Origin of the sequence: Lampropedia puyangensis, from assembly GCF_004833285.1 — a bacterium.
Classification (GTDB): domain Bacteria; phylum Pseudomonadota; class Gammaproteobacteria; order Burkholderiales; family Burkholderiaceae_C; genus Lampropedia; species Lampropedia puyangensis.
Genome location: NZ_STFG01000002.1, coordinates 115,343 through 173,013, shown reverse-complemented (window position 1 = coordinate 173,013; position 57,671 = coordinate 115,343). Strand labels below are relative to the sequence as shown.

The following is a 57,671-nucleotide window of genomic DNA, read 5'->3' as shown; positions in this document are numbered from 1 at the left end:
TGTGGTAGCTCGAGTCTGCGTTGTTTTTTCTGCCTTTCGCGCAGTTTCCAGCTGTCGAGCGGTATCCAATAACCATTGCACCAATGCATCAGCGCGAATTGGCCGCATCAATACGGCATCGATCTCCGGATTACTCGCCCGACTGAGATACAGGGTGGGGATGCGTGCTACTCCACTCAACTCTTGCTGTACATCGTCATTCCAACTGCTACTATCGGCAATGCACACATCGACAGGACCATCATCGACAACTGACCATTGAGGTGACAACCATTGGCTTGAGAGGCGAAAAATCGTCTTGATGAGAATGACTTCTTCTTGCGGAAGACCGCGCAAACCCAGCGTCAAAGGTGTTGCCATATCGGATCAATGAGAAGATCTGTGGACGTTGTGAGCCCAACATGCAAGCCCTCCCTGATTGGGAGGTAATGAGGGCGCTATTTTGACGGATTTGTATATATTCGTGGGCTGTTCATATAGCCATCCCTTATGCGCTGAAGGTTAAGGCTGGCAAGGCTAAACCCGCGTACTACGCAACTGCTAGACAGGCCCTCAACTCGCCTCAAAGTATGTATCTCGTACTGCCTGCATCGCAGGAACCCCAGTTCGAGTGCAATTGCTTATAAAATGCCGCCTCAATAGCAAGAAAGTAAAGCAAGTGCTTGCCACCCGCTAACAGGTCTTTTTGCTACGCAATGGAAGACATACGCACCCGGTGGTGCGCCCGGGCTTCAAACCCGGTAGGGGGCGTCAGACGCTCCCTGGTAGGTTCGACTCCTGCTGTCCTCCGCCATGTCTGGCGCAATCGCCGCCAAGATCACCAACAACGCCGTTTCATGCCCTATTGATTGCTGCAATCAGTGGCTGATCATCCACGGCCGTTTGCTAGGCGCATACTTGGCACCATCGGCTGTAGTACGTGTGGCTTTTGGCAAGCCTGGCTTGCTGCTGCAACAACTGCAGCCCGCAGGGTGCTTGTAGGCTTGGTAATCTTTGGAGCGAATCGGCTCGTGCCGCGCTTTCTCATTGATCTCATGCGCCTTACGCGTGCTGCCAGCCATTGCAGCTAACCGCGGCGCTGACGCAAAAATGCGCTCGCATGCACCACTGCCGCATTCTGGGCAAACGGCCTGCGTATTGCGCTGCTCAAAAGAGCGCATGGCATCAAAAGTGCCACAGTCATCACACACGTATTCGTAGGTAGGCATAGCAAAAATCCTGCTCGGGTAGAACCCTCTATCACATGACATACCCCAAAGCATCGCATGCATGTATACAAAGCGTTGGGGCATCGACGCGTTATTTCAGATCAGGCGAGATGGGCATATCAATACTGCCATCCAGGTACTTCACCGGACCATTCGGGCTAAGGTTAATGTCAAACTCAAAAATTTGAGTTGGCAACCACAGCGTGGCACACGAGTTTGGAATATCCACCACCCCACTCAAATGCCCCTGCACAGGCGCTGAACCCAAAATTGCATAAGCTTGCGCACCAGAGTAACCAAACTTCTTCAAGTACTCAATCGCGTTCAAGCAAGCATTTTTGTAGGCAATATTGGCATCCAGATAGTGCTGCGTGCCACTCTGGTCCACTGAAATACCTTCAAAAATCAGGTAATCGTTGTAGTTTGGTGTCAAAGGGCTAGGCTTGAACACGGGGTTCTTGATGCCGTATTTCTCTACGCCACCTTTGATCAGCTGTACCTTCATGTGTACCCAGCCCGCTGCCATTTCAATGGCACCACAGAAAGTGATCTCGCCATCGCCTTGTGCAAAGTGCAAGTCCCCTACTGACAAGCCAGCGCCATCCACATACACCGGGAAGTAAATCCGCGAACCACGAGACAAGTCTTTGATGTCGCAATTGCCACCATGCTCACGCGGTGGCACGGTGCGCGCACCTTCGGCCGCAGCTTTGTCACGCGCCTCACCTTGCAGTTTGCCCATGTGCGCCGTGTCTGCTTTAGGAGGATTGGCCAGCGGAGGTACGCGCGTAGGGTTGGTGTCGATCAACGCTTGCTCGCGGCTATTCCATGTATCGAGCAATTCTTTAGAGGGCAGACAACCAATCAAACCGGGGTGAATCTGGCCTGCAAAGCGCACACCAGGAATATGACGGGAGCTGGTGTAAATGCCGTGAAAGTCCCAAATCGCTTTCTGTGCAGAGGGGAACTCATCGGTCAAGAAACCGCCGCCGTTGGTTTTGGAGAAAAAACCGTTAAAACCCCACGGCGCTTCTTCTTTAGCGCCCAAATCAAGCAAATCCACCACCAGTAAATCACCAGGCTCTGCACCTTTGACGCCAACTGGGCCGGAAAGGTAATGCACGATGGAGAGGTCCAAGTCGCGAATATCGTCTGCGCTTTCGTTGTTGCCAATCGCGCCAGCGGTCCAGTCATAGGTCTCGAGAATGAAGTCCTCGCCAGGATTAACCCAACACGCCATAGGAATGTCTGGGTGCCAGCGGTTGTGCACTTGCTCATTGCTGGTGGCGGGCTGATTCAAGTCCACTTTAATGAGGGTTTCGGGCATGGTGTTGCTCCTTGTGTTGCTAAGAAAATGGTGCCAAATGCGCGGCATCAGCGCCTGTATGGGCTCAAGGCCTCACACAGAGAGATAGGACTTGATATGGGCCTGATCGGTATCGGCACGGGCGGTTTCGTGCACAAGCTTGCCGCCCTCAATAACGAACAGACGATCGGCCACATCCATCGCAAACGAAAGCACCTGCTCAGACACGATGATGGTGAGTTTGCGCATTTCGCGGATTTCGTTGAGCGCCTTGGCAATGTCTTTGATGATGGAAGGTTGAATGCCCTCGGTAGGTTCATCAAGCAGCAATACGCGCGGATTGGTCACTAAAGCGCGGGCGATGGCCAGCTGCTGCTGCTGCCCGCCAGAGAGGTTGCCGCCCTTGCGCCGTCGCATGTCAAACAGCACCGGAAAGAGCGCATAAATCTCTTCTGGAATCACTTTATCCTTAGCATTCTCCAACCCCGTTTGGATGTTTTCTTCTACGGTCAAGGTCGGGAAAATCATGCGCCCCTGCGGCACGTAGGCAATGCCTTTGGCCACGCGCTTGAAGCTCTCATCTTTGGAGATGTCTTGCCCTGCCACCATCACCTTGCCGCTTTTCAGAGGCAAAACACCCATCAGACTTTTAAACAGTGTTGTCTTGCCCATGCCGTTGCGGCCCATGATGGCCACGGTCTCATTGGGCATGGCGTCAAACGAGATGCCGTGCAAAGCTTCACTTTGGCCATAGGCCGTGTACACGTCTTGTACTTGGAGGTTGGCTTGCGTCATATTCAATGCCCCAGATAAACGTCGATCACTTGCGGATCGGATTGCACTTTCTCCATCGAGCCCTCAGCCAGAATCTTGCCTTGGTGCATCACCGTGACTTTGTGGGCGATGCGCTTGACGAAATCCATGTCGTGCTCAATCACAATCACTGCGCGGTTTTTGCAGATGCGGTTGAGCAAGTCGGCGGTTTGGTCGCGTTCACTGGCGCTCATACCTGCAATGGGTTCATCAAGCATCAACAACTCTGGGTCTTGCATCAGCAGCATGCCGATCTCCAGCCACTGTTTTTGCCCATGCGAGAGCAAGCCTGCCTCCAGTTGCAGCTTGTCTGCCAAGCCAATGTCTTGGGCCACCTCTTGCACACGCTGGCGCACGTCATCAGTGCACTTGAAGGCCAGCGCGCCCAACACTGAACGCCCTGAGGGGTAAGACACCTCCAGATTCTTGAACACCGAAAGGTTTTCGTAAATCGACGGTGTCTGGAACTTGCGTCCCATCCCCAGGCGAACACGTTGGTACTCAGCAATCTTGGTCACCTCCTGGTTCTTGAATTTGATCGAGCCCCCCGTTGCACGGGTCTTGCCACAAATCAAATCTAGCAGCGTGGTTTTGCCAGCGCCATTAGGGCCAATGACTACACGCAACTCATTCTTATCGATGTATAAAGTCAGGTTGTCGATGGCTTTGAAGCCATCAAAGGACACGGTCAAATCCTCAATCGCCAACGCGAAATCCGTATTGGTCGCACTCATGCTGCGCTCCCTTCTTTGGATTCCAAGGTAGCCTCTCTTGCACCCTTGCGTTTAAAGAGGCGCGGCTTGATGTGCTGCTCCCACACCCCTGCCAATCCCATGGGGAAGGCCATCGTCACACCGATAAAGAGGGCGGCCATCATGAACAGCCATGCATCCGGGAAACTCTCTGAAAACGCGGTCTTGCCTGCATTGATCAGCAAAGTGCCATAGACCGCCCCGACCAAGCTCATGCGCCCACCGACTGCGGCATAAATCACCATCTCAATGGAAGGCACGATGCCCACAAACGACGGCGACATGAAGCCCACTTGCAGCGTGAACATAGCGCCACCAATACCGGAAATACCAGCGGCCAGACAAAACACAAAGACTTGAAATGCCGAGACGTCATAGCCAGAAAAACGCACCCGATCTTCCTTGTCCCGCATAGCCAAAAGCAAAGTGCCCAACTTGCTGGTTTGAACCCAACGGCACAACACAATGGCGCCAATCAGCAACGCACAGCACACAAAGTAGAGGATGTACTTGGCTTCATCGGTACGGATATCCCAGCCCAGCATGGTTTTCAAATCGGTGATGCCATTGACGCCGCCCGTGTAACCTTGCTGACCGATGATGAGCACCGTCAAAATCAAGGCAACAGCCTGCGTGATGATGGCGAAATACACCCCGCTCACACGGCGCTTGAACATCGCAAAACTCACGACCCAGGCCAAAGCCATGGGAATCAGCACCACCGCAATCAAAGCCAGCGGCAGACTTTTGAAAGGCACCCACAACCACGGGAGCTCGGTGATCTGGTTCCAATCCATGAAGTCTGGAATACCTGGGGTTGATTGGATTTTGGTGCTTTCTGGGTCAGAGGCTTCAAGCTTTAAGAACATCGCCATCGCATAGCCACCCAAGCCAAAAAATACGCCTTGGCCCAAGCTCAAAATACCGCCATAACCCCACAGCATCACCAGGCCCACAGCGACAAAGGCGTAACACAGGTATTTGCCAATCAAGTTCAGGCGAAAGATGTCCAGCGTCAGTGGCAAGACCACCACCAAAAAAACCGTCAATACCACCAGGCTCAGCAACTGGTAGCGTTCAATCCATTGTTTGAGTGCGTTCATGTTGGGTAACTCCTTGCAGTCTCTTGGAGGTCGATTAACGACGCACCTTGCTGGCAAACAAACCTTGTGGGCGGATCATCAAAATGACCACGATGAGCGAGAGAGTCAGCACTTTGGCCATGGAGCCGGTCAAGAAAAACTCTGCAATCGACTGTGTCTGTGCAATCCCGAACGCCGAAGCCACCGTACCCAACAAGCTTGCTGCACCACCAAAAGTCACCACCAAGAAGGAGTCCACGATGTACAGCGAACCGGATGTGGGGCCGGTAGAACCAATCGTGGTGAAGGCAGCCCCCGCCACGCCAGCAATTCCGCAGCCAATCGCAAAAGTAAAACGATCGGTCTTTTTGGTGTCGATGCCAATCGCATTGGCCATGACGCGATTACTCACGGTAGCGCGTACCCGCAAGCCCCAACGGCTCTTGTACAACGCCAGCATCACCAAGCATGTGACCAATACGGTTAAGCCCAGCACGAACATGCCATTGATCGGAATATCCAGCCCTTCAGCTGGCGACCAGGAACCCATCAGCCAGTCCGGTAACGTGGGGCTCACTTCCTTGGGGCCGATAAAGGTGCGAAAGCATTGTTGCAAAGCCAGTGAAACACCCCAAGTGGCCAACAAAGTATCCAGCGGGCGTTTGTAGAGATGGCGAATCAAAGCCCATTCAAGCAGCCAGCCAGCCAAAAATGCCACCATAAAGGCCAGCACAATCGCCACAGGAAAATAAGCGCTCATCAAGTTGGGCATGTAGCTCTGGGTGAACACTGAGGCCATGAACACGACGTATGAGCCAATGGTCATAAACTCCCCGTGGGCCATGTTGATCACGCCCATCTGACCAAAAATAATGGCCAGCCCCAACCCCATCAACAGCAGCACCGCAAACAGCGATAAGCCCGCAAACCCCTGCATCAGGGTGATGTTCCAGATATCCGTCCAGGTCATGGCCTGCTCCTTTTCTTGCCCACAGCTCGCTTATGCAGCAACTGCTCGGGCATCAATCGCGTCGTGTTCAAGGGGTTTGAAAATGCCAAAGGCGCAGGCAGCGTTGGGCTGAGCCTGCGCCCTGAATCGCACTGGCTCACCACATCAAAGATGCGATGCACCCGTCTTCAAGCGCATGGCGCCATGTCAACAATTACTGGTAGCCAGCAGGGAATGGATCGGGTTTGATCAGCTCAGGCGACTCAGCCACCACCTTGAAGGACGCATCAGGTTGGCCTTGACCGATGCGGGCCTTGCTCCACAAGTGGTGGTTGGCATCGATCTTGACAAAGCCTTCTGGCGCGGTTGGCAATTCAATGCCAGGCGATGCAGCCACCACCTTGTCCACATCAAAACTGCCTGCCTTCTCCACCGCTGCCTTCCACAGCCATGGGCCCAGATAAGCAGCTTGCGTCACATCACCAATCACGGCATTGGCACCGTATTCGGCTTTGAACGCTTCCACAAACTTCTTGTTGTTGTCGTTCTCCAGTGTTTGGAAGTATTTCATCGACGAATAGAAGCCATTGAAGTTCTCGCCACCCACGCCGGTCATCTCGTCCTCTGTGACCGACAAGGTCAGCAAGAACTGCTTATCGCCGGTAATCCCCGCGGCTTTGAGCTGCTTGTAGAACGCCACGTTCGAGCCCCCCACTACAGCGGCAAAAATGCAATCGGGTTTAGCAATCTTGATTTTGTTGATCAAAGAATTGAAGTTGGTGTGGCCCAATGGGTAGTACTCTTCGCCCTTGACAGAACCGAGTTTGGCAACCGACTCGATGTGCTTGCGCGCAATTTTCATGGAGGTGCGTGGCCAGATGTAGTCAGAGCCGACCAAGAAGAAAGTCTTAGCATTCTTCTCTTTAGCGCCCCAATCCAAACTCCACAAAATCTGCTGCGTCGCTTCCTGGCCGGTGTAAATCACGTTTTTAGATTGCTCCAAACCTTCATAGAAAGTTGGGTAGTACAGCAGGCCGTTTTCTTTTTCAAAGATCGGCAACACCGCTTTGCGCGACGCAGAAGTCCAGCAACCAAACACTGTGGCCACCTTGTCGTTGACCAAAAGCTTGCGGGATTTTTCAGCAAATGTCGGCCAATCCGAAGCACCGTCCTCGCGGATCACCTTGATCTTGCGCCCCAAGATACCGCCCGCTTCGTTGATTTGTTTGATCGCCAGCAACTCGGCCTGAATGGAGCCGGTTTCAGAAATCGCCATGGTACCGGTAGCGGAATGCAAGATCCCCACCGTCACTTCAGTATCCGTTACCGCTAAGCCTGTGGTATTGACGGCTGCTGTGGCAGGCGCCTGAGCGAAGGCGGCTTTACCAAGGCCCATGCCCATCAAAGGCAAAGCAGCTGCACCTTGCAGCAAACGGCGACGGCGCATCGCCAGCAAATCAGAAGGGAGTTTGGGTGTGTTGGACATGCGAAGACTCCATGCAGGGTTAAGGAAAGCGACATTGAGCAATGCCTCAGACGCTGCAACCAAGCTGTGCCATGGGTTGCATCGCCATAGCCGCTATGGTGCGCCGCACCACGCTTAGCGCCAATACGTCAAATGACGTATACCCTGCGCGTATGCACTACGCAGCCCATGGCCTTACCTTGCGCAAGGCCCTACCCAACGCCCACATCTGCCCTCTCAACGCGTAGACCACGCTGGACAGACTTCACGTTCAGCGCTGCGCATGCACACTGCGCAGCAAGCCTACGGCACAGGCCGTTCCTTCCAGAACAGGTACGCCTAGCATGGCCCCCAGCGCTCGCCCCAAACCAGACAGCACCGCCCCTGCCAATACGATACTGGCAGCGCCTTGCTCAAGCAGTGGCTGACACGCGTGGGCCAACAGCTGTAAAAAAGCCTCTGTCTGCACTTGCTCTGCTTGAGCATGCGGTGACAATGCAGGCCAAGGCGCTACAGCCACGCCTTCGAGCCGGTGGCCCAAGCCCAAGCTGGCCACATGGGCTTGGTAGAGCTGCGCCATATCAGCGCCCAAGGTCAATAGACCAAAACGAGGCCCCAACAAACATGCATGCAAACAGGCTGCCTCCGTCATTCCCACAACGGGCAGCGTTGGCCACTGGGCGCGCAAAGAAGCCAGGCCCGCATCCAGCGACATGCCAATGATGACGCCATCGCAATGGTGGGCATGCTGCTGCGCCAGTGCCAGCACCTCATCGGCAGCTTGCAGAACCTGCTCTGGCGTTTGAATCACGACAGGCCCCACTCGGGAGTAATGCGCCTGCAGCACATCCTCAGGCCCCAACATGGCCCGAGCGGGCAATGCTAAAGCCTCAGTCACAGCGGCACTGGAGTTGGGGTTGATCAACACAATGTGCATACAAATTCACTCCAAAGCATCTGAGAAAACCGCTTGCAAATCAACCTCCACAGCATCCTTGTGGAGCACCAAACCAGCCTCAATATGGCGCAAATGCTCCAGCATCAAGGCACAAGCATGCCCCGTGTCTTTGGCTTCAATGGCGGCCACCAGTTGCTCATGTTCATCAGCACGACAAGCCTGCCGCGTGGGCGAGTCATACAGCGCGATGATGAGCACCGTTTGCGCGCACATTTGCCGCAGCGATGCAGCCAGCGCGCTGTTGCCAGCCAAATCTCCCAGCAAGGTATGAAACTCGCCAGACAGTCGCACCACGGCATGCTGGTCCCCGCTGGCACGTGCTGCCATCTCCCGCTTCACATGGGCTTTGAGTTGCGCCAAATGGGTTGGCTGCACATCGCCAATCAACCGCGCCACCAAAGCCGGTTCAATCAAGCGGCGCGCTTCAAACACATCGCGTGCCTGTTGCGGTGTAGGTGAGGCGACAAAAGCGCCGCGCTGCGGAATCAATTCAATGATTTGATCAAACGCCAAGCGCGCCAACGTTTGGCGAATGCGCGCACGGCTTACACCAAAAATTCCGGCCAGCTTGTCTTCCCCCAGCTTGGTACCAGGGGGTAAGCGCCGCTCAAAAATGGCGGCATACATTTTTTCGTAGATTGGATCATGCGCCGCATGGAGATGGGCGTTGTCAGCCGCGCGCATACCCGCAGCCTTAGTGGATGTGTTCATAAGGCCCCAATCATCGTTCAGCGCCAGTCAAAAAGCTGCCCCCAGTTGCGCACCAAGGCCGGGTCAGCGCCAGCGGCACGCAGCATGCCCCAAACCGTCGTACTCACGGTATCCAGTACAGGCACACCGTATTCTTGCTCGAAGCGTTGCGCCAATTGCGCTGCTCGCAAGTTGGTGCAGTACGTCACGATGGCTTGCGGTTTGGCCACCAGCGTTTGCTGCATACGTTGCCATAGCAGCTCTGGCGTGAGCAGTCCAAACGCATGGTTGTCGCTCAACGCCTCATACGTGTGCGCAACCACCTCAACCCCTTGCGCAGCGTAGTTGCCCATGATGCGCTCCTGCACATCCAGCGTGTATGGCGAAACAATCGCCAAGCGCTGCACCTGGCCAATAGCCATCAGTTCATTCAAAGCCAAGATGGCTGTAGTGGCAGCAATCCCGGTGCGCTCAGTGATACGCTGGGCCAGAACAGCATCTTTATCAAACCCCATCCAGCCTGCGGCTGTACCACTCCAGCCAATCACATCCACCTTGGCATCAGCCAGTAAATCAGCGGCAGCCAAAATGTTTGTGTCATCAAACTGGCCCAATGCCTGCTCGCTCAATGCAATTTGCGTCACCTTGAAACGGCTGAAATGGGCAGTGCAACCCGGAACAGCTGCGGCAATGGCACTGGTCAAAGGCTCCAGCGCCGTATTAGAAGAAGGAGTCAAAACCCCCAGTCGAATAGATTTCTGCATGGTTTTGGGGCACAGGCATCAGCACCGCACCAGATTGGCTTTAAAAAACAAATTGTCGACAATAAAAAATCTCAACGTCAACAAACATGCAGCATTTTTAATGCCAATCTTCTCAACCTCCTAAAGAGGCTTACCGAGAAAAATGGATCGTCAAATTTTCATGGCATACAAATTGCATTGAACCGTTTAAAAGTATTCAAACTCATGTAGACAAAGTAAAAAACAACTTGTCTACAGAATATGGGGTTCATTTCTGTATGCCTGCACCGTTTGATTTCGTGGTTCGCAATGCCTTGGCAGTCACGGCAAGCGATCAATTTGAAACCGATATCGCCATCCAGGCCGGCCGCATCGTACAGCTTGGTAAAGACTTGGCTCCCGGATTGCGCGAGATCGACGCAGCACACCGGGTCGTAACGCCAGGCGGCGTAGATGGCCACTGCCACCTCGACGAAATCACCAGCGGCCCCCTACGCATGGCCGACGATTTCGAGTCGGGCACGCGCTCTGCCGTTTGCGGTGGCACCACCACACTGGTGCCCTTTGCGGCACAACAACGTGGGCAGTCGCTGTTGGCTGCAGTAGAAGCTTATCGCGCACGCGCAGCCGGTCGCGCCCATGTCGATTACGCCTTTCACCTCATCATCACAGACCCCACTGCCGCAGTGTTGCAGCAAGAGTTGCCTGCCTTGATCGCACAAGGCTTCACATCATTCAAGGTGTACATGACCTACGATGATTTGAAGCTGCAAGACCGGCAAATTCTGGATGTCCTCGACGTGGCACGCAACCATGGGGCACTGGCCATGGTGCATGCTGAAAATGCCGATTGCATCGCTTGGTTAACGGAGCGCCTGAAAGCTGCAGGCCACACGGCACCTCGCTACCACGCACATGCTCGCCCCATGTTGGTCGAGCGCGAGGCAACACACCGCGCCATTGCTTTGGCTGAGTTGGTCGATGTGCCCATTCTGATCGTGCATGTCTCCGGGCATGAAGCCATGGAACAAATCCAATCTGCCAGAGCCCATGGCTTACAGGTGTTTGCTGAAACCTGCCCGCAATACCTCTTCCTCAGCGCAGAAGATTTGGGCATCGACGACAGCTACCAAGGCGCGCGCTGCGTATGCAGCCCCCCACCGCGTGACAAAAGCAACCAAGCACACATCTGGCGCGGTTTGCAAAACGGTCTCTTCACGGTGTTCTCCTCTGACCATGCACCTTTCCGTTTCGAGGGCGAACAAGGCAAACATCCCCAAGGTCAGGAAGTCTCGTTTGACCATATCCCCAACGGCATCCCCGGTTTGGAGACACGCATGGCCTTGTTGTATTCAGAAGGTGTGCTCGGTGGCCGCATCAGTGCGCAACGCTTTGTTGAACTCACTGCCACCAATCCCGCCAAGGCCTTTGGCCTGCACCCACGCAAAGGCACGATCGCCATTGGCAGCGATGCCGATCTGGTCGTCTGGCAAGAAGGCCCCTACACCATCCACAACCACAAACTGCACCACAACGTGGACTACACCCCCTACGAAGGGCAGCCACTCAAGGCCTGGCCGGGCATCACGATCGCGCGTGGCGAAGTGCTCTGGGATGGGCAATTCCACCCCCACACAGGCCGTGGTCAGTTGATCTCTTGCGGGCCCTCCTCATTGCTTCCAGCATCGGCCATCCGCGTGGCACACATGCGCTGAAGATCGCCCTCATCTTTTATTCCTTTCCCCCTCACTCAGGAGCTTTCCATGTCGCGCCAAATCCGCTTCCCACTTCGCAATCTGATGGCCGCAGCAGGTGCTGTCGCAGCTCTGGCCATGGCCAGCAGCGGCCAGGCACAAACCACCTACAAAGTCATCGGGCAACCAGCCGCCACCGGCATGGTGCAAAAAAACTATGAGCGCCCATTTTTTGAAAACTTCGCAGAACGCACAGGCCTGAACATCAACGCAGACTACAAGCCAGTGGACCAACTTGGCATCAAAGACACCGAGCAATTGCGCGTCATGAAAGCGGGCTTGTTCGACATTGTCTCGCTGCGTGTATCGCAAAACTCCCGCGACGAGCCCACGCTGCTGGGCCTTGATCTGGTTGGTGCTGCGCCTGATTACGCCACAGCCCGGAAAATCTACGACGCGTACCTGCCTGTGGTCGATGAGCGCCTGCAAAAGCAGTTCAACGTCAAGATGTTGGGTGCCTGGCCATTCGGTCCACAAATCCTTTTTTGCAAGAAACCCGTCGCTTCACTGGCTGACCTTAAAGGTCTGAAGGTACGCACGTATGACCAAAACTTGGCGAAATTCATGGAAAGCGTAGGCGCCTCACCTGTGCCTCTGTCATTCACTGAAGTGCACCAAGCGTTGTCTTTGGGCGTGGTGGACTGTGCCATCACTGGCCCCAGTTCAGCCAACAGCTCAGGCTGGCCTGAAGTCACCACGCATCAATACGCACTAGGCGTACAAATGGCCATGAATGGCTACGGCATCAGCCTCAAACGCTGGAAAGAACTCAGCACTGAAGAACAGCAAAAACTCCAGGCCGCATTCACCAAACTCACCGATGACATCTGGAAATATTCCGAAGAACTGACCGCTGATGCCATGGCCTGCAACGCAGGCAAAGACAGCTGCGAATTGGGCAAAAAGTACCACCTCATTGATTCACCCCTGCAAGAAGCCGATCGCGCGGTACTGACAGAAGCCGTCTCCAAAATCTCCGTGCCGACATGGGCTGAGATTTGCGACCGTGCCAATAAAGACTGCTCAGCCAACTGGAAAGCCACCGCAGGCAAAGTTCTCGGTATCGAGTAAGCCCCGCGACTGATAAGGACAGCCCATGAAAGACAAACTGGAAACCATACTGGCCACAATTTTTGGGCTGATCTTCATCGGTCTCTCATTGATCGTGGCGTTCGAGACGGTGATTCGTAAAGTCTTCAACGTCTCAATGCAAGGTGCTGATGAGCTAGGCGGCTATGCACTGGCCATTGGCAGTACCTTGGCCTTTACTGTGGCATTGCTGGGCCGCACGCATGTTCGGGTTGATGTTTTTTTTGCGCGTTTTCCCAAGCGTATGCGCACCACCATCAACTGGCTTTCGGCCGTCATGATGATGGCGTTCGCCTTGCTGATGGCCTTGTTAGGGTGGAACTCGCTGGTCGACTCCTACGAGTACAAAAGCGTATCTCAAACCCCGTGGGCAACCCCACTGGTATGGCCTCAATCCGTATGGGTGTTATGCCTTGCCATTTTTGCCATCGCATGCACGGTCTATGCCGTCATGTCTACCGCGTGGTTGCTACAGCGACGCTGGCAAAAAATAGATGATTTATTAGCCCCTAAATCCACACAAGAAGAAGTCAGCGAAGAACTGGAAGATTTACAAGCGCGCTCTCAAGATGAAGCAGCGCCGACATTAACAGCCGGCAGCAACGAGCGAGGCGCAGCATGACCTTCACCGCATTCATCCTCCTGGGATTTTTCAGCATGTTGGGCATGATCATCATGGGCCTGCCCATTGCCACCTCAATGGCTTTTGTCGGTATTTTGGGCGGACTCGCCGCCTATGGTCTGCCCTTTATCAACTCCATTGCACCGGTTGTCTGGGGCGTACACAATGACAGCCTGCTAACTGCCATTCCGTTGTTCGTGATGATGGGTGAATTGCTGCTGCGCTCTGGCATTGCTGACCGCATGTTCGGCGCCATTGGGGCTTGGCTGGGTCGACTGCCGGGTGGTTTACTGCATGCCAATATTGGCTGCAGCGCGCTTTTTGCTGCGACCTCCGGCTCCTCTGTAGCAACAGCAGCCACAGTAGGCACAGTAGCCCTGCCCTCACTACACCGCCGAGGCTACCGCATGAGCTCGGCATTGGGCTCTATTGCCGCAGGTGGCACTTTGGGCATTCTGATTCCTCCCTCAGTCAACTTGATTGTCTATGGCTCTTTGACCGACACCTCCATTGGTCAGTTGTTTATGGCAGGCCTGATTCCTGGGTTACTGCTGGCGGGTTTCTTCATGCTATGGGTGTTAATCCAAGCATTGGTAGAAGGCAATACCCAGCGCGAGCCCAAAGTTCCTTTGATGGAACGCATCCGTTTGCTCAAAGACTTGATTCCCCCCGGCGTAGTTTTCTTGGTCGTCATGGGTAGCCTGTACAGCGGCTTTGCCACTGCCACTGAATCAGCAGCACTGGGACTGACTTGCGCCTTGTTCTTCTGCTGGCGCTCAGGCAGACTCGACTGGACTTTGCTGCAAAACTGTTTTGTGCAGACTGCCCGCACCAGCGGCATGATTTTGCTGATCATGACAGCGGCCTTCATCCTCAACCTCGCCATTGGCCTTACAGGCGTTGCTGAAGCCATGACAGCATGGGTTACGTCCTTTGGTTTGTCTGCAACAGCGACCTTGCTGATGCTTTTGATGTTCTATTTGATCGTGGGCATGTTCATGGATGTGATGAGCCTGATGGTCGCCACCGTGCCCATCACATTCCCCATCGTCGTCGCATTAGGCGTCGATCCAGTATGGTTTGGCATCTTCATCGTCATCATGTGCGAATTGGGTCTGATCACCCCCCCTGTAGGCATGAACCTGTTTGTCGTGCACGGCATCCGTCCAGACAAAGGCTCGATCCGGGACGCCATCATCGGTGCCGTTCCGTACGTCATCGTTTTGCTGCTGTTTTCCTTGCTGATGATTGCCGTGCCTTCACTGGCCACATGGTTACCCCAGGCGATGCGCTGAACACTCCCACACCACTGTGGCAGCACACTGCCGAACAACTGCGCAACAGGATTACCAATTGGCATCCAGCTCACTGGCGCCTACGGTGCCGACCAGGCGCTGCTGCAGCTAGGCTCAGTCTATGAGCAGAGCAGCAAGCACCATGGACGCCTCTTGCCAATCCCTGCAGCATAGGCCTCGGCAAGGCCTATGCAAGCGCATAAAAATTCGCCTGCAGTCACAGCTGTATATGCACCTCGCCCATTCCCTCAAACTGCACATGCACCGTATCGCCCACCTGCGCATACGGCATGCCATTCCAACTGCCTGTGGTCACCACAGTGCCCGCAGCAACGGTGCCGTAGTGCTGCGTGACATGGCGCAACCATTGCGGCAGCAACCAAGCCGGGTCACCCAGTGGATGGGTTCCCACCACATTGGTCGTCCGCGCACCAATGCGCACGCTGGCCTGCTGCGCAGACCAGTCTCGCGCCTCAAACGCCTGCCATGGCCCCAGCACCAAAGCCCCATGCGACTGCAAATCGGCCAGTTTGAGCAGAAAAGGCGCTTCAGCGGCTTGCTTCCATCGAAAGTCCACCAGCTCCACACTGACAGCCATGGCATCGACCAACGCCAGCGCATGCGAACCATCCAGCTGCAACGCTTGCTCGGGCGTCACATCACGCCCCAAACGCAAAGCGATCTCCGCCTCAATCCCCAGTGCATGGGCAGGCCAATCACCCAATTGCGCAGGGCTGGAAAACACCCCCGCTGGCGGCAGAGGTGCATGGGTGAGTACAGCCTCACGACTGCCGCCCCCAGATTTCCAATAACCAGGCACACCGTCGAACCATTTCATGGCCTGCGCTACTTGCACCTGCACAGCATACGCCTGCGCATGGCTGGTGAGCACACTCTCAAACGGCGCAGCATCAACTTGCTGGCCCGTGTTACGGGCGCGCTGCAACGCCTGTGCCACACCTGTCTGCGCTGCCTCTTGGCTATCCACTGTCTGCGGGTCTGCTGGTTGCATATGCCTGTTTCCCAAAGAAGAAAAAAAGCATTGTGCCGCCAATCGCAAAGCATTTTCCGTTGTACTGACACTGCTGTTTCAGCCCACTTCATCCTTTCACCATGCCGCAATCACACCCATCGCCCTACCACCCACAAGCAAGCCAACTGGCACTGCGCTGGCCGCATGAAGCAGGTTTAGCAATCTCCTTCGTGCTGAATATTGAAGAGGGGGCGCAATTGCGTTACAGCGCAGGCGATGGCATCAATGAAGGCACACACGAAGTTGTCAACACCATTGCAGGAGCGCCCGATTACTGCATGGAAACCCACTTTGAATACGGTGCCCGCGCTGGTTACGAACGCATTGCCAAGCGCTTCATTGAAGCCCAATGCCCATTGACCTTGAACGTCTGCGGCCGCGCCTTGCAGCACACACCATGGGTAGCCCAAGAAGCGCTGGCACACAACTGGGAACTGTGCGGGCACGGTTGGCGCTGGGAGTCTCCTGTGCTGCAAGACCCCAATCAAGAACGCCAGAACATTGAACGCACCATGGCCTGCATTGCAGAGCACTGGGGGCGCCTGCCCAGCGGCTGGCATTGCAAGTCCTCTGCATCAACACACACGCGCAGCATTCTGCAGTCATTGGGCTTTGCATACGACAGCGACTACTACGGCAGCGATATGCCTTGGGTCGTGCAACCAGAAGGACGCGCACCTTATGTGGTTTTACCCTACGGGTTCGACACCAATGACATGCGCTTTTTCAGTCAAGGTGGGTTTGTGCACGCAGAAGACTTTGCGCGCTATACCATCGAAGCCATTGAAGTCTTGCTGCAAGAGGCCCGGCATGCCCCGCGAATGCTCACGATTGGCCTGCACACACGTATTCTGGGGCGCCCTGCCCGCATTCGTGCGCTGGACCAGATCCTTGCGCACATCCGCGCCCGCAGCGCAGACCCAGCGGGCATTTGGTGCGCTACGCGCGAACAGATTGCCGCGCACTGGCTGGCGCAGACCCTGGCCAATCCAGCAAACCTCTGAGAACGTCAGCACGTTCTTCGCTCAGGCTGCGCCATAAGCCACGGCCATGGGCTGCCGCTGCGTTGGAGTACGGTCGCGCAAGCGCAAGGCCCAGCGCTCAATGGTGTAGAACGACAGCATAGCCAAAGCAGCCGAAAGTGGCAGCCCCAACACCAACACCCATTGCCAATCCATATGGGCACGCAAATAGCGCACCACTGGGTAGTGCCACAGGTAAATACCGTAGGACATTTTGCCCAGCCACACCAAGGCAGGCAGGCTCAGCATGTCAAACAGCAAGCCTTTTTGCTTAATGACCGCGATGATGATGACTGCGGCAACCCATTCAGCCACGGTAAAGCCCCATAACAAGGCACCAGCATCACCCCACTGGTAGCCAATGACCACAAAGGGCAACGCAGGCAACAGCCACAGCAGATGCTTCTGGCGGGCATGCAAGGCGTCCATCCATTCAGCACGGTGCACAGCAACGGCGGCTAAGGCACTGCCCATCAACATGCCCGTGGCACGCGTATCGAAGCGGAAAAACACCTCATAAAACTCTTGCCCTTGGCCAACCCAATAGGCACGCCACACGAACATCAATACAGCCAGCAGCAATACAGGGCGCCAGAGATTTTTTCGCGCGGTATGGGCCAGCAGCAGCACCAATAACGGCGGCCACACCAAATAGAAATGCTCCTCCACCGAGAGCGACCACATATGCAGCAAAGTATTGGGGCTGTCAAAAAAAGCAATGCCGTAATCGGCCATGTACAGCGCAGAAACCAGTACATCTTGATTCACATCGTCCAGATCCGGCCACACCAGCGGCGCCACCAACCAATACGCAGCCAAAAACAGCAACAAGGCAGGCGCCAGGCGCAAAAAACGGCGCCGATAGAAGCGCCAGTAATCGAGCCGTCCTGATTCCTGAAACTCTTTGAGCAAGAGCGAGGTGATTAAAAAACCGCTCAAAACGAAGAACAAGTCCACACCAAAAAACGCACCATCAAACATCGGTGCATGGGCGTGAGAGAGGAACACCAAAACAATCGCCATGGCACGTAAACCGTCCAGCGCGGGGTTGTATGTCAGACGCAATTGGGACAAACCGATTTTCTCCAATGGACAACGGCTAAACCATCGCAAGTAGTGAAACACGTAAGCTGCACTGCATGGCACAGTGCCACATGGTTTCGATACGGGTGCCAAACCGCCTTACGAGGCTGCCGCGGGCCCAACATCGTGCGGTAGATCAATTCAACTGCAGCGGCTTGAACGACAAGGCCAAGCCTGTTGGGAATGGAAAGCGGCCAGACCTTGGATGATTGCCATCGCAAAGCCAAGTCTGGCCAATACCCTGTGGGAACCCATACCGTAAAGTGAAGTTCAGCCTAACTTGCGTCGGATTGTGACGAGCTGTCAGCAATCGCGACTCCATCACATCGTGCATCGCCCCCTTGTCATGGAGAAAGCCCCAACCTCTCAAAAAAACTGAAACACAATCACGCACCAAATTGGTGAAATGGCATATTTTTTGCTTTATCCGTTTTGCCATAAAACCAGATGGAAGGAACTGTCTGAACCCCGCATCTCGCATGTGCAGGCCTAGTGACTGGAACATTCCCTCCACCTGCCCTTGTTATTTTTGTTTCGCCTAGCTTCAAGCCACTGCACACACCCAGCCACGTTGCTTTGCCATGACCGCCAGTCCACAAAAAATCCTGCGCATCAGGCGCAACTACAACGCTTGGGTCGGCAATGAAACTTTGGAAGACTATGCGCTGCGCTACACGCCACGGCGATTCAGATCGTGGTCTGAATTCAAGGTAGCCAACACCGCATTCGGCGCTACATCGTTTCTGGCGCTCGAAGCCATTGGCGCTGCCATTGCGCTGAGCTATGGCTTCACCAATGCTGTGGTGGCCATTGCAGTGGTCGCCTTGATTATTTTCCTCACAGGCCTGCCCATTGCTTACTACGCGGCACGCTACAGCTTGGACATGGACCTGCTCACAAGGGGGGCTGGCTTTGGCTATCTCGGCTCCACATTCACCTCCCTGATCTACGCAACATTCACCTTCATTTTCTTTGCACTTGAAGCGGCCATACTGGCTTTGGCGCTACAGCTGTACGTCGATTGGCCACTGCCTGTGCTGTACCTGCTCTCGTCCTTGGTGGTTATTCCGTTAGTGATGCGCGGCATCACCATGATCTCGCACCTCCAACTATGGACCCAGCCGATATGGATGGTGCTGATTGTGCTGCCCTTTCTGGCTATCTATTTCAAGCACCCCACGTTCTACAGTGATTTCACCAGTCTGGTCGGGCGCATCTCTGGCAACAGTGGCTTCGATCCGGTGATGGCTGCTGCTGCCATCACGGTGGCCATTGCCCTGATCATGCAGATTGGCGAACAAGTCGACTATCTGCGTTTCTTGCCAGAAAAGACCACCGCAAACCGTTGGCGCTGGTGGATGGCAGTGCTCATTTCTGGGCCAGGCTGGATCATCCCTGGTGCCATCAAAATGCTGGGGGGTGCCTTTTTGGCTTTTGTTGCCCTCCAATACCAAATCTCCACCGAACAAGCGGTGGAACCTACGCGCATGTACTTGGCCGGATTCAGCTACGTCTTCAGCGATCCGGCTATCGTGGTGGCGGTCACGGTGCTGTTTGTGATCGTCTCGCAGCTCAAAATCAACCTCACCAACGCCTACGCTGGCTCTCTGGCCTGGTCGAATTTTTTTGCGCGCCTCACGCACAGCCACCCTGGTCGCGTCGTGTGGTTGGTCTTCAATGTGCTCATTGCCGTATTGCTGATGGTGCTGGGCGTGTTTGCTGCGCTCGAACACGTGCTGGGTATTTACAGCAATGTGGCCATTGCCTGGATTGGTGCGCTGGTGGCGGATCTGGTCATCAACAAACCCTTGGGCCTAAGCCCCAAAGGCATTGAATTCAAACGGGCGTATTTGTATGACATCAACCCCGTCGGCATTGGTGCTATGGCGGTCGCTGTCACCGCCTCCATGCTGGCTTATGCAGGCGCTCTCGGGCACACCGCGCAAGCTTTCTCGTCGCTGATTGCCTTATTCTCCGCACTGGGCGCAGCCCCTTTGCTGGCATGGTTTACCAAAGGCAAATACTACCTGGCTCGCCAAGAGGCACCGCGCTGGAGCCCAGGGCAAAGCGTTGTGTGCTCCATTTGTGAAAACAGCTTTGAATCAGACGACATGGCCTGGTGCCCTGCTTATGGCGCGCCCATTTGTTCGCTGTGTTGCACACTCGAATCGCGCTGCCATGACCGCTGCAAACAGCAATCCAAAGCCTCAGAGCAGGTGCGCAGCTGGGTACAGCACTGGCTGCCTGCTCGACTGGCTGAACGCTTCAATTTTCGCGTGGCGCATTTCGTCGGTGTCACGCTGTCGCTGGTCGCCTTACTGGCCACCATATTGGGGCTGATCTACGCGCAAGAATCGTTTTCTGCCCAAGCTATGGGTCTGCAGGTCGAAGGTTTAGGCGTCATCTTCCTGAAGATATTTGCCGTACTGTCTGTCGTGGTGGCAGTCGCCGCATGGTGGGTGGTTCTGACCAGTGAGAGCCGGAAAATGGCGCAAGAAGAATCTACCCGCCACAACCACCTGCTGCTACAGGAAATCGATGCACACAGTCGCACCGATGCTGCCTTGCAGGCCGCCAAAGAATCTGCCGATGCCGCCAACCAGGCCAAAACCCGCTATGTAGCGGGCATGACGCACGAACTGCGCACCCCCCTGAACAGCATCTTGGGCTACACCCAGATCTTGCTTCGCAATGAAAGCACGCCACCACGCGATGCCATTCGCACCATCCACCACAGCGGGGAGCACATGCTGGGTTTGATTGATGGACTGCTCGATCTGGCCAAGATTGAGGCTGGCCGCCTGCAGCTTGAACGCCAGCCCTTGCCTTTTGCATCATTCATGGAGGATGTGGTGCGCATGATTGCGCCGCACGCACAGGCCAAGGGCCTGCAGTTTCACTATAGCCATGCTGGTCGACTGGCCCGCTGGGTGAATGCCGATGCCAAGCGATTGCGGCAAATTTTGATCAACCTGCTCTCCAACGCCGTCAAATTCACCGAGCAGGGCCACGTGACATTGCACGTCAACAGCCAACGCGAAGTGCTCCAGTTCGACATCATCGACTCTGGCCCTGGCGTTGCAGCGCAAGACAGACAGCGTATTTTTTTACCGTTCGAGCGTGGCTCGGCCGGGCGGCGCACCAACGTACAAGGCACGGGGCTTGGCTTGACCATTACAGCCTTGCTCACCTCTCTCATGGGCGGTGAGTTGACGCTGGCAGACACCAGCGAACATGGCAGCACATTCCGCCTGCGCCTGTATTTACCCGAAGTGCCTGATCCAGGCTGGAAGGCCGAAGCACCGCAGGCCATCATCGGTTTCACGGGGCCAGCGCGCACGATTGTTTCGGTCGATGACCAGCCATTGCACCGCCAAATGGTGGCGGGCATGCTGCTGCCTTTGGGCTTCTCAGTGCGCGAAGCGGCCTCTGGCACCGAATGTCTGGAGCTGCTGCAAGACATTCGCCCCGATGCCATCTTGATGGATCTGTCCATGGACGACCTCAACGGCTGGGATACCGCCGACGCGATCCGCCAGGCTGGCATGACTGATACCCCTATCATCATCGTCTCGGCCAACCTGTTCGATAACCAAAAAGAGTTGTTGCAAGCCCATCAGTGCCAAGCCTTTGTGGGCAAACCAGTGTTGGAATCCGAATTACTGCAAGCGCTGCAAGACCATCTCCACCTCGAATGGTTGACGCAAGCGCCACCAAGCCCCACCACCAAAGCGCCACCAGCAACACCAACGCAATGGGACCTGACCGAACAAGAGCGCGCAGAGATACTGCAGCTCATTCAAATGGGGCATATCCGCGGCCTGCACCGCGCACTCGACAAATGGCACAAACGCTTAGGCCCCGCCGCCGAACACGAACCGCACGTGCAATGGTTTCGCATGCATCTGGACGCGTTTGATCTGGAATCGCTGAGCAAGGCATTGAACATACCAGCCCTTGACAACGCCCCTGCCGTACTCGAAGCGCAGCGCATGGGCAAAGAACGGGCCACTGATTGAATGAAAACGGCATGAACGACAACGCGAAGACCTCCGCTGCATCCACACCAGCAACACGCGCGCCCACGGTATTGGTGGTGGACGATGACCCCAACAGCCTGCGCATGCTGTGCGATGCACTGGAAGACCAGGGCTATACCGTCTTGATTGCCACCAGCGGTGAAACCGCCCTGCAACGCTTGCAACACGTGATGCCGGATGCCATTTTGCTGGATGGGGTGATGCCCGGTCTCTCAGGATTTGAGACTTGCCAGCGCATCAAAGCAGCCCCCCAACACGCCCACATTCCCGTGCTGTTCATGACAGGGCTGGCAGACACCCCAGACATCGTGCGCGGCTTTGAAAGCGGCGGGGTCGATTACGTAGTCAAGCCCATTCGGATTGAAGAGGTGCTGGCCCGTCTGGCCCGCCACACCCACAACGCCCGCATGGCGCGCATGGCCCGCGAAGCCGTCGATGTCGCTGGCATGGGCGTGCTCATCATGGACCACATGGGTCACATCGTGTGGCAATCACCCACCGCAGCCCTGTGGCTCGAAAGGCTTGCGCGCGCACACGGCTCCAGCCAACGACCACGTATTCCCAGCGATTGGCTAGAGCGCTTGCAAACAGAAGACCGCTTTGAATGCCCTTTGGAGTCGCAACTGCGCTTGCGGGTACGCAACACCGCAGCACCGGGATCGGCCGAAGCCATGCTGATTCTGACTCTGCTCAACAGCGATGCAGGCAGCCCCCTTGTCAACGAAACCAGCAACAGGCTCTCCAATGCAGCACTCACGCCACGAGAAACCGAAGTGCTCTCCTGGGTAGCCAAAGGCAAAACCAACCGCGATATTGCCGACATCCTCGGCCTCAGCCCACGCACCGTGAACAAGCACCTAGAACACGTGTTTGAGAAATTAGGCGTAGAAACCCGCGCTGCTGCCGCCGCACTGGCCAGCCGCGAATTGCCCGACGGATAAACAAGCGACATTGGAAGAGCCTGCGCCCAGTCTGCATGACGATCGGGTTGACAGTCACTTGAGCAGGCTGGCGCAGCTACACGCCTGCGGGAGGCGCAACTTCGTGCCGCTTCATCCTCCGACATCTCGCGATAGGTTTCAATCCACGCGCCTGCGGGAGGCGCGACTTTATTTCGTCGATTTTGCTGATTGCTATATCGGTGTTTCAATCCACGCGCCTGCGGGAGGCGCGACCGGGATATAAACCACCACTCATAGTGCTCTCCTAGTTTCAATCCACGCGCCTGCGGGAGGCGCGACCATAATTCACAATCGGCTGCAGCACCAGGGTCGAGTTTCAATCCACGCGCCTGCGGGAGGCGCGACGCTTGTGTTGCCTGACTGCTTTGGTACATCAGTGAGTTTCAATCCACGCGCCTGCGGGAGGCGCGACAAAATCTTGACCAGATTCCGGCGCATCAATAGCAGTTTCAATCCACGCGCCTGCGGGAGGCGCGACGGCCGCTGAGGATTGCGCGCACCAGCGGTGCTTTGTTTCAATCCACGCGCCTGCGGGAGGCGCGACTTAGGAGTTGTGACACTTCCACCGCGCTCCGCTCGTTTCAATCCACGCGCCTGCGGGAGGCGCGACGCGCTACGAGACGCGCATAGCGCAGATGCAGGCCGTTTCAATCCACGCGCCTGCGGGAGGCGCGACCTTTATCCCTAGTTCTCGCCCCTCCTCTTTTGAGAGTTTCAATCCACGCGCCTGCGGGAGGCGCGACGCTTACCCGGCGCGCGCAGGCGGGCTTCGCGGTTGTTTCAATCCACGCGCCTGCGGGAGGCGCGACGTGTCGCGTCCTCCGCCCTCTTTTTCTGGCCCGAGTTTCAATCCACGCGCCTGCGGGAGGCGCGACTTAAGGCTGCTGGTGTTTCCCGTATTTTTGAAGAGTTTCACTCCACGCGCCTGCGGGAGGCGCGCCGTGTCGCGTCCTCCGCCCTCTTTGTCTGGCCCGAGTTTCAATCCACGCGCCTGCGGGAGGCGCGACACCCGTCCAACAAACAGGCCGCCTTGAGAAATTGTTTCAATCCACGCGCCTGCGGGAGGCGCGACTTAAGGCTGCTGGTGTTTCCCGTATTTTTGAAGAGTTTCAATCCACGCGCCTGCGGGAGGCGCGACGAGATCAACCAACGGTCAATCTCTACCCCTACGCGTTTCAATCCACGCGCCTGCGGGAGGCGCGACCATGACTACTGCAAACGCTGACGTGCAAGACGTGTTTCAATCCACGCGCCTGCGGGAGGCGCGACGAGATCAACCAACGGTCAATCTCTACCCCTACGCGTTTCAATCCACGCGCCTGCGGGAGGCGCGACGGCGCATTTATAACCTGTTGTAGCGCCAAGCACTTTTTTGAACAAAATGCGAACAAGGTATTTTTTAGACTTTTTACCGTACAGGCTCTCGACTCTAGAAGAAAATACTATTTAATATCAATGCATTAGAAAAATGCGAACCACTCTTGGAAGTGCTCAAGCACTTATAGTTCGCAAAATCAGGGGGTAATGTGCGAAATAAAGAGAAAAGCAGCTAAACCAGCAGCCTCATGCACGCCCTGTTTCCCTTACGCTCAGGAAAATAGGCTGTAGCTCTCGTAGGTGCGGCAAGAACGTTTGTGAGACTTCACTACAAAACCGGTTTTATTGGTGACAGCCGCTCAAAAAACCAATGGGCCATTTAAATCTACACTGGGCTTTGCACCAATGTGTTCGACTTTATGTTTCCAGTTCTGCCCCATGTAATAAAAGCGCAAACTGTCGAGGTCAGGGTCAATCAGGCTACATAACTTGTCTTTGAGGGCCACCCATTGTGCAGTGTTGACTTCAATCTCGAACACAGAGTACTGCACGCGCTGGCCATAGTTTTGGCACTCACGGGCGATTCTACGTAAGCGGCGCTGGCCTCCTTCGCTGGTTGTGCTTACGTCGTAGCTAACAAGAATCAACATAATCCGGTCCACTTCCTACAATTGCGGCTTACATCACTTCCAAATAAAAGGTGGATACGCATCCACATCTCCACGCAAATGGCGTGCAAGCAATTGGGCTTGCAAGAATGGGAAAATTCCAATCGGTGCAGCTTCACCAATAAAGCTGTGCTGCAAACTCTCACGCTTGCGCTCTTGCCATGCCACTAATAGCGTCTTACGCGCCTCGTCTTTCAGCAAGACTGCGCCGTTATCCATTACCTGAAAGTCCTTCTCTCCAATTTGTTTGCGGTTGATCAAAGACAGCGCAAGCCGATCGGCCAGCACGGGACGGAATTCCTCCATCACATCCAATGCCAAGCTGGGCCTGCCGGGGCGGTCACGATGCAAGAAACCCACTGCGGGATCCAGTCCAACAGTTTCCAAGGCACTGCGGCAATCATGCGTGAGCAAGGTATATAGCAAAGAAAGCAATGCGTTAACAGCATCACGTGGTGGACGTCGACTGCGGCCATGAAAACGCATGGCCGGCGATGGCACGCGAATAAGGTGATCAAACACACCAAAATACAACTGCGCCGCATCACCTTCTAGGCCACGCAAAGTATCTAGATCATTGCAGTGCTGCGCGTGATCGGTGATACGTCTTAAGCGCAACACTGCATGCTGTAAATCCTGCACATTCGCCTCAGGCATGCTGCTGCTGTGATCGCGCACCGCCCGCGCCAACACCGCGCGTTGGTTGAATATTTTGCCAATCACCATGTGGCGAGCAATCGCCATACCTTGTTCACCATCGCTTTGACGGTATTGCGCGCGGCGCAGCAGCACATTGCCAGAAACCGGCCCTTCAACGCGCGCTAAAAATTTTCCATTGGGCGAGAGGTAGCTGATGGTGATGCCGCGCTCTGCGCAATAGCCCATGAGCGGCGGTGACACCAACACCCGCCCAATGCACACCAAGCCTTGCAGCATGTGCACTGGCACGCGGGCGCGTTGCTCGCCATCGACCTCCATCACCAAGTTTTCACCATCTTTGCGCAGCCAAGCGCCATCGGTGGTGATATAGAGGGTGTTGAGTAAGGGGCGCATCGTTGAGGAATCTTTTGAGCTATTTGACTTGCTGAGCCAACCATTGCGCCGCACTTTGTTTGCGGCCGAGCCAATGCGGCTGGCAATCGTCGATGAGGGAGCAGGCATCGCAGCGCTTGGCGTCGTACTGCGCTGTGGGCGTTTGGCCCGCAGCAATCATGGTGCGTGTGGCGGCAATCGTTTGCAGCGTGAGTGTGCGCAATTCAACATCAAAATCCACGGCCTTGCGCCGGCGTGTTTTGCCATAAAACAGCATGCCTTCGGGCACGTGAGTGGCGAGCATTTCTTCCAAGCACAGAGCTTGGGCGCACAGCTGTACTTCATCGGCGCGGTGTTGCTTGGGGCGGCCGCGTTTGTATTCAACGGGCAGTGGCACCAAGGCAAGGTGGAGCTTAGTATCCGCCTCTGTCGTGAGGGGCGCTGCATCAGCGGCAGATGTGGAAGCAGGTGCAGACGCAGACGGCGCATGAAACTCAACCACATCGGCCACGCCGCTAATTCCCAGCGCATTACTGCGCAGAGGCATGGCGGTGGCTGTGCGCACGCCATGGCGGATTTCTGTACCAGCCTCATCGGCTTTTTGATGCAGCAAGCGGCCTTCGGCAGTGGCAGCGCTTTCCGTCCATACGCGCTCGATGTGGATGAGCGCGCATTGGCGCGGGCAATACAGATAGTGCTGCAGCGCAGAGAGGGCGATGAGGTCTTCGTCTTCCATGGCTGCGGCGCTTTCGTATTACAGCTTTTCTTCGATGGTGACGCCTTCTGGCACGGCACCAATGCTGACGCTGTAGTCGCTAAAGCTGCGGGCCGGTGGGCGGTGTTCGCTCTTGTCGTTGCGCTCGACTTTGACGGAATCAAACAGCACATGGGCGGGGGCATTGCCCATGGCGTTGTCGTGCTTGAAGACGATCAGCTTGCGCGCGGCCATCTCACCGCGTGCGGCGGAGCGGTCATGCTCAAACATATTGATCAGCGCTTGCCACAGCAGCTGCAAGTCGGCCTCACCAAAGCCGGTGCGCTCGGCCAACTTGGCGGAGATAAAGCCGTGTGCGCGGTACAGCCCATAGGGCAGGATGTGCTTGCGGCCCATGGTGCGGTTGTCGCCGCTTTGGGCTTCGGCTTCTTTTTCGGTGGTCACCGCCATGCGGGTGATCGAAATTTCCAGCGGCAGCACCGGCTCAATCGAGCTGGCAAAAGCCAGTTGCACAGGGCCGCGCACTTGGCCGGCGTTCACACCGGTAGACATCACCGCACCAAAGCTGCGTACATCGAAAAAGTTTTTGCACATCCACGCGGTGATCTCGCGGGCTTTGGCTTCGTCCTTTGGCAGTTTTTTGTAGCCGTCTTTCTCGTCTTTCGGAATGTCGAGTGCTTTCCATGCCTTTTCATGCTGGTTGTTGAGGATGGCTTTTTCTTGCATGTAGATGGCAAAGCCTTCGGTGTCCTCTTTATCCAGCGCGACGAAGTTGCGAATTTTTCGCTTGAGGCTGACATCGGTGACCAAGCCATGGCTGGTTTCGGGATCTAAACGGGGGAGATTACCGGCATCTGGGTCGCCATTAGGGTTGCCGTTGGTGACGTCAAACAGATAAACAAATTCGTAGCGGTTGGTGATGACTTGGCTCATTTATTCTTCCCCTTGGGTTTCGGTGGTCTCTAATGCGTTTTCGGCGCTGGCGTCATCGCCGCTGCGCTTGGTGTAGAAGTCTTGCGATTGATGGTAGTAGCCAATCGCAAAGCGGCCTTGATCTTCGATGTTCAGGGTACGCGGGAATTGCTCTGGCAAACCGGCCACGATCTCGCCAATCAACTTTTCAAGGTTGATAGCTTGGCCTTTGCGCTCCTTGCGCAGCTTGGATAAATGGTTTTGCGCATTGCGCACCAACATCGGGAAAATGCTCGCCGGCGTGGCCGATGCAGCGCCGTAATAACGGTCGCGAATCGTGGCATTGACATTGCCACCCAGCGCATTGCGCTGCACCGATTCAAATGTGGCAAACAAACGCCCCAGCAAGTAGCCTTGCTGTTTGGATGTGGAATCAAGACTCACAGAAATCTCCTCTTTCGATGATTGCTTTTGTAAGCGTCGCTGGCGTGTGATCACGCCTTTGCAAATGGCTGCGCGAATGCCAGAGAGGTCGCCATCGGTGCGCATGCGCATGACGGTGTTGACCAATAAGCTCGCTGGGTAAAGTCCACCAGTCAGAACCGCACGCATTAACTCCCCCGCAAGTAGGGGCAGCACGTCGTCGGTTTTGGCTTCAAAGCGGTTGGTTTTTTCGCTCCAGCGCGAGGGTGCCGTGGCCAAGGCCAAGCGCCATACGGCGGGCGCGGCCCTCCACGGAAGTGGCTCAAGGCGCAAATCCGCTTCATGTTGGGCGAGCTTTTGCGTCAGCTGCTGCAATGAGTCGACTAGCCAAAACCGAATCGACAAGCGCGAGGCATTCGGTGCCAAGCCTAGTACGTAAATGCGGGTAGCCGGGTCAAGCTGCAAAGCCAATCGGGCCTCGCTCACGGGGCGGCCTTTTTGCACAATCTCTAATACTTCATTGACTTGTTTGGCTTCTTGCTCGTCCGTTGGTGGAGTAAACAGCGCAGAGAGCAGACTTTCTGCCGCTTGCGCTTGTGCGCCACTGCCCGCCTCCGCCCAAAAAACCACGCTGGTATCGCCAACTTGCAAGCGTTGCAGACTGCCTTGGCGCAGCAAGTGGTTCAGCGCAGTGGTGTAGGCGAATGCAGCTTGTTCGGAGACTGGGGCATTGGCACCTTGCAGTTTGTCAAACGAGCGAAAAGACTCTTGTTGGAATGAGACAATCGAAGCACCTGAACTTTGCGCGCCCCACACGCCCTTAACGACAGGGTGCAAGCGAGCGACTGGCGCCCACTCACCGGAGATTAAGCAAAAACCTTGACTGGCTGCCGCCTCTTCGGTGCTGGCTTTACCTTTGGTTTTTTTCGAGCTCGCTGCGCTTGGTTCGGCTTCCTCTGCCGCAGGGCTCTTTTCTAAAAGCGTTGCACGCAAAGCCCGAGCTGCGGGGCGCTCATGCAGGTAGCGGTTTTCACCTTCGAGCTGAAAGACCACGTTGCTGTCTTTCATTGCCTCAGGAAAGAGTGGTGCTTCGAATTGCGCGGGCTGCCATTGCTCTAAAAAGGCCTTAAGGGCGAGCAAGCCTGCATCTTCCGTTTTTCGCAACAGGCCTAAGTGCAAGTCTCTGAAGGCGGCATGCTCTTGATCGGCCCGCTTGCTGGTGGCGCTAACGCCCAGCACATAGCTGGTTTTATCCCAAAGGAAGTTGGATTTCACTCCTGCTGTGCGCTTCTCGGGTTGCGGCACGGTGAGGACTTGGGGCTGCGGTTTTTTGCCCGAGGTATCCAGCGTGGCGCGCACATCAGTGACTTCACCATTGGCTTTGAGCACAATGCTGTAGCTGATTTTTTCGGGGCTGTAACCATAGGGCGCAAGACCGCTGTCGGGTTGCTCTAGCAGGCGTTGGTAGTACTGGGCGAGGGCTTGCAAGATCATGCTTTGACCTCGCTGCTGTCCCATGCGGGCACGGCCACCAGGCCATCTGCCATCTGCGCTTGGAAAAAGCGCGGCTGCTTGCCTCGGGCAAAATCGATGTCGTGCAACATCCAGCCGAGGTGGCGATTGCGTTCGCCCTCGGTTAACTGGGATGAAGGCTCCTCACTCCCTTCTTCCAGCAGAGCGAAGTGGGCGGGAAACTCCCGCACACCCATGCACGGCGCATGAAAGCACTGGCCTTTGCGCGCGCGGCGGTTGAAGATGTCCAAATGCTTGCCCACGGAATCCTCGGCACCTGCGCGGTCGGTCAGCTCAAAGTGCGCTTCGATAATGTAGGCCACATCGCGCAGTAAGGTGGTGGCGCGCTGCTGGCGGTCTTCATCGACATAAGCCGCAAGTCCAGCGGTGCTGCCCGCTTTGATGGATTTGGTGATGTTGTTGACGGGGATTTTGCTGCCCACCTCATTGCGGCGCAGCGATTCAAACCGAATGGGCTTGAGCACGTGAATGCGGTCTACCTGCCAACGAATGGCGGGCTTCCAGTGGATCGCTTCCAAAATCCCTCGTGCGGCAGACGGCGTGATGACGTCGTAGCTGACACGCTCCCCCTTCATTTCAGGCCGCGTAAAGCAAGCCCTGTCGCCCCAGATGTGCAGGCGAATTCCGTAGCTCATTGCAGTTCACTCCCTATTTACATGAATCTTTCAATAGGCGCCCCAAAGCACATGGCTTTGGGGGCTTTAGGGTTAGAGCCAACTAATGTTAGTTTCAATCCACGCGCCCGCATGGGGCGCGACACTTGCCATCTCACGCGCCCGCATGGGGCGCATCTCCTAGTCAAGGTTGACTAGTATTCAACTCACATTAGCTTGCTCAGTGCCACCGCATTCAAATAGATAAGGCTACTGATCAACAGCAGAACATCGAGATATCGACGTCCTGCCTCCAGTGGCAACTTGACCTTGAGAGACACGTGAACATGCTTCATGGATGTACATCCTCGTTGTTAAGACAAGGCTAGTATAGACTATGCTTCTAACAATATTTCGCTCTATTTAATTCAAAACAAGTAGCTAGCAGCCTCCATGAATGTCGGCTCTTCCCACCAAAGCCCAAACTCTTCACTGTACAGATCAAGGTTGACCAGCTCCATGAATTGCTCACCCCATTTCTCCGGCGCAACAGGTTGAATGGCGCGCGCCTGGCGCAAGGCAGCAAAGGCATTGCGTGGCACTTGCACGGTGTAGGGCTGCAGCGTGCGGGCAATGCCGCCAACTTTATCGGCAAAGTGCAAGCTCTTCAGTGCTTTTTCTGCCTCGTCGTCGCGGCCAATGATGATGGGCAGCTGGCTGCTTTTGATCATCTGGAATTGCTTTTCCACATCCTCAAACGGCAAGTTGTGCAGCTTCGCGTCTTTGAGCTGTTCCAGTATTCGGGCAGTATCCAACTGGTCATCGCCTTTTTGCCAGTACAGCATGTCAAAGTAAGCTTTGATGGCGGCAGGCGAGAGCGGCGCATTGCGATAGTCCTCTTGCCGCAAGATGGAGTTGGCTGTTTTTGCAAATTCGTGCAGCTCCGGCGGTGGTGCCCATTGCGCATTGGTGTTGGCAAAGATCAGCACTTCACTGGCATCCACCGGCCATTCTTTATTGCGGTTGCAGCGGCCTGCTGCTTGGGCGATGGAATCCAAACCAGCCTCTGCGCGCATCACGGTGGGCAATGAAATATCGACGCCAGCTTCAATCAAACTGGTCGACACAATGCGGCAGGGCAATTGGTCTTTGAGCCTTTGGCGTGCCGTGGCCAACACTGCACTGCGGTGCTTGGCGTACATCAGCGTGCTCAGGTGAATGGCGCCGGGCAAATCGGCCATGCTTTGGTAGACCGCGCGCGCATGCAGCCGGTTGTTGACGATGCACAGCACTTGCTCGCGGCAGCGCATGTGCTCTGTCAATGCCTCATCGTCCAGATTGCCAATGTGGCGCACCCGTACACGTTCCAACTGCTGGGCGAGTTTGGCTTCATCTTTCACCAATGGCCGCACGTTTTGCAGACCGCCTTTAAAGTCCGGCGCTTCCAGCGCGGGCTGGGTGGCGGTGCACAGCACGATGGAGTTTTTGTAATTGCGCGCCAGCTCATCCATCGCCGCCATGGCGGGGCGCAGCACATGCAGTGGGATGGTTTGCGCCTCATCAATGACCACCACGCTGCCTGCGATGTTGTGCAGCTTGCGGCATTGCGAGGTGCGCGCGGCAAACAAGCTTTCAAAAAACTGCACTGCGGTGGTAACGATGACGGGCGCATCCCAGTTCTCCATCGCTAGGCGCAGCTTGGTTTGTGCTTGATAGCGTTCGGGGTCGTTTTGATCCAGCTGTGGTGCGGTGAACGCGCTGTGATGCTCCAAGACCGCATCGCTCCAAGGGGCTAAGGCATCTCGAAAGACGCTAGCGTTTTGCTCAACGATGGAGGTGAAGGGAATGACAAAGATCACACGGCGCTGGCCGTGCGCAATAGCGTGATCGAGCGCAAAGGCCAATGAGGCCAAGGTTTTGCCGCCGCCCGTGGGCACAGTCAGTGAGAAAAGCCCAGGCGCTTGGGATGCTTGCGCCCGCGCATAGGCCAAGATCTCGGCGCGCAGTTGATTGACCTCACTGGATGCGCCTTTGGCGTTGGCCGCACTTTTTGCTTTGAATGCCTGCATGTAGGCATCCAAGCTGCTGCGCAATTCCAAAAGCGTTGGCATGGCACGTGCGCGTATTTCGGCGCTTTGTGCATGGACGGGTTCAAACTGGTCGTAATAACGCTCGGTATCCAGATAATCGGCATCGACCAAGGCTGAAAAAATCATGCGCGTGAGAAAAGCGAGGCTAAAGCCCACGTTGCCATTGGCCGGTTTGAGTTGGCCCAATTCAGCAGCCAACGCGGCCATCTCAGGCAATTGAACCTCGTGTTGCCAAGCCTCTTCAAGCTTGGGCAGATGTGGGTCAGCTAAGCGATCTTTCAAACTGCTGCGCTCTCCACTCATGCCGCTGCCATTGGCCAAACCGGCGTGGTGCCCCGCAATAACGTAAGCTAATAAATAGCCGATTTGCGGATATTTCTCCAAGGCGATTTTGGCGCCCCATGTGGAGTGATTGACTTGCAACTTTTCGCCTTCCAGCTTCCTTTGGAAGGGCTCACAGTACTTGCCAAGATCATGTAGTAAACCACACACCTTGCTTAATTCTGAAGCGCCAAAATACGATCCAGATTGACTAGCAAGCACGGCAACCTGCAAAAGGTGAGCGCTTAATTTCTGTGCAGGCGATAGCGCAGGATTTAAAGATGAATGTGCAGAATAGGCATCTCGAATCATCAAACGATTGTTACACAATCATTCAAAAAAATTCAAATTCCTCACCACTCCTAATCCCTAATTGAAATGCATCAGCGCAAACTTACCCGGGCTTAACAAAAACAATTGGTCATTGGTTCTTAGCGCATTTTCCGCCCAAGCAGCACTAAAACCGCAGCACTGAGCAGTGGCAACCAAACCGTAAAGAGCTCGTTTTTCAATACGGCCAAGCCACGGGCAGAGAAAAAGGAGTCAGCCCGTATAGGGGAGATGGCGATGAACTTCCATGGGCTGTTAAACCGCACATCGCTAAGTGGCCAGAGCAAAGGCACGCCGTATCGTCCGGTCGTGCAGGCATCAAGCAGAGGGTGAGAGAAGCAGCACAGGCACATCCATAACCAGGCTTTCCACCACGCAATGCCCCAGCGCTGGGCAAAGCCAATGCCCAACATCCCCACAGCCATGGCAAAACCAAGGGAATGGGTAAAACCACGGTGGTCCCAGATTCCCTCAAAGCGCACGCCGAATTGGCGGGGGATTCCATCGAAATCAGGGAGGATGGACGCCAACATGCCCATCAGCAGCATGGATGCCGGGATCCGCGCACCGACAGCTACTTTGGCGGCGATAGGAACTGCAATGTGCGTGAAGATGGTGGGCACTTCTGGCAGCTCCTGTTCGTTTGCTTTTAGGCGGCTTTTTTCTCGTTGCCTGCGGCTTTTTCCATTTGTGCAACCCAATCGCGTGGTGCCATGGGGAAACCCAAACGCTCACGACTCTCGTAGTAACTCTTGGCCACACTGCGCGCGAGGTTGCGGATACGACCAATGTAGGCGGCACGCTCTGTTACGGAGATGGCGCCACGCGCATCGAGCAGGTTGAAGGTGTGCGCCGCTTTGAGTACTTGCTCGTAAGCTGGCAGGGCCAGTTGTTTTTCCATCAGCAGTTGGGCTTCTTTTTCATAGGCGTTGAATGCTGTGAACAAGAAATCAGCGTCCGAGTATTCGAAGTTGTAGGTGGATTGCTCAACTTCATTTTGGTGGAACACATCGCCGTAGCTGACTTTCGTGCCATCAGGGGCGATTGAGTAGGTCAGATCGTAGACGTTTTCAACCCCTTGCAGGTACATGGCCAGACGTTCTAGCCCATAAGTGATTTCGCCTGTGATGGGGCGACAATCAATTCCGCCCACTTGCTGGAAGTAGGTGAACTGCGTGACTTCCATGCCATTGAGCCAGACTTCCCAACCCAAGCCCCACGCGCCCAGTGTGGGGTTTTCCCAGTCGTCTTCCACAAAGCGGATGTCGTTTTTCTTCAGATCAAAGCCGAGCGCTTGCAAACTGCCCAAATACAAATCCAGGATATTGGCGGGCGCAGGCTTGAGCACGACTTGGTATTGGTAGTAGTGCTGCAGGCGGTTGGGGTTCTCGCCGTAGCGGCCATCTTTGGGGCGACGGCTGGGTTGCACGTATGCAGCTTTCCATGGCTCGGGGCCAATCGCGCGCAAAAATGTGGCGGTGTGACTGGTGCCTGCACCCACTTCCATGTCATACGGTTGCAGCAATGTGCAACCTTGCTGGTCCCAGTAGTTTTGCAAGGTAAGAATGATTTGCTGGAAAGTAAGCATGGCAGTATGAGAGTCAAACGCAACGAGGTGCAACGCCGCCGATAGTGCGGCCATCAATTCAAGGCCAGATCAGGCCAAGTGTCCGATTCTAATTCATGCGCTCTGTCCTCCATGAGCTTGGTTGGATTGATGGCTTGTATCGATCACTCTTGCGCACTCCATCAAAAAACCCATTCTGGGGCCACAAAAACCCAAAAAAGGTACAATTAAACCCATATTGGGAATTTTATTGTGTCACCTTCTTCTCTTCATGCTCAAGCAGCACCCCATTTCACAGGCTTGGCCAATGCCCTCTTCAGCCATACCCAGCAAAGGGTACTGGGGCTTTTCTTTGGTCAGCCACAACGCAGCTTTTATGGCGCAGAAGTCATTGCCATGACAGGCGGCGGCTCAGGCGCCATCCAACGCGAACTGACTCGTTTGAGTGAGGCTGGCTTGCTCACCATCGAGCAACGCGGCCACCAAAAGCATTACCAGGCCAACGCGGCTTCACCCATTTACCAAGAACTGTGCAGCTTGGTGCAAAAAACAATGAGTCTGGCAGACCCATTGCGTATGGCACTGGTCCCTTGGCAAGACCAGTTGCAAGCCGCTTTTGTGTATGGGTCGGTCGCTAAAGGAGAGGACACCGCCAGCAGCGACATCGATTTGATGCTATTGGCTGATGACTTGACTTATGGTGACGTGTTTGAAGCACTGGAGCCTTTGAGTGCACAATGGGGTCGCACGATCAACCCTAGCATTTATACACCCACAGATTGGCGCGACCGCTTGGCACAACACGATGCCTTTGCCAGCAAAGTGTGGGCGCAACCCAAAATATGGGTGCTAGGCGAAAACAGCTTTCAAAGCACACTCTAAAGCTTTCGTCACCCACCATGAATGCAGCCGCACAACAAGCCTTTCAAAACCTCAGTGGCCCAGGCAAACCATTGCGCGCCGAGCCGCCTGACGCAGCAGAATTTACCGGCTTAATCAAATCGGCCATGGCACGCCTGGATGATGCCGACAACCCTCAACTGTCCATCGAGAGTCGTTTTGACTTAGCCTACAACGCCGCACATGCCCTGTGTTTGGCGGCACTGCGCTGGCATGGTTGGCGGTCAGGCAACCGCTACATCGTTTTCCAACTGCTGCCGCACACGTTGGAATTAGGTCCAGCAGTATGGCGCGTACTGGCCAAATGCCACGATATTCGCAACTTAGGCGAGTATGAGGGCCACCTCAATATTGATGAACGTATTACTGCCGATTTGCTGGCAGCAGCCCATGCCGTGGAGAAAAAGGTGCGGGCATTGCCTACGCCGGCCTGAAATGACGCCCAAACGGGCAAACATGGGGGTTGCTGCACCAATCGGCCACCTCTCAGGACAGGCTGGCGATCTCAAGCATGGTGGCTTCGCTGCAGCGCCATCGGTCGCATGCTGGGCAAGATGCGCAGCAACATAGGAACCAGACACACGGTCATCAAGGCCCACAACCACAAAGGCCACAAACCAGCCAACGCAGCCCATTTGGCAAAAGGCGTGATGTGTGCAGGATCCCCCATGTGTCCAATGCCGACTACCTCGCCGGTCAACACTTGCACACTGGCGCGCGGCGCCATCGCCTGCACGTGGCCACGGTAATCAATGATGGCTGTGGCGCCTGTATTGGTGGCACGAATCATGGGGCGATCCAGCTCAAGCGTACGCATGCGGCTGATGTGCAAATGCTGGTCAATGACCTTGCCATCGCCAAACCATCCAATATTGCTGAAGTTGACAAAGACGGTCGGCGCAGTCGCAGGATCTGCAAAACGCTTGGCCAACTCTTCTCCAAACAAATCCTCATAACAAATATTGGGAGCAAAGCGCTCACCCTTCCATTCAAATGAAGGTTGCACCACTGCACCACGGCTAAAGCTATCGAGCGGGATATCCATCATGTCGTTGAACCACTGAAACATGGGCGGTACGAATTCACCAAACGGCACCAAGTGGGATTTGCTGTAAATGTAAGGTTGCCCGCCCGGTTTGATAGCTTCAACCGAATTGGTGTACCCAGCCAGCGGGCTACCCAACGGAATGCCTGTCATCAGGGCTTGGTTACCGTTTCGGTAGGGCTCGGTCACAACAGAAAAATACTCCACAGGCAAATCTTGCTTGAGTACAGGGATAGCAGTTTCAGGTGCGATCACCAAACTCTCGCGGCGTTCGCGAAATTGCTGACCATACCAATCGAGGGAATCCAGCACACCAGTGGCTGGGTCAAATTTCTCGGAAATGGGAATATTGCCCTGCAGCAGCGCCACACTGACTGGCGCATGGTGACGCTGCTTATTACTGCGCTGAAATTGCGCGTATTGCCACACACCACCCAAGTGCACCAGCACCACCAGCGCCAACAACCAACCAGGCGCAGACAGCATACGCGGCGCACTCACTGGCAATCGCGAAACACTGATGAAGCGTCCCAAGATATAGCCCAACACCGTGACCAGCACAAATGCCAGCAACGCAGCACCCAAAGCCGCTACCGCGCCAATGCCATACACCCCAACCCAGCGCGCCAACCATGCCAACGGGCCATCCACATGGGCATACCCAATGGCGCCCCAGGGGAAACCTGTCAGCCACTGGCCGCGCGCCAATTCGGCCAATGTCCAGCATGCAGAAAACAGCAAGGCGCTGCCCATCAGGCCATGCACGCGCATGCGCCAATACAAGGCTGCTGTCAGCGCGTAATACAGCGCCAACGCACCCGCCAATGCCACCACAGCAGCCGCGGCCAGCGCAGCAGGCAAGCCGCCATAAGTGTGCATGGAGGTGTAGAGCCAGCTAAATACCGAGGCCAGCCAACACGTCGCAAACCACCAACCGCGCCAAGCAGCTTGCTTGGCGCTGCGGCTGCCATCCAGAAATAAAAAGAAACCGGCCAGCGCCAATGATTGCGCCCACCAGTGCGCACTACCATCTTGACTGGCCAGCGCCCATGCCTGCAGCATCCCCAGCAGAGGCAAGCACAGCCAAGCGGCTATGCGCTCAAAACGAATCAGACGAAACTCTTTCGCAAGCAAAGACATACAAACCATTCCATCAGGCACTGCGCAGTGCCGCAGTAGACGCGCCAGAAAAATTGCGAATAGCCAAGTGCTCTCAGACTTGGTCCGCAGCCTCGTGCGGCTGCACTCTGAACCACCGTACCGCACCGCCTTTGGCATGCAGCACCTCAAAAGCCAATCCGGCCACTTCCATGATTTCGCCGCGCACGGGCACCCGCCCCAAACGCTGCGTGATCAGGCCTCCAATACTTTCAACACCATCTTCCACATCCGCTGGAGCGAACTGGATTCCAAAGCTTTCCTGCACCTTATCAATGGGCGTATCCCCACGAACGCGCCAGCTTCCATTGGCCAGTTGGTAAATCTCGCCTTCATCCTCAGGCTCGTCGAACTCGTCTTCAATCTCGCCAACGATTTCTTCCAGCACATCTTCGATTGTGATGAGGCCTGATGTACGGCCAAACTCATCCACCAGCACTGCCATGTGGTTGCGGTGCAAACGAAATTCGCGCAGCAAATCATTCAAACGTTTGCTTTCAGGCAACACCAAAGGGGGTCGCAGCAAAGCGCGAATGTTCAAATCGGGCGAGCGCTGTAGTTGCAACAAGTGCTTGGCCAGCAAGATACCAATGATGTTCTCGCGTGAGCCCTCGAACACCGGAAAACGTGAATGTGCATCGCGGATGACCTTTTCCAGCAACACCTCATATGGCGCGTCAATATCGAGCATATCGATGCGGGAGCTGGACACCATCGCATCCGCAGCGGTGAGCTGCTCTAAGCGAATGACACGTTCGAGCATGATGCGCACATCAGGCTTGATGGTGTCCTCCTCTTCTGCCGCAGCAATGATGTCAATCAAGGCTTCTGGCGTTGCAGGTGGTGGATAGAGGAAATCTGTCAGACGTTGACGCAGGCTGCGCTTGTCTTCTTTATCAGAGGGTTTGGGATGGGAGGCGTCAGAGGTCACTTCAAACCGTGGGCCCGCAGGCAATGGTTGGACATGGCTACAGCATAGCCGAAGTCCATGGCAACCAAGCCAGACTTAACCACCGTAGAAACGCTGTGCACACCTAGCTCAGTTCAACGCACTTCTTCCGTATTGGTGCTGGTCTCTGGCGCAGAACTGGTTGTGCCCCACTGCTTTTGCAGACTGCTAAGGAAAGCCTGAAATTGATAGGTCTGCGCTTTCAAACGGTAGTCAAACTCACCAATCTGGTCTTCCCACACTTCACTCAAGCGCGAGTTCAAATTGGCGGGCGGTAGCGTCAGATAAGCCTCTGACTCACAGCCATCACGGTGCACAGTCGCGCCAGCGTTGCGGGCGATTCTGAGCATCGGGACGTTTTCGCTCAATGCATGGATGTACATGGTTTGCACACCTGCATTACGGGCATGCATTACAGCGCGGTCGTACAAACGCGCGCCCAAACGGCGGCCACGGTAGCCACCACAAACAGACACGCCAAACTCCGCCGCGCGCGGTTTGCCTTCGCTTGCTGCATCAAACGCCAAATGGGCTACCGCAATCAGTTCCAACTCACTGTTGTGAATGCCAAAAATTTCATCTCGCTTGAAATCGAGCCCATACACATAGCGTTTGACCTGCTCATCCGAGGCTGGGTAGCCAAAACGCAAATAACGGTCGTGCGCGGGCAAACTCAGCAAATGTTCGAGAATTTGCTCTCGATGCGAAGCCCCCAGTGAACGAATGGGCGTGTAAGGCACCGATTGTGTGCGCTCCAAACGGGCAGGTTCTTCATGCAAAGGCGCCACACCACGAACCTGTGGCTCAGCAACAGTGCTTGCAGCAGAAGGTGGCGTTTTGACATCAAACATAGGAAAAGCAGCGGAAAAATGTGTCGTGACGAAGGCTTTCGGGCCCATCTATAACCATATGCGTAGTGGCCAACGTCAAGAAAGCAAGCGCACCTAGCATGGTGCAGACAATTATAGGGTAAACCCGCAATACACACTGAGGCCGAGTAAGCGATAAGCAGTATCACCACAAGGACATTGGTCGTATCTCAGGTGGTGTTGCTAATCGGCTTCTCTTATGCCTTACTGCCCACACCTTGCAAAAACCTTCATTAACACTGCGTGTTGCCCTAACGAGACTGCTTCTGTCACTGCGCCACACTGCGCAAAGCGCGCCGGTATTGCACGGCTTCTGCCACGTGGGAGGGCGCAATCAACGCCTGCTCAGGGTTCTCGCAATCCAAGTCTGCAATCGTTCGTGCGACCCGTACGATGCGGTGCATCGCCCGTGCAGACCAGCCCATTTTGGTGGCCGCAGTCAGCAACAACTGTTGTGCTTGCGGAGCCAATGGCGCAAACGCATCCAACGCACGCCCTTGCAGCGCATGGTTGCCAAAACCTTGCCTTTGCACCGCCTTTTCACGTGCCAGCTGCACGCGTGACTGGATGGCAGCGGTGGTCTCGCCTTCTTGCGCGGCCATGAGTTCTTGCGGGGGCAATGCTTGCACCTCAATATGGATATCAATGCGGTCCAACAAAGGCCCACTCAAGCGCCCTTGGTAGCGCGCAACCTGATCGGGCGTGCAACGGCAGGCACGCAGCGTTGATCCCCAATAACCGCAGGGGCAAGGGTTCATAGCTCCCAACAACTGAAAACGTGCAGGAAATTGAGCATGTCGCCCTGCTCTGGCAATATGAATGGTGCCCGTCTCCAGGGGTTCACGCAGGGCCTCAAGCGCCATGCGGGGAAACTCCGGCAACTCATCCAAAAAAAGAATGCCTTGATGTGCCAGCGAAATCTCTCCCGGTTTGGGTGGACTGCCGCCACCGACTAATGCCACCGCGCTGGCAGTGTGGTGTGGGCTGCGTACCGGGCGGCAACGCCAATTCTGCCAGTGAAAGTGGCCTCCCAGACTGGCGACAGCGGCACTTTGCAGGGCATCGTTTAACGCCAGCGGCGGCAATAAGCCTGCCATGCGCTGCGCCAGCATGGACTTGCCTGCACCGGGCGGGCCTACCATAAGCAAATGGTGCCCTCCTGCCGCAGCAATCTCCAACGCTCTGCGCGCAGCAGGCTGGCCTTTTACATCAGCCATATCTGGGTATTGCGGTTGTGGCAATGCCGCATGGAGTTGGGCCGAATCTACCCGGCTCAAGCCAGCCTCCATCGTGTCTTCACTGGATTCGACTGGTAGGGCAGCCAAACGAAAATGGTTCACCACGTCAATCAGGTGCTTGGCCTCATACACCACGCAATCAGGCACCAAAGCAGCCTCCTGCGCACTGCCGGGCGGCAAAATCCATTGCTGGGCAATGTCACCAGTGGCGATGGCCTCGCGCATATCTGCATCAGCCCCAGCGGCCATGACCATAGGTAAAGCACCGCGCACAGGCCGTAAAGCACCCGAGAGCGACAACTCCCCAGCAAAAGCATAAGAAGCCAGCGCGCCAAGCTCCAATTGACCACTAGCCGCCAAAATACCCAGTGCAATGGGTAAATCAAACCGGCCTGAATCTTTGGGCAAATCTGCAGGCGCCAGATTCACCGTAATGCGTTTGTTCGTGGGAAAGTCCAGGCCACTGTTGATGATGGCTGAACGCACACGCTCACGGGCCTCACGCACCTCCACATCTGCCAAGCCCACCAGCGTGAAACTGGGCAAGCCATTGGCTAAATGCACCTCCACCGTGACATTTGGGGCACGCAGGCCCAACAAGGCGCGGCTTTGCAAATGTGCCAATCCCATGTGAGCCTCCCTTCTTGCCCATACGAAATGGGCTATTTGCCTTTAGCAATGGTTTATACGCGATGCACAGACCTGAAAGTTGAAGCAAAAGTGAACCATTGCGGCCTAGCGCCAAGGAAAGAAATGGCACTGAACTGCGCATATTTTGGTGCACCAGCTCCCGACCCTTGATTCACACGCACCAAAACGAAACCTCCCAACCCCTTACCCGAGTGCATCGTTCTGCAGATTCCATACCGCTTGCACATGCACCGAGAAAGTTCACTGTCTATTTACACTGCCAAAAAAACGCACATTTTTGGTGCATACGTGTTCCTTATATACGGCGGCAATGCATCCATCCGACATGTGCGTACCTTGGCGAATGTGTAAATCTGCAGCTTCAAAGACGTATCAACTGAAAAGCGTTCTGCCTTGCACAGGAAATAGCTGGCACGGTCTGTGCATTATTCCCTCGCATCCTCGCAAATTCACGTCCGGTTACAGGAAAGAGGTTTGGCATCACCCCCAAACGCAAGGAAAGCGCGAGGCAGCTTCCCAACCATCATTGATCCATCAGACCCTAAGCGCACAACGCGGGGCAACAGGAGTAGCGCTCATGAAAATGGTATCTGCCATCATCAAACCATTCAAGCTCGACGAGGTGCGAGAAGCCCTCTCATCCATCGGTGTGCAAGGCATCACGGTCTCAGAAGTCAAGGGCTTTGGACGCCAAAAAGGCCACACCGAGCTGTACCGCGGCGCCGAATATGTGGTGGACTTTCTGCCCAAAATCAAAATCGAAGTGGCCGTTCCTGATGAAACCGTTGACCAGGTGATTGAAGCCATCGAAAACGCAGCGCGCACCGGAAAAATTGGCGATGGGAAAATTTTTGTCTCGCCATTGGAACATGTCATCCGTATCCGTACCGGCGAAACCGGTGGCGATGCCATCTGATAGCGCTCTTTCATTTCTCTCCCAGAATCCCCTGAAGGAATCTTCCATGAAAAAGAATCTCGCGGCCGCTGTTGGACTCGGCCTGCTGTCCGCCTCTCCCCTAGTCCTTGCGCAAGATGCTGCACCTGCAATCGATACGGGTGACACTGCTTGGATGCTGACTTCCACCGTTTTGGTGATTTTGATGAGCATTCCTGGCTTAGCACTGTTTTACGGTGGTCTGGCACGCTCCAAGAACATGGTTTCAGTCCTGCTGCAAGTGCTCTCCGTGTTCTCATTGATTACCTTCCTGTGGGTCATTTACGGTTTCTCACTGGCCTTTGGCGGTGAAGGGAAGGTTTTTGGCAGTTTTGACTACGTGTTCCTCAAAGGCATCACACCAGATACGATTTCGTCAATGCTGAGCACCATTCCTGAATTTGTGTTCGTCTCGTTCCAAGCTGCTTTTGCTGCCATTACGGTTGCCCTAGTAGTAGGTTCGCTGGCTGAGCGCGTGAAGTTCAGCGCCGTGATGGTCTTCTCGGTGATCTGGTTTACCTTCAGCTACTTGCCTATGGCACACATGGTCTGGGGTGGCGGTTTGCTGGCTGAAGACGGCGCGCTGGACTTCGCTGGCGGCACTGTGATCCACATCAATGCTGGTATCGCTGGTTTGGTTGGTGCTTACGTGCTTGGCAAACGTACTGGTTTTGGCAAAGAAGCGTTCACCCCGCACAACCTGACATTCACGATGATTGGCGCTTGCTTGCTGTGGGTGGGTTGGTTTGGCTTCAACGCTGGCTCTGCAGGTGCAGCCAACGGCATTGCTGGCCTGGCCTTTATCAACACCATCGTGGCAACTTCTGCAGGTGTTCTGGGTTGGTTGGTTGTTGAGTCCCTGATCAAAGGCAAACCTTCATTGCTCGGCGGCGCATCTGGTGCCGTGGCTGGTCTGGTTGGCGTTACTCCTGCAGCTGGTTTTGTGGGCCCAGTGGGCGCCATCATCATCGGTGCGCTCTCCGGTGCAGTATGCGTCTGGGGTGTGAGCGGGCTCAAACGCCTGCTGAATGTGGACGACTCCTTTGACGTCTTCGGTATCCATGGCGTGGCCGGCATCATCGGTGCGGTATTGACTGGTGTGTTCGTATTCCCTTCTCTGGGCGGCGTTGGTGTGGATGATGTGACCATGGCTGGCCAAGTCTGGATCCAAATCAAGAGTGTGTTGGTTACGGTTGTTTTGTCTGGTGTGGTGGCTTTCATCGCCTTCATGGTGGCTAAAGCAACCGTCGGCCTGCGGGTAGCTGTTGATGCTGAACGTGAAGGTCTGGACATTACTTCCCACGGCGAGAAAGCCTACAACCCTTGAGCTTACGTAGCGGTGGCAGTAGCGATACCGCTGCCTACAATCGTGCATTCAACAAACCGCCTTCGGGCGGTTTTGTCGTTACAAGACCTGTGCAGTAAGCGGCCAAGCTGTGTCATAAAGATGTCATGCGCAACGCATATCGTGCGTGATCACTAGGAGTTACCCCATGAACGACCGCCCCACCTTCACCCACCACAAAGACATTCTGCGCAGTATTGAGCGCGACCTGATCGACAGCTATGACGAAGAGTTGGAACAAGAAATCGACGATGATCGGCTCAGTGATGCCAGTCTGTTGAAAACCTTGGGTATTGACGAGAACAGTGTGGATGACGGCGACATGAATCGCCAAACCTACTTCCGTGAGTTACTGCGTTTACAAGGTGAATTAGTCAAACTGCAGGACTGGGTTCAGCACACCAAAGAAAAAGTCGTGGTGATCTTTGAAGGGAGGGATTCCGCCGGCAAAGGTGGTGTCATCAAGCGCATCACGCAGCGTCTTAACCCACGTGTGTGCCGTGTTGCCGCCCTGCCCGCACCGAACGACCGTGAGCGCACGCAGTGGTATTTTCAGCGCTACGTCTCGCACCTGCCTGCAGGCGGTGAAATCGTGTTGTTCGATCGCAGTTGGTACAACCGCGCCGGCGTTGAGCGCGTGATGGGCTTTTGCAATGACGAACAATACGAAGAGTTCTTCCGCTCCGTGCCAGAGTTTGAGCGCATGTTGGTGCGCTCAGGCATTCGTCTGATCAAGTACTGGTTCTCCATCACTGACGAGGAGCAAGAGGCCCGCTTCATGGCGCGCATTCACGACCCACTCAAACAATGGAAACTCAGTCCCATGGATGTGGAATCGCGTCGCCGTTGGGAAGACTACACCAAGGCCAAAGAAGTCATGCTTGAGCGCACCCATATTGCCGAGGCGCCATGGTGGATTGTGCAAGCAGTGGAAAAGAAAAAAGCGCGCCTCAATTGCATCAGCCACTTGCTTGATCAACTGCCTTATGAAGCCATCCCACATCCAGAAGTGGCCTTGCCACCGCGGGTCTACCACCCAGACTATCTGCGCCACCCTGTGCCAGCCAACATGCACGTGCCCGATCGTTATTGAAACGGGAAGCATAAAACGCAGCCCACAGCACAGCACTTATTGCATGGATTGATGGTTGCTGATTAAAAGCGACCATCCAAAAACAATAATGGCTATGTGCAGGCTTCAGGGATCACTCAAAATGTCCTGCACCTTTTGCGTCAGGCGGGAGTCTTCGCAAACGCGCTTCGCGCAAACACCTGAACGCTCCGACCTATCGCCCATAGATTCAGAAGTGCATTTCCACACTCAAGCCCAGCGCCCAAGCGCGCTCGCGGCTGACCAACACCTTGTCTTTCGGCCAGAAATGGCCCAAAGTGACTTTGCCAAATAACCAATCTTTATAGACTGGCTGGCGCCAAGACGTCCTGATGCCATAGTTTGAAATATCCACCTCACCGGTGGTGCCCTGCACCAATGCTTCCACCGATGCCGTGCGAATGCCTGGGAAGTCTTTGATCAAGCCCACACTGCTTTGCCACTCGAAGCCGTCTGTACGACGGGTGATGGTTCCCACGGTACTCCACCGCGCCAGCAATGACGAGGTCAGCGCATGCTCGTAGTCAACCACGGTGGTGGAGCCAAAACTGTCTTTGACCGACCAGAACAAGCTTTCGCGGAAATACACCATATCGCGCGGCGAAAGCTGCCATTGCGTGCGATAACGCGCCTGCACGTAGGGATTCAAACCACCACGAAAACCGACGCGAAAATCCAAATTATCCTGAAAGTCATACCCCAAACCAGCGAAGAAAGACTGATCACCACGGCGGCTTTCACGCAGCAACATTTGCTCGCGGGTAAAGGCCTCTGGCTGATCGCGCACGATCTCATCCTTGTTGTCCTGACCAATGAACGCGTACGCCTTGTCTTTCAAATTGGGCAATCCCACGCGCAAGCGAAAACGCGCATTGACTTTCACGCCTTCGCGCTGATCCCACAACGAGTTCAAGCGCACATAGCCAGAGACTTTGCCCTTGTCATCAAAAGGCTCATCGCCAAACCAGCCATCCACCGTACTGGCCAACCAATACGACGCGCCGTAGGTGTAGTCTCGGGCGGACTCCAGCCATCCGATATCACCCGCTTGCGCGCCTGAGGCTGTACTGGATGCGTCAGGGGTGGCCTTCAAACCCAGCGAAGAAGACTCTGTGCTTGAGGTTTGCGCTTGCGCAGTACACAGGGCCATGGCACAGGTGCCAGCGACCCATGCGCTACGAACAACGCCCCACATCGGAGCAGGCCCATTCGACGTTATTGCTTGTACTCGGTTCGCAGCCATCACATCTCCATTCGTTGTTAAGCTTCAGGCGCAGAACCTTGTTCCTGCGGCACTGCAGCCTCGGTGTTTTCTGATGCTGCAACCATTTGCTGCGCATCTTCCAGTAACCAATCGCGCAACAAGACGGCCACATCGGAGACGCCTTGCTTCTTCAATGCTGAAAACAAATGCACCTGCCCGCCGCCTGCATTCAAGCGCGTGATCTGCAGCGCCTTGGTCTGCTCTGTACGGTTGAGCTTGTCTGCCTTGGTGAGTAAAACCAAAAAGCGCAAACCCGCTTCTACCCGCGGGCGAATCATCTCCAAGAGCGCCTCATCCAACTCTGTCAGGCCCAAACGCGAATCGCACAACAGCACAATCGCGCTCAGGTTGGGGCGACTGAGCAAATAATTTGCCATCACACGCTGCCAGCGCAACTTGTCTTGTTGGGGAACGGCCGCATAGCCATAACCAGGCAAATCTGCCAGTACAGCCTGAGGGGCCTCTTTAGGCCCTAAAGCAAACAAATTGATGTGCTGCGTACGTCCTGGTGTTTTAGAGGCAAACGCCAATTGACGCTGCTGGGTCAGCGTATTGATGCAGGTTGATTTACCGGCATTGGAGCGCCCTACAAAAGCCACTTCAGGCAAGTCGATAGGAGGCACTTGGTTTAATTGGGCCGCCGTGATCATGAAACGGGCGGTGTGCCACCAGCCCAAGGCCTTTTTGGCCTCAAGCGGGTCAGCGTGTAAAGAAGCAGAAGAAACGGTCATGGGCCGCAGTATGCACTGCATTTTGCACGGCTCAAAGCAGATAGCATAACCGCCACAAAATGAAGGCTTAGTGCCTAGGCGCACAATAGACAGCTTTTCAAAAAACACGTATAGCGCACTGCGCAACAGGAGGCATGCGGCATTTCAATGTGCCTAGCCTTACAGCAGATTTTCCCATGGCAGCGGGTTCCATAGACCAACACCACCACTGGCGTGCCCATCTGCGGCGCAGCTATCGGCTGCTGTCCTCCATGCCATTTGCCATCGCCTTGCTATGTGTATTGGCACTGGCGTCGGTCATTGGCACAGTAGTGCCCCAGCATGCTCCTGCAGCGCAATACTTGGCCGATTTTGGTCCGTTATGGGCCAGCATCTTTGCGCTCTTGCAATTGCACGCCATCTACAGCGCATGGTGGTTCATGCTGATTTTGGCTTTCCTCACACTCAGCACCGCACTGTGCGTGCTGCGCAACGCCCCTAAGTTCATTGCAGGCATGCGGCGCTACCAGGAACATATCCGCATCAGCAGCCTGAAGGCCATGCCTTGGCATGTGCACGCACAACACTCGCACCCTGAGCCACCGCAACAACTGGCTACCCAATGGGCACAGCAATTGCAAAACGCAGGTTGGCGGGTACGTCTTCAAGAGCGGCGCAGCAAACATACTGGGACACAGGACGTCTTTACCGGATGGCTAGTAGCAGCCAAACGTGGCACAGGGCATCGCTGGGGCTACATCGCCAGCCATAGCGCCATTGTGCTCATTGGCCTAGGGGGCTTGATCGACAGTGACTTCTGGTTGCGCATGCAAGCGCAGTGGAGCAATATCGCCCCTGCTGCTAGCTTTGAAGCGTTGATGCAGACACCACAAGCCCACCGCCTGAGTGGCAATACCCTGGCCTATCGCGGTAACGTACTCGTGCGCGAAGGCACCCGTGCCAGCGACGCCATCGTTCAAACGGCCAATGGATATTGGCTGCAGCCTTTGCCTTTTGAGATTGAGTTGCGCCAATTCCAACGTGAACAGTACGCCACGGGCGCAGCCAAAATGTTCACCAGTGTTGTGCGCATTCACGACCAAGACCATGCGCAAGCAGACGATGGGCTTATTGCCGTCAATGCGCCCCTGCATACCCATGGCCTCTCGATCTACCAATCCGGGTTTGGCGATAGCGGCTCGCCTGTTCAATTGCAGCCCGTACCATTGATAGCGTCATCGCATAACGCACCTGCAACCAACCCGCAACCGCTTTTGCCAGCGCCACTTCATGCCAAAGTAGGCCAACAGCTCGAAATGCCCTCTCCTGCGGAAGCTCGCCTAGAGATCGTAGGGATTGAAGAAGCTGCAATACAAGATGTACGCCAAGTCGATCTGACGGCAGTAAACAGCGCACGCCCTGCGCTAGGCTCCAGCATGCTCTACCGCATTCGCGATGCCGCAGGGCAAGCCGTTGAATTCCAGAACTACACACACGCCATTACGCTCGACGATGGCGTCCCCGTGTATCTGTTTGGGGCACGCACTGCGGCGCAAGAGGCCATGGTCTTTTGGCGCCTCCCCCAAGATGCTGATGGTGGCCTGCAAGACTTTGTGCGCCTGCTCCATGCCATGCAAAACCCTGCCATGCGCGCAGCCGCAGCTGCCCATTACGCACAAGGCGATTTGCCCCATGCGCCCCTTGCGACACAAACACAACTGGCGCAGTCTAGCCAACAAGTGCTAGATCTCTTTGTCAGCGCATGGCCAACCACACCACAGGTCGCACCTGCGTCCACATCAGCACATGCAGCAACAGGCCTTGAGATCCTGTCGCAATTCATTGAGACCCATGTACCGACTCACGAACAAACCCAAGCAGCCAACATGATGCGCCGCGTGCTCACCAACACCTTGCTGGAGCTGCTGCAGCAAGCGCGCGCGCTTGCACACTTGCCTGCACGTGACCCGCAATCGCCACAGACACAAGCATTCATGCAAGCTGCCGTAGCAAGCCTCAACGACATGGTGCTCTACCCCGCCACTGTGTTCTACACCCTTCGAAACTTCACACCTGTATACACCAGCGTGCTATTGGTCAGCAAAGCACCTGGCCGCTACTTGGTTTACCCAGGTTGTGTGTTGTTGGTGGTGGGTCTATTCATCATGCTGTTTGTGCGTGAACGCCGGTTGTGGGTATGGATTCACGCACTGCCAACGCAAGCGAACATGGATACACACCAAGTCACCATCGCCATGTCGTCCAATCGTCCGCAACGCGAAAACAGCCGAGAATTCACTGCGCTTACCACCTTGCTACTAGGCACGCAGCGCACCTTTGACTCATGACAGCCCCTCCACCACCGCCAACTCCCGCCTTGGCGCAGCGCACATCCACTCATGGCGCACCCAAGCGCACCACCATTTCACGCCTGTGCAATGCGGGCTTTGTACTGCTGACCTGCGCGGCCAGCCTTTGGACATGGTGGCACTACGCTGCGGCACTGGATGCATACGAAACAGCCTTGCTGCTAGGCAGCGCTCTTCTCATCAGTGTGCTGGGCTGCAACTGGCGGCCATTACAGGGCTTTGCCATCAGCACTGCCACGCTGAGCTTGCTGGCCATCACGCTTTACAAAACTCCAAACGGGCCTGACCTGCAACAAGCCCAAAACAGTTGGGCTTTGCAATACGCACTCTCAAGCCAATCTGCCATCTTGTGGATGGGGGTACTGTTCGCGCTTGCCACCACGTTTTATTGGCTGGCACTGTGGCAAACGGCCCAGCGCGCTGAACATTCGCCATTGAGCAGCATCGCGCGTACGCTCACTTGGGCCGCCTGCTGCATGGCCCTCACAGGCAGTCTCGTGCGGTGGTACGAAAGCCATCTTCTGGGGGCCGGCATGGGCCACATCCCCATCAGTAATTTGTACGAAGTGCTCATTCTTTTTTGCTGGATGACCGCCGTGCTCTACCTTTATTACGAAGCTGAATATGCTGGACGCATGCGCCATATGGGGGCACTGGTGCTGCCACTGATTTGTGCCACTGTTGGTTTTTTATTCTGGTATAGCGTCAATTACCAAGCCCATGCCATTGAGCCCTTGGTACCTGCACTACAAAGCTGGTGGATGAAACTGCATGTGCCGGCCAATTTCATTGGTTATGGCGCGTTTGCGCTGGCGGCGATGCTTGCCTTTGCATGGCTCATTCAGCACCATGCACAGCGCAAGCTATCTTGGACACTGGCGACGTTATGGCTGCTGGGCATTGCCTTGTGCGCAACGCCTTTCGCGTTCCAGCACAATGCCACAAACCATATCGCGCTGTACGCAGGGTTACTCGCTGTATGGGTCGCGGTGCTGGTGAGCTTACGTCAACCTCTGGCTCGGCGCTTGCCAGATGCTCCCATCCTTGAAGAACTCATGTACAAAACCATTGCGCTGGGGTTCGCCTTTTTCACCATTGCCACCATACTGGGCGCATTGTGGGCCGCCCAAGCATGGGGAGGCTACTGGAGCTGGGACCCCAAAGAAACTTGGGCGCTGATTGTCTGGCTTAACTACGCAGCATGGTTGCACTTGCGCTTGGTCAAAGGTTTGCACGGCCCTGTGCTGGCTTGGTGGGCACTGGCTGGCCTGGTCATTACCACATTTGCATTCTTAGGCGTCAACCTCTTCTTGGGAGGTCTGCACAGTTACGGGCAACTGTAACGCCCATACGGCGCATACATTTTCACGCCAATTTGACGTATAGCGAAACCCTAATTGTTTAGTCCCGGCATCTTCCAATTGGCCCAAGCCGCCATACAAGCGCTTTGGTTGCACGCCCCCCCTCCATAAACACCCCGTCGATAGCAGCACAGTCGACAGAAGATTCACATCCAAGCTACGATATGCGAGCAAGCAACAGACACTTTTAACGGGCACATGCGACGTGCCCAGCCATTCCCGTATAACACCAAGGAGATCCCTATGAACCAAACCTTCAAAGTGACCGGCATGACCTGTGGCCACTGCGTCAACGCTGTGCAAAGAGCCATTCTGAAAACCGACAACACTGCCAAAATCCAAGTGGATTTGCCTACTGGCTTAGTGAGTGTCGCCAGCAGCTTGCCGCGCTCGACCTTGGTAGCGGTCATTGAAGAAGCCGGCTACAAAGTCACCTCGCCCTAAGACGCCTACCGACTACCTTGATTCGGGTAGTGCGACATCAACTTTCAGTTGCCCAATCTCAGTAAAGAAAAAGGAGTGCGATTGCACTCCTTTTTCTTTACTGGCGTAACCACTTGCATTCAACTGTCGTGTACTCAAGCACATGGCATGCCTCTACACACTGTAGGTTGCCGCAGTTTGATTACGCCCGTCCATTCATGTTCAAGTGATTGAGCAGCCCCTGATGCCTACGTATCAAGGGCTGCAACCAATCAATGGGCCTGACGACGCAAGGTTACAAAACCACCCGCCAGCATTGCCATGAACATCGCCAGCCATGGCAGCAAGCCACCCAATGGCACAGGCGTGCTGTCTGGCGTTCCAGTGGTGGTCACAGTTGATTCCGTTGTGCAAGGCGCTGTAGTGCATTGCTCAGGAGGAACCGTTACGGTCGCCACGTTTTCAACTGGTTCACGCACAGTTGCTGCAATCGTGGCCTCAACCGTATACGTCAACACAGCACCTGGATTAAGGGTAACCGTATCGCTGATATCACCACTGCCACTGGCCGTGCAACTATTGGCAAAGCCTGCATCTACCCCAGGGTTGCTGACCACACAAGTCCAACCGTTAAATGTAACTCCTGCAGGCTGCGCATCTGCCACCGTAGCATTCACAACAGGCCCTTCCGTACTGTTGGTCACCTCAATGGTGTACTGCACAGTTTCTTCTGCAGCTGTGTACACATAGTAGGACTTGTCTACGCTCTTGAGCACAGTCAGCGCGCCAAATGGCTTCGGTGGAATGGTTGAATCATCTTCTACCAAACAGCTGGTTGTGCACTCAGCGCCTGGTGGTGAAGTAACGGCAGCGGTATTGGTCAAACTGCCCACAACATCATCAGCAATGGTGGCCAACACGGTGTACGTCACAACAGCACCTGGCTGCAAGTCCACAGTCGTGTTGATTGCGCCATTTCCGCTGGCCGAACTGCAGGCTGTTGTCACACCAGAGTAGGTTGTGCCAGGCGTGGTCACAACGCATTCCCAAGAATCAATCGTGACCCCTGTTGGTGGCGTATCGACTACGTTAAAGCCTGTGCCGCCATGTGGCCCTGTATTGCCAACCACAATGCTGTACTGCACTGCTGTTGTCAAATAAGGTTGGTAGCTGGCAATATTGGCCTCTTTACGCACGGTTGGCTGCACTTCTCGTGGTTCATTGGTCACCGTGCTGGTATTCTCAACCGAGCAATCAGATACACAAGTCACTTCAGGTGGAAGCGTTGGCGGTGTGCTCACCGTCACACTGTTGATCGCTTCATCCACCACTGATGCACCAATTGTCGCTTGGATGGTATAGGTAATCTCTGCTGCGGGCTGCAGATCAACAGTGGTATTCAACGCACCGGATCCATTGTCTGCACCACAAGCGGTCGCCACTCCCACATAGGGAACACCAGCATTGGTTACTGCACAAGTCCAATTGCCTAACGTGACGCCTGTTGCCGGCGTATCGACCACCGTAAAGTCGTTCAAACCGTCAGAACCTGCATTTCCAACCACGATGGTGTAGACCAATGGTGTCACATCGCCTTCAATGAACTGGGTTACCGAAGCAGTTTTGGTCACAGTAGGTTGCACAGAACGCGTGATGTCCAATGGTGTCGGCACATCGTTGTCTGGATGCGTTGGCAACTCCGATGCATTGCCCCCCTTAGGATCACTCCCGTTGAAGCTGCGATCGGTCACTGGCGTACCGTCTGCCGAACCGCTGGCGATGGCCGTATTTTCAAAATGAAACTGCCCAGCAGCAGGTGCAAACCGCACGGCAAAACGACAGCTCACCTCGCCTGGAGAACTGGCAGATGCCGCAGGCAATACCGTCGCGTTCCGCAACAAATTGGTAGCCGTATCGCCATTGAAACCTGGATTGGTCTCGTACTCTGCACCCGGAAGAACCTCTCCATGTTCAATTGAGCACGACTGTGAACCGCCCAGGATGGTATAGGTGCCCGGCACCGTTGGCGTACCCGACACATGGTTGCCAAAATTCGGCGCGCTACCTGTCAAAGTATCTGTCAAGTTAAATGACGTCACGTCTTGCGGACCATAATTACGGGCACCTACGACATAAGAAACAGTCCATGTACCGTCACTATTGGCTTCAGGCAAGCCACCCGCAGTGTCGATGTACTTATAGGTACCAATTTGCGGTTCAGCCAATGCGGTAAATTCTGCTGTATCTTCGTTGTTGTCCGTCGTCACTTCTGTAGTGGGTGTAATCACCCTCGCAGTATTGAGATACTTCTGCGTCAGTGCGCCCAATGGGCTTGGCACCTGAGCCCCGAACGTGATCGGACCGCCCACTGTAGCCCCCATTGGAATAGGGAGTGCGCCTGAATACTCACAGGTGACCGCTGTTGTTGTAGAGGCACTGCAATTCCAGTCATCCCCTGTTGGCGTTGCCACAATGGTCAAACCAGCTGGCAGAGGATCAGTAACGGTAATGCTGCCTGTTAGAAACGGACCTGCATTGACATGGGAATTGTCATTGCGAACAATGATTTCGTATGCAGCATTTTGCCCAGCAGTTACGCGTGCAGGACTGACCGATTTGGCGATCGCCAGATCAGGACCAACGACACGTGTGGTCACGGTATTCGAGCCTGGATTGCGCGCTGTCAAACTAGGTGAATCACCCGTAAATTGGTTGGCATACATATTCCCTACTGTATTACCGCTGGCAGACATCTCAACCTTGAGCTCATACATCTGCCCAGCCGAAATAGCTTGTCCACCCTTCGCACGGACATAAATGGCCGTTACATCAGCCCAGGCAGTAGGACAGTTGCTCCCACCAAGCGAGCTACACCAATTGGTTGTAGTGGCACTATTGGCTCCAGAACCATCCAAAACATGGCTTACATCGTAGGGAGCGTTATGAATATTCGTTGCAGTGTTGCTGGTGTAATAAATCTCCACATCAGTATCATCTGTCCCACCTTCAAGGGAAGTGGCAGTTGCTGATACCGGGCCGGCCAAACCAAAGCTACCGGAGAAACTGGTCGGAGGCACACGACCATCCCCCATATGGGGCAACACATCAATCAAGCGGAAGTCATGCATGGTATTGCCAATTGCACCGTACTGCAGTTGGTAACTAAAGTCAGAGTCGGTGGGTACCACCTCATGACTCACCACCTTATTCAACACAGCGCCAGGGGCCGCGTCTACAGACAGGTTCCAGTTGCTGAATGAACAAGTTTGATTAGGAACACAGGCAAAACCAGTTGACCCACCCGCATAGCGGGCTGCTCGCAAAGAATTGTTGGTCGAATCGGCAAACGAGGTATTCAACAAAGGAGTTCCACTTGTCGCGTTCGCACTGACCCTCGCCCGGAATTGCAAGGCAGGTAAATTTGCTAGAGCGTTACCCGGAGCCGCTTTGGTCGCCGTTTGCCCGGGTAAATCCCAGCGGCATGCGGTGTAGCCAGCCGGAATGGCCGCAGAGGCTGTCGTAGGTGAACCCCAGCCTGTAGGCCATGGCATAGGCCCAACGTGGCACTGCGGGTCTGCAAAAACGGTACCACCTAAGGTTGTTGAGCCTGCGACATATTCCATGTGCGGTGGTAGTACATCGTATACAGCGACATCTGTTGTATGCGCACTGCCAGAAGTACTCAGGTTCGCAACCAAACGGTACGTCACTTGGCTTCCTGGTACAACCAATCCTGAGTTCGGATGGCTAGGAGAAGTCTTGGTGATTTGTGGAAATTCATTTTGATAAATTTCAAAACTATTCGCAGCATTAAAAACACGGTTGCCAGAATACACCCAGTCGAACACATTGGTTGACATCATGTCTGTCGTGGTGCTGTTTTCAGCTACAACCGTGCCTGGCGCAACAAACGGAGCGTTTGCTGATCCCACAGCAGTTGCGAATGCCGTAACGCTATTTACCCGGCTTGGAATAATGTGCCAGAAACTTATGCCAGGTTGCATACCGTCATAGCTCATGCGCACCCGCGACACATCCTGCAATGTATAACCAGCCGCTTGCAATGCATCAATCGAGTCAAACCATGTTGCATCTAAGTCTCCGCAACCACTGGTGCCCATAGTCCCTGACGCCACATTGGCCTGATCATAAGGAGAGCTTACTGTAGTCACGCTGGTCCAGGTGCCGCTGCCGCTGGTTGCTGCGCCGCCAGCACTTGGGGCATTAGTAATACCTGCTCCACCCACACCCAACTCATAACGCGGTGTGAAACCGGTTATCGGGCCCACCTCCCATCTGGAAAGAATGCCTGTAGCTGGGTCCACAGCCCTTCGTGGATTATTGGGTGTAATAGAGGGAATCGCACGCGCATCCACAAAAGTGGTCCGCGCATTATCAATTTTGTCGCAGGTATAACCTGCTGGCAATGGCTCCGACCCAGCGTTACTGATAATCAAACGGTTGGCAAAATATTGCCCCGGGGCCGCAATGTTGATATGCGAGTCCGTTGTGATGTTTGGATCGTTGCGGTCAGTTACGTCCCATCCGTTAGGGTTTGAGTAAAAATTGACCCATGCCGAATGCACTTTGCTTGCCCTGCCGTCTATCCTACGCTCAGCGGCCTGCACATTAACGTTGCTATCAGTATGGGGATCATGGTTGTTCTGGCCTGTGACAGACTCTCCTAAAAATGTGATCCTGTTGGTTAAGAAATCAATCTTTTCGCCCTGACCAGGTGGAATTACGACATCTGTAAGCGGTGCCCACACCAAAACCGTTTTACTCGCCACCCAAAATTCATTGGTGGGCTGCTCCAAATTGGCCGAATTAACCAACTGAGTAGTCCTTGCCGATCCTTTATAAATGGGAAAGTGCTTCAGACTAAAGTCTGTACCAATCAGCTCAAAAGTTGCGGTTTTGTTTACTGTATCGTTCGAACCAGGAACCAATACACATTCACCACCACGGCTCACCGAAATATCAGCATTGGCACCAGTACTCGTAACAGCAGCGCCCGCATCCACAGGATAGTAGGCGACGTTGTCGAATGAATTACTGGAAACAGTCATCTGAGACTGCCAATTGCCGCAATGGCGTGGCGACCCCACAGGAACACTGCTGTTGCCAAGCGTGGACGGGCCAGTGATATTGGTACTTGTCACATAATCTGCATTCACAATCGGCCATGTGACCAAACGCGCATTAGGAAAATTTCCGGCGCCAGTCTGGTCTATTGGTAATAACGGATTGGAATCAGAATAATCCTCAACAAAACGGGCCGTATTCAACGCCTCAATGCCTTTGAGGGAACCCACTGCGCGCACACCGATGTTCCAAGAAAACACATAACCGTCTTCCCCATTCGGTCCGCTACCTGGCACCATCAGCGCGCCACGGATAGTATTGGATTTGACTGCATCCCACCTCGGGGCAGCAGAAACATAGAGTGGCTTTAAACCATAAAACTCTTCCGTGCCATCAGAACTAGGACCATCAAGCACAACTGTAGGCGCAGGCGTTATTCCGCTGCTTGTTGTCAATGTGAAGATGGGGGCGGGTATCTCCGTATCGTTTGGCGCAGTACCGGCAATGCGCATACGGAAATTTTGGTTATTGGCGGAAGAATTATTAGGCTGCCAACAAAATGCCTTCTGCCCATCAGCAGTTACGCCTGAAACACCCTGTTGCGGTGGGTCAGCCACAGGTGTAGCTTGGATGCCTTGGCAACCATTTGCACCAACGGGCAAATCCACATAATTGAACAAAGCGACCTGGGGATTAGGCGGGCCATTGTAAGCAGGGGGAATTGTGGCCGCAGGAATGGTCATCGTCAGCAAGACATTCGATTCCGCCGGGGTCAGCGAATAACCTACCCGGTAGCCTGCATAGTCGTGTGTGCGCACGATATAGTCGCCGGCACAGGCATCTTCCCCTGGGACTGGCGGCGTTAGCGTACATGCGGACTGAGAAAACGGAGCTGAGCCGGAATTCGTCATCCCTGCCACAAATTCCATCACCGCGGCCTGCGCGGGCAATGCAGCCGTCACCGCCACACCTGCAAAAACAACTGAAGGCAATAGTGCAGGCAAACCACTCAGTAACGTGCCCTGTGGCCTGCCACGGCGCACTGCGCGCAAGGCTTGGCCTTGAGGCGCTCGCCCTGAAAAAAGGGAAACAAGATCTCTCATGATTAATCCCACATTGAATGAAATTATTGGTAGTGCATTCCTGCTGCATCCCCAAGAAAGAAAAACAAACAGAAACACATCGTTAAACCAAGCCTTGCGTACTGTTGCAATGCAGCAAAAAATGCCACTAAAACTCAATCGCAAGCGCAAAGCACTCCGAAAACTCGGTTTGGTTGATTCTATGTAACTAAGCTCAAAAATGAAACTAAAGGTATCTAAATAACACTAAGATTAACCATGATTGACTTTGTTTAACAAACAAGATCGAATGCAACAATGGAAATCGTGTCAAATGCTGTGTTTGCCCATTTATTAAGCAAAAAAAATAACTCTTACGGTTTTCTGTATCAACATCCATTTCTCTGAGCTGCGAAAATTCAGTATTGAATTAGCACTACAAAAAAAATAACAAAACAATACACTTGTGTTTTACCAGGGCAGCATCGCAAGGAAAAACGAATGCAGACAACGTTGTTCTTCGTGCTTATGGCGTTTGTTTAATCTGACTTCAAGCGCATGCAGCAAGAAAAGAACACAAAAAGGCAAAGACATACCCAGCACGAAGTTCCCTTGAACCCTTTTGTCGTGTGCAGCGAGGCACGTCAACATGCTGGCCAGCGGAACACTTTTGGTTCTTCTTTGCTTCCGTAGCTGACGACTTAGAACACTTCTGCATGGCGAGATGTGTCCTACACCTCAGTTGTTGTATAGGCTGCACCTAATATTGCTGGCAACCGTTGGAACTTGCGCCATAGCAGCAGAGCCGGCTGTCGACTCGTGTTAACGTTC

Annotated in this window: 45 protein-coding genes, 1 tRNA gene and 1 CRISPR repeat array (1 of these 47 cut by a window edge); of the genes, 17 read left to right on the top strand and 29 right to left on the bottom strand. The window is 54.9% G+C overall.

The window, feature by feature from the left end; translation table 11 throughout:
* Nucleotides 1-360, bottom strand: partial view of a hypothetical protein gene (locus tag E9531_RS03675; protein WP_136572394.1) — the 5' end (the start) only. It extends 408 nt beyond the left edge of the window; only the first 360 of its 768 coding nucleotides appear in the window; it begins with the start codon at nt 358-360; its stop codon lies off the left edge, out of view.
* A gap of 337 nt (nt 361-697) precedes the next feature.
* Here E9531_RS03675 and E9531_RS03670 point away from each other — a divergent pair.
* Nucleotides 698-793, top strand: a tRNA-Sec gene (locus E9531_RS03670).
* Nucleotides 794-857: 64 nt separating this feature from the next.
* On the opposite strand, the gene E9531_RS03665 is transcribed toward E9531_RS03670, so the two are convergent.
* From E9531_RS03665 to E9531_RS03620, 10 genes are all read right to left on the bottom strand, one after another.
* The gene (locus tag E9531_RS03665) at nt 858-1,208 is read right to left on the bottom strand and encodes an FmdB family zinc ribbon protein (RefSeq protein ID WP_136572393.1); all 351 of its coding nucleotides are present in this window, start codon (nt 1,206-1,208) and stop codon (nt 858-860) included.
* A 91-nt stretch (nt 1,209-1,299) separates the two neighbouring features.
* On the bottom strand, nt 1,300-2,535 hold the full coding sequence (gene fmdA, locus E9531_RS03660) for a formamidase (RefSeq protein ID WP_136572392.1): 1,236 nt from the start codon (nt 2,533-2,535) through the stop codon (nt 1,300-1,302).
* Between the two features lie 72 nt (nt 2,536-2,607).
* Complete coding sequence (gene urtE, locus E9531_RS03655; protein WP_136572391.1) at nt 2,608-3,309, bottom strand: urea ABC transporter ATP-binding subunit UrtE; 702 nt, start codon at nt 3,307-3,309, stop codon at nt 2,608-2,610.
* Nucleotides 3,310-3,311: 2 nt separating this feature from the next.
* Nucleotides 3,312-4,061, bottom strand: a complete 750-nt coding sequence (urtD, locus tag E9531_RS03650; protein ID WP_136572390.1) for an urea ABC transporter ATP-binding protein UrtD — start codon at nt 4,059-4,061, stop codon at nt 3,312-3,314.
* Nucleotides 4,058-5,182 carry an urea ABC transporter permease subunit UrtC gene (urtC, locus tag E9531_RS03645; protein ID WP_136572389.1) on the bottom strand — a complete coding sequence of 375 codons (1,125 nt, stop codon included), beginning with the start codon at nt 5,180-5,182 and terminating at the stop codon, nt 4,058-4,060. Before urtC ends, urtD begins: the two co-directional genes overlap by 4 nt.
* Nucleotides 5,183-5,216: 34 nt before the next feature.
* Nucleotides 5,217-6,131 carry an urea ABC transporter permease subunit UrtB gene (urtB, locus tag E9531_RS03640; protein WP_136572388.1) on the bottom strand — a complete coding sequence of 305 codons (915 nt, stop codon included), beginning with the start codon at nt 6,129-6,131 and terminating at the stop codon, nt 5,217-5,219.
* 193 nt (nt 6,132-6,324) lie between these two features.
* Nucleotides 6,325-7,596: an urea ABC transporter substrate-binding protein gene (gene urtA, locus E9531_RS03635; RefSeq protein ID WP_136572387.1), complete on the bottom strand. Its 1,272-nt coding sequence runs from the start codon at nt 7,594-7,596 to the stop codon at nt 6,325-6,327.
* 250 nt (nt 7,597-7,846) lie between these two features.
* Entirely contained in the window at nt 7,847-8,512 is a 666-nt protein-coding gene (locus tag E9531_RS03630; RefSeq protein WP_136572386.1) for an aspartate/glutamate racemase family protein, read from the bottom strand.
* A gap of 6 nt (nt 8,513-8,518) precedes the next feature.
* A complete protein-coding gene (locus E9531_RS03625; protein WP_136572385.1) occupies nt 8,519-9,244 on the bottom strand; it encodes a GntR family transcriptional regulator in 726 nt (241 codons plus the stop codon).
* 17 nt (nt 9,245-9,261) lie between these two features.
* Nucleotides 9,262-9,987, bottom strand: coding sequence for a maleate cis-trans isomerase family protein (locus tag E9531_RS03620; protein ID WP_136572384.1), 726 nt, complete (start codon nt 9,985-9,987; stop codon nt 9,262-9,264).
* Between the two features lie 257 nt (nt 9,988-10,244).
* Between E9531_RS03620 and hydA the strand changes: the two genes are divergently transcribed.
* Genes hydA through E9531_RS03600 form a run of 4 tightly spaced genes read left to right on the top strand, consistent with a single transcriptional unit; the run spans nt 10,245 to nt 14,726 of the window.
* Nucleotides 10,245-11,681 carry a dihydropyrimidinase gene (gene hydA / locus E9531_RS03615; RefSeq protein ID WP_136572383.1) on the top strand — a complete coding sequence of 479 codons (1,437 nt, stop codon included), beginning with the start codon at nt 10,245-10,247 and terminating at the stop codon, nt 11,679-11,681.
* 48 nt (nt 11,682-11,729) lie between these two features.
* On the top strand, nt 11,730-12,791 hold the full coding sequence (locus E9531_RS03610; protein WP_136572382.1) for a TRAP transporter substrate-binding protein: 1,062 nt from the start codon (nt 11,730-11,732) through the stop codon (nt 12,789-12,791).
* Between the two features lie 25 nt (nt 12,792-12,816).
* Nucleotides 12,817-13,431, top strand: coding sequence for a TRAP transporter small permease subunit (locus tag E9531_RS03605; protein WP_136572381.1), 615 nt, complete (start codon nt 12,817-12,819; stop codon nt 13,429-13,431).
* Nucleotides 13,428-14,726: a TRAP transporter large permease gene (locus E9531_RS03600; protein WP_136572380.1), complete on the top strand. Its 1,299-nt coding sequence runs from the start codon at nt 13,428-13,430 to the stop codon at nt 14,724-14,726. The genes E9531_RS03605 and E9531_RS03600 overlap by 4 nt, the downstream gene beginning before the upstream one ends.
* Nucleotides 14,727-14,943: 217 nt before the next feature.
* Here the strand turns inward: E9531_RS03600 and E9531_RS03595 are convergent, their stop codons facing one another.
* Entirely contained in the window at nt 14,944-15,738 is a 795-nt protein-coding gene (locus E9531_RS03595; RefSeq protein WP_136572379.1) for a fumarylacetoacetate hydrolase family protein, read from the bottom strand.
* A 101-nt stretch (nt 15,739-15,839) separates the two neighbouring features.
* Here E9531_RS03595 and E9531_RS03590 point away from each other — a divergent pair, with 101 nt between their 5' ends.
* Nucleotides 15,840-16,763: a polysaccharide deacetylase family protein gene (locus E9531_RS03590; RefSeq protein ID WP_136572378.1), complete on the top strand. Its 924-nt coding sequence runs from the start codon at nt 15,840-15,842 to the stop codon at nt 16,761-16,763.
* Nucleotides 16,764-16,784: 21 nt separating this feature from the next.
* On the opposite strand, the gene E9531_RS03585 is transcribed toward E9531_RS03590, so the two are convergent.
* Nucleotides 16,785-17,861 carry an acyltransferase family protein gene (locus E9531_RS03585; RefSeq protein WP_425293555.1) on the bottom strand — a complete coding sequence of 359 codons (1,077 nt, stop codon included), beginning with the start codon at nt 17,859-17,861 and terminating at the stop codon, nt 16,785-16,787.
* Between the two features lie 584 nt (nt 17,862-18,445).
* Between E9531_RS03585 and E9531_RS03580 the strand changes: the two genes are divergently transcribed.
* Nucleotides 18,446-21,883, top strand: a complete 3,438-nt coding sequence (locus tag E9531_RS03580; protein WP_136572377.1) for a hybrid sensor histidine kinase/response regulator — start codon at nt 18,446-18,448, stop codon at nt 21,881-21,883.
* A gap of 11 nt (nt 21,884-21,894) precedes the next feature.
* Entirely contained in the window at nt 21,895-22,845 is a 951-nt protein-coding gene (locus E9531_RS03575) for a response regulator transcription factor (RefSeq protein ID WP_136572376.1), read from the top strand.
* A gap of 135 nt (nt 22,846-22,980) precedes the next feature.
* A CRISPR array of direct repeats spans nt 22,981-24,201; the repeat unit is 32 nt; unit sequence GTTTCAATCCACGCGCCTGCGGGAGGCGCGAC.
* Nucleotides 24,202-24,542: 341 nt separating this feature from the next.
* Here E9531_RS03575 and cas2 read toward each other — a convergent pair.
* The 9 genes from cas2 to glyQ all read right to left on the bottom strand — a co-directional run bounded on the left by cas2 (nt 24,543) and on the right by glyQ (nt 34,388).
* Nucleotides 24,543-24,833 (bottom strand): CRISPR-associated endonuclease Cas2, encoded by a 291-nt coding sequence (cas2, locus tag E9531_RS03570; RefSeq protein WP_136572375.1) that lies wholly within the window; start codon nt 24,831-24,833, stop codon nt 24,543-24,545.
* 33 nt (nt 24,834-24,866) lie between these two features.
* Nucleotides 24,867-25,904, bottom strand: coding sequence for a type I-C CRISPR-associated endonuclease Cas1c (gene cas1c, locus E9531_RS03565; RefSeq protein ID WP_136572374.1), 1,038 nt, complete (start codon nt 25,902-25,904; stop codon nt 24,867-24,869).
* A gap of 19 nt (nt 25,905-25,923) precedes the next feature.
* A complete protein-coding gene (cas4, locus tag E9531_RS03560) occupies nt 25,924-26,619 on the bottom strand; it encodes a CRISPR-associated protein Cas4 (protein ID WP_136572373.1) in 696 nt (231 codons plus the stop codon).
* A gap of 18 nt (nt 26,620-26,637) precedes the next feature.
* Nucleotides 26,638-27,531, bottom strand: coding sequence for a type I-C CRISPR-associated protein Cas7/Csd2 (gene cas7c / locus E9531_RS03555; RefSeq protein ID WP_136572372.1), 894 nt, complete (start codon nt 27,529-27,531; stop codon nt 26,638-26,640).
* Nucleotides 27,532-29,427, bottom strand: a complete 1,896-nt coding sequence (gene cas8c, locus E9531_RS03550; RefSeq protein WP_136572371.1) for a type I-C CRISPR-associated protein Cas8c/Csd1 — start codon at nt 29,425-29,427, stop codon at nt 27,532-27,534.
* Complete coding sequence (gene cas5c / locus E9531_RS03545) at nt 29,424-30,101, bottom strand: type I-C CRISPR-associated protein Cas5c (RefSeq protein WP_136572370.1); 678 nt, start codon at nt 30,099-30,101, stop codon at nt 29,424-29,426. The genes cas8c and cas5c overlap by 4 nt, the downstream gene beginning before the upstream one ends.
* A 386-nt stretch (nt 30,102-30,487) precedes the next feature.
* On the bottom strand, nt 30,488-32,782 hold the full coding sequence (locus tag E9531_RS03540; protein WP_136572369.1) for a CRISPR-associated endonuclease Cas3'': 2,295 nt from the start codon (nt 32,780-32,782) through the stop codon (nt 30,488-30,490).
* A 119-nt stretch (nt 32,783-32,901) separates the two neighbouring features.
* Nucleotides 32,902-33,423, bottom strand: a complete 522-nt coding sequence (locus E9531_RS03535; protein WP_136572368.1) for a metal-dependent hydrolase — start codon at nt 33,421-33,423, stop codon at nt 32,902-32,904.
* A 26-nt stretch (nt 33,424-33,449) separates the two neighbouring features.
* Nucleotides 33,450-34,388, bottom strand: coding sequence for a glycine--tRNA ligase subunit alpha (gene glyQ, locus E9531_RS03530; protein WP_136572367.1), 939 nt, complete (start codon nt 34,386-34,388; stop codon nt 33,450-33,452).
* 231 nt (nt 34,389-34,619) lie between these two features.
* Between glyQ and E9531_RS03525 the strand changes: the two genes are divergently transcribed.
* Together E9531_RS03525 and E9531_RS03520 are read left to right on the top strand one after the other, a co-directional pair.
* Nucleotides 34,620-35,249, top strand: coding sequence for a nucleotidyltransferase domain-containing protein (locus tag E9531_RS03525; protein WP_211343361.1), 630 nt, complete (start codon nt 34,620-34,622; stop codon nt 35,247-35,249).
* 17 nt (nt 35,250-35,266) lie between these two features.
* Nucleotides 35,267-35,701 (top strand): hypothetical protein, encoded by a 435-nt coding sequence (locus E9531_RS03520; RefSeq protein WP_136572365.1) that lies wholly within the window; start codon nt 35,267-35,269, stop codon nt 35,699-35,701.
* Between the two features lie 71 nt (nt 35,702-35,772).
* Here E9531_RS03520 and lnt read toward each other — a convergent pair whose 3' ends face one another.
* From lnt to E9531_RS03500, 4 genes are all read right to left on the bottom strand, one after another.
* Nucleotides 35,773-37,452: an apolipoprotein N-acyltransferase gene (gene lnt / locus E9531_RS03515; RefSeq protein WP_158291712.1), complete on the bottom strand. Its 1,680-nt coding sequence runs from the start codon at nt 37,450-37,452 to the stop codon at nt 35,773-35,775.
* Nucleotides 37,453-37,525: 73 nt separating this feature from the next.
* Nucleotides 37,526-38,401, bottom strand: coding sequence for a CorC family transporter (locus tag E9531_RS03510; protein ID WP_136572363.1), 876 nt, complete (start codon nt 38,399-38,401; stop codon nt 37,526-37,528).
* A 113-nt stretch (nt 38,402-38,514) separates the two neighbouring features.
* Nucleotides 38,515-39,270 carry a GNAT family N-acetyltransferase gene (locus tag E9531_RS03505; protein ID WP_136572362.1) on the bottom strand — a complete coding sequence of 252 codons (756 nt, stop codon included), beginning with the start codon at nt 39,268-39,270 and terminating at the stop codon, nt 38,515-38,517.
* A gap of 287 nt (nt 39,271-39,557) precedes the next feature.
* Nucleotides 39,558-41,156 carry a YifB family Mg chelatase-like AAA ATPase gene (locus E9531_RS03500; RefSeq protein WP_136572361.1) on the bottom strand — a complete coding sequence of 533 codons (1,599 nt, stop codon included), beginning with the start codon at nt 41,154-41,156 and terminating at the stop codon, nt 39,558-39,560.
* A 598-nt stretch (nt 41,157-41,754) separates the two neighbouring features.
* Between E9531_RS03500 and glnK the strand changes: the two genes are divergently transcribed.
* The 3 genes from glnK to ppk2 all read left to right on the top strand — a co-directional run bounded on the left by glnK (nt 41,755) and on the right by ppk2 (nt 44,549).
* Complete coding sequence (gene glnK, locus E9531_RS03495; protein WP_136572360.1) at nt 41,755-42,093, top strand: P-II family nitrogen regulator; 339 nt, start codon at nt 41,755-41,757, stop codon at nt 42,091-42,093.
* A 46-nt stretch (nt 42,094-42,139) separates the two neighbouring features.
* Entirely contained in the window at nt 42,140-43,438 is a 1,299-nt protein-coding gene (gene amt, locus E9531_RS03490) for an ammonium transporter (RefSeq protein WP_136572359.1), read from the top strand.
* A 166-nt stretch (nt 43,439-43,604) separates the two neighbouring features.
* Entirely contained in the window at nt 43,605-44,549 is a 945-nt protein-coding gene (gene ppk2 / locus E9531_RS03485) for a polyphosphate kinase 2 (protein ID WP_136572358.1), read from the top strand.
* Between the two features lie 208 nt (nt 44,550-44,757).
* Here ppk2 and E9531_RS03480 read toward each other — a convergent pair whose 3' ends face one another.
* Nucleotides 44,758-45,810: a hypothetical protein gene (locus tag E9531_RS03480; protein ID WP_211343360.1), complete on the bottom strand. Its 1,053-nt coding sequence runs from the start codon at nt 45,808-45,810 to the stop codon at nt 44,758-44,760.
* Nucleotides 45,811-45,827: 17 nt separating this feature from the next.
* Nucleotides 45,828-46,562, bottom strand: coding sequence for a ribosome biogenesis GTP-binding protein YihA/YsxC (yihA, locus tag E9531_RS03475; protein ID WP_136572357.1), 735 nt, complete (start codon nt 46,560-46,562; stop codon nt 45,828-45,830).
* A gap of 176 nt (nt 46,563-46,738) precedes the next feature.
* Here yihA and E9531_RS03470 point away from each other — a divergent pair, with 176 nt between their 5' ends.
* The 3 genes from E9531_RS03470 to E9531_RS03460 all read left to right on the top strand — a co-directional run bounded on the left by E9531_RS03470 (nt 46,739) and on the right by E9531_RS03460 (nt 50,715).
* The gene (locus tag E9531_RS03470; RefSeq protein WP_158291711.1) at nt 46,739-48,889 is read left to right on the top strand and encodes a cytochrome c biogenesis protein ResB; all 2,151 of its coding nucleotides are present in this window, start codon (nt 46,739-46,741) and stop codon (nt 48,887-48,889) included.
* A complete protein-coding gene (ccsB, locus tag E9531_RS17745; protein ID WP_244609962.1) occupies nt 48,886-50,253 on the top strand; it encodes a c-type cytochrome biogenesis protein CcsB in 1,368 nt (455 codons plus the stop codon). Before E9531_RS03470 ends, ccsB begins: the two co-directional genes overlap by 4 nt.
* A 261-nt stretch (nt 50,254-50,514) precedes the next feature.
* Nucleotides 50,515-50,715 carry a heavy-metal-associated domain-containing protein gene (locus E9531_RS03460; protein WP_136572355.1) on the top strand — a complete coding sequence of 67 codons (201 nt, stop codon included), beginning with the start codon at nt 50,515-50,517 and terminating at the stop codon, nt 50,713-50,715.
* A gap of 251 nt (nt 50,716-50,966) precedes the next feature.
* On the opposite strand, the gene E9531_RS03455 is transcribed toward E9531_RS03460, so the two are convergent.
* On the bottom strand, nt 50,967-56,882 hold the full coding sequence (locus E9531_RS03455) for a DUF11 domain-containing protein (RefSeq protein ID WP_136572354.1): 5,916 nt from the start codon (nt 56,880-56,882) through the stop codon (nt 50,967-50,969).
* On the opposite strand from E9531_RS03455, the gene E9531_RS03450 reads away from it, so the two are divergent.
* A complete protein-coding gene (locus tag E9531_RS03450) occupies nt 56,881-57,069 on the top strand; it encodes a hypothetical protein (protein WP_136572353.1) in 189 nt (62 codons plus the stop codon). The genes E9531_RS03455 and E9531_RS03450 overlap by 2 nt on opposite strands.
* Nucleotides 57,070-57,671 lie beyond the last annotated feature (602 nt).

What these genes read in the sequence shown, in the direction of transcription:
- E9531_RS03665 (WP_136572393.1), bottom strand. Translation starts at nt 1,208, where the DNA reads ATGCCTACCTACGAATACGTGTGTGATGACTGTGGCACTTTTGATGCC.
- fmdA (WP_136572392.1), bottom strand. Translation starts at nt 2,535, where the DNA reads ATGCCCGAAACCCTCATTAAAGTGGACTTGAATCAGCCCGCCACCAGC.
- urtE (WP_136572391.1), bottom strand. Translation starts at nt 3,309, where the DNA reads ATGACGCAAGCCAACCTCCAAGTACAAGACGTGTACACGGCCTATGGC.
- urtD (WP_136572390.1), bottom strand. Translation starts at nt 4,061, where the DNA reads ATGAGTGCGACCAATACGGATTTCGCGTTGGCGATTGAGGATTTGACC.
- urtC (WP_136572389.1), bottom strand. Translation starts at nt 5,182, where the DNA reads ATGAACGCACTCAAACAATGGATTGAACGCTACCAGTTGCTGAGCCTG.
- urtB (WP_136572388.1), bottom strand. Translation starts at nt 6,131, where the DNA reads ATGACCTGGACGGATATCTGGAACATCACCCTGATGCAGGGGTTTGCG.
- urtA (WP_136572387.1), bottom strand. Translation starts at nt 7,596, where the DNA reads ATGTCCAACACACCCAAACTCCCTTCTGATTTGCTGGCGATGCGCCGT.
- E9531_RS03630 (WP_136572386.1), bottom strand. Translation starts at nt 8,512, where the DNA reads ATGCACATTGTGTTGATCAACCCCAACTCCAGTGCCGCTGTGACTGAG.
- E9531_RS03625 (WP_136572385.1), bottom strand. Translation starts at nt 9,244, where the DNA reads ATGAACACATCCACTAAGGCTGCGGGTATGCGCGCGGCTGACAACGCC.
- E9531_RS03620 (WP_136572384.1), bottom strand. Translation starts at nt 9,987, where the DNA reads ATGCAGAAATCTATTCGACTGGGGGTTTTGACTCCTTCTTCTAATACG.
- hydA (WP_136572383.1), top strand. Translation starts at nt 10,245, where the DNA reads ATGCCTGCACCGTTTGATTTCGTGGTTCGCAATGCCTTGGCAGTCACG.
- E9531_RS03610 (WP_136572382.1), top strand. Translation starts at nt 11,730, where the DNA reads ATGTCGCGCCAAATCCGCTTCCCACTTCGCAATCTGATGGCCGCAGCA.
- E9531_RS03605 (WP_136572381.1), top strand. Translation starts at nt 12,817, where the DNA reads ATGAAAGACAAACTGGAAACCATACTGGCCACAATTTTTGGGCTGATC.
- E9531_RS03600 (WP_136572380.1), top strand. Translation starts at nt 13,428, where the DNA reads ATGACCTTCACCGCATTCATCCTCCTGGGATTTTTCAGCATGTTGGGC.
- E9531_RS03595 (WP_136572379.1), bottom strand. Translation starts at nt 15,738, where the DNA reads ATGCAACCAGCAGACCCGCAGACAGTGGATAGCCAAGAGGCAGCGCAG.
- E9531_RS03590 (WP_136572378.1), top strand. Translation starts at nt 15,840, where the DNA reads ATGCCGCAATCACACCCATCGCCCTACCACCCACAAGCAAGCCAACTG.
- E9531_RS03580 (WP_136572377.1), top strand. Translation starts at nt 18,446, where the DNA reads ATGACCGCCAGTCCACAAAAAATCCTGCGCATCAGGCGCAACTACAAC.
- E9531_RS03575 (WP_136572376.1), top strand. Translation starts at nt 21,895, where the DNA reads ATGAACGACAACGCGAAGACCTCCGCTGCATCCACACCAGCAACACGC.
- cas2 (WP_136572375.1), bottom strand. Translation starts at nt 24,833, where the DNA reads ATGTTGATTCTTGTTAGCTACGACGTAAGCACAACCAGCGAAGGAGGC.
- cas1c (WP_136572374.1), bottom strand. Translation starts at nt 25,904, where the DNA reads ATGCGCCCCTTACTCAACACCCTCTATATCACCACCGATGGCGCTTGG.
- cas4 (WP_136572373.1), bottom strand. Translation starts at nt 26,619, where the DNA reads ATGGAAGACGAAGACCTCATCGCCCTCTCTGCGCTGCAGCACTATCTG.
- cas7c (WP_136572372.1), bottom strand. Translation starts at nt 27,531, where the DNA reads ATGAGCCAAGTCATCACCAACCGCTACGAATTTGTTTATCTGTTTGAC.
- cas8c (WP_136572371.1), bottom strand. Translation starts at nt 29,427, where the DNA reads ATGATCTTGCAAGCCCTCGCCCAGTACTACCAACGCCTGCTAGAGCAA.
- cas5c (WP_136572370.1), bottom strand. Translation starts at nt 30,101, where the DNA reads ATGAGCTACGGAATTCGCCTGCACATCTGGGGCGACAGGGCTTGCTTT.
- E9531_RS03540 (WP_136572369.1), bottom strand. Translation starts at nt 32,782, where the DNA reads ATGATTCGAGATGCCTATTCTGCACATTCATCTTTAAATCCTGCGCTA.
- glyQ (WP_136572367.1), bottom strand. Translation starts at nt 34,388, where the DNA reads ATGCTTACTTTCCAGCAAATCATTCTTACCTTGCAAAACTACTGGGAC.
- E9531_RS03520 (WP_136572365.1), top strand. Translation starts at nt 35,267, where the DNA reads ATGAATGCAGCCGCACAACAAGCCTTTCAAAACCTCAGTGGCCCAGGC.
- lnt (WP_158291712.1), bottom strand. Translation starts at nt 37,452, where the DNA reads ATGTCTTTGCTTGCGAAAGAGTTTCGTCTGATTCGTTTTGAGCGCATA.
- E9531_RS03505 (WP_136572362.1), bottom strand. Translation starts at nt 39,270, where the DNA reads ATGTTTGATGTCAAAACGCCACCTTCTGCTGCAAGCACTGTTGCTGAG.
- E9531_RS03500 (WP_136572361.1), bottom strand. Translation starts at nt 41,156, where the DNA reads ATGGGATTGGCACATTTGCAAAGCCGCGCCTTGTTGGGCCTGCGTGCC.
- glnK (WP_136572360.1), top strand. Translation starts at nt 41,755, where the DNA reads ATGAAAATGGTATCTGCCATCATCAAACCATTCAAGCTCGACGAGGTG.
- amt (WP_136572359.1), top strand. Translation starts at nt 42,140, where the DNA reads ATGAAAAAGAATCTCGCGGCCGCTGTTGGACTCGGCCTGCTGTCCGCC.
- ppk2 (WP_136572358.1), top strand. Translation starts at nt 43,605, where the DNA reads ATGAACGACCGCCCCACCTTCACCCACCACAAAGACATTCTGCGCAGT.
- E9531_RS03480 (WP_211343360.1), bottom strand. Translation starts at nt 45,810, where the DNA reads ATGGCTGCGAACCGAGTACAAGCAATAACGTCGAATGGGCCTGCTCCG.
- yihA (WP_136572357.1), bottom strand. Translation starts at nt 46,562, where the DNA reads ATGACCGTTTCTTCTGCTTCTTTACACGCTGACCCGCTTGAGGCCAAA.
- E9531_RS03470 (WP_158291711.1), top strand. Translation starts at nt 46,739, where the DNA reads ATGGCAGCGGGTTCCATAGACCAACACCACCACTGGCGTGCCCATCTG.
- ccsB (WP_244609962.1), top strand. Translation starts at nt 48,886, where the DNA reads ATGACAGCCCCTCCACCACCGCCAACTCCCGCCTTGGCGCAGCGCACA.
- E9531_RS03460 (WP_136572355.1), top strand. Translation starts at nt 50,515, where the DNA reads ATGAACCAAACCTTCAAAGTGACCGGCATGACCTGTGGCCACTGCGTC.
- E9531_RS03450 (WP_136572353.1), top strand. Translation starts at nt 56,881, where the DNA reads ATGATTAATCCCACATTGAATGAAATTATTGGTAGTGCATTCCTGCTG.
- E9531_RS03455 (WP_136572354.1), bottom strand. Translation starts at nt 56,882, where the DNA reads ATGAGAGATCTTGTTTCCCTTTTTTCAGGGCGAGCGCCTCAAGGCCAA.